Origin of the sequence: Stenotrophomonas sp. 2YAF26 (genome assembly GCF_052114625.1) — a bacterium.
Classification (GTDB): Bacteria; Pseudomonadota; Gammaproteobacteria; order Xanthomonadales; family Xanthomonadaceae; genus Stenotrophomonas; species Stenotrophomonas indicatrix.
On the sequence record NZ_JBFRFC010000007.1, the window covers coordinates 56,561 to 112,500 of the forward strand.

Below are 55,940 nucleotides of genomic sequence, written 5' to 3' on the forward strand. Positions count from 1 at the left end.
AGCGAGCCGCGCATTATGCACGCAATCAAGACCTTGCGCAACTTACCCACAGGCCATGCCTGAATGCGATGGCGATGCCTGCCCTCAGCGCAGGTGCGGCACCACCTGGGCCAGCAGGTGCGCATCCTTCAGTGCGCCATGCAGGCCGCGGGTGCCGGGAATACGCAGGCGCTGCAGTACATCGTCGAGCTTGTTGGGCATGCCCGGCCAACGGTTGCGGGCCAGCTTCAGGCTGCAGGTCACGCGGCAGTGCTGGGCCAGCCCATCGGCGATGCCGGCCAGGCGCAGCTCGTTGTCGAGGAAGCCGACGTCGAAGGTGGCGTTGTGCGCGACCATCTCGCTGCCACGCAGGAACTCCAGCAGCTCGGCGGCCTTGCTGGCGAACAATGGCTTGCCCACCAGCATGGCATCGCTGATGCCGTGCACGCGCTGCGCGCCCCAGTCCACCTTCCGCTGCGGCTGCAGGTAGGTGTGGAACTGGCGGCCGCTGAGCTGCCCGTTTATCAGTTCCACCGCCCCGATTTCAATCACCCGATGGCCCAGGCGATGCGAGATGCCGGTGGTTTCGGTGTCCAGTGCAACGACGCGGCTCACGGCGCACGCCGGTATGCAGCGGCCGGCATGCGGCAGACAAGGGACGGTAGGGATGGCAGTGCGGTCATGCGGTGCTGGATCCTGTTGCGCGCGCCCCGTGCGGCGGGGGCAGATGAGGCGGGATTGTCCCACGCGGTGCGTCGGCAGGAGCGCGGACGAACACAGCGATGTCGGCATACTGGTGATTCACTGCGGAGGCTCCAATGCGACTGCTGGCCCTCACCTACGGCACCGAAGGCGATACGCGCCCGCTGGTCATGCTCTGCCATGGGCTGATCGCGGCCGGTCACGAGGTCATGCTGCTGGCCGACGGCGGCACCCTCGACAGCGCGAAGGCCCTGGGCGTCCCGCACGCCGCGCTGGAAGGCGACATCCACGACGAAGTGGTGGCGCTGGTCTCACGCGGCAATGGCGTTGCCGCCGCCAGCACCGGGCTGGCACGGATGGCGCTGCAACACGTCGCCGGTTGGATGCGCCAGGCCGATGCTGCAGCCGACGACTGCGATGCGATCCTGACCGGTGGCCTGGCTGCGTTCGTCGGCATGAGCGTCGGCGAATGTCGTGGTCTTCCGGTGATCGGCGCCGGCATGATTCCGCTGACGCCGACGCGCGCGTTCCGCTCGCCCTTCCTGCCGCCCGGGCGCTCGCCGGGCTGGTTGAACCGGGCCAGTTATGGCCTGGTCAACGGCCTGATCTGGCGACAGTTCCGCGGCCCGATCAACACGGCCCGCCAGCACGCCGGGCAGCCACCACGACGTTCCCTCTGGGCTGGCCTGCCGATGCTGTATGGCATCTCGCCACAGCTGCTGCCACCGCCTTCGGACTGGCCGGCCGACCACCTCGTGTGCGGCCAATGGTCGGCCCCTGCTGCGCCGTGGCATCCGTCGTGCGAACTGCAGGCTTTCCTCGATGCAGGACCGCCGCCGGTCTATCTGGGCTTCGGCAGCATGACCGGCTTCGAGCGCGAACGTGTGCTGCCGGCGCTGTTGTCGGCGCTGGCGCCACGCCGCGTGCTGCTGTTTCCCGGTTGGGTCGGCGTGCCCGACATGACGCTGCCCGACTCGGTACGGGTGATCGGCCCGACCCCGCATGAAGCGTTGTTGCCGCGCTGCGCACTGGCGATCCACCACGGCGGCAGCGGCACCACGCATTCGGCATGCCGCGCCGGCATACCGTCGATGGTGATGCCGTTCGCCGCCGACCAGTTCTTCTGGGCCGATCGCCTGCAGCACCTGGGCGTGGCACCGGCGCCACTGTCACCCAAGCGGTTGCAGCCGCAGGTGTTGGCCGATGCACTGGCGTTCGCCGAGCATGCGGATACACGCGCACGGGCGGCCGCGCTGGGCGCTGCAATGGCGAACGAGGATGGAGTGGCATGCGGCGTGGCCGCACTCGAGCGGTGGCTCAGCCCAACGTCTCCACCACCCAATCAATGAACACCCGCAGCCGCTGGCTCATGTGCCGGTTCGGCGGGAACATCACGTGCATCGGCATCGGCGGCAACTGCCAGTCGTGCAGCACCGGCAGCAGCTCGCCGCGCGCCACATGCGGTTCGGCCATGTAGCTGGGCAACGCGACCACGCCGAGGCCGGCGAGACCCGCCGCCAGATAGGCATTGCCATCATCGAAACCGATTGAATAGCGCCCCTGCACCTCGATGCGCTCGGCGCCGCGCTGCGCGGTGAACACGCGTGCGCGGCCGTTGCGCGGGCTTAGAAAACCTACCGTGCAGTGGTCTGGCCCTTCGAGCGCGCGCGGGTGTTCCGGCACACCGAATTGCTGCACATAGCCAGGGCTGGCATGGAAGCCGATCGGCAGGCTCGCCAACGGCCGCGCCACCAGCGCCGGGTCGGCCGGGGTGCCACCGCGGATCACGCAATCGACGTTGTCGGCGATGACATCGACCTCGCGGTCGCTGACGCCGATGTCCAGCTGGATCTCCGGATAGCGCGCCTGGAAGCCGGGCAGCGCCGGCACCAGCAACAGCCGCGCGAACGGGCCGGGAACGTCGATGCGCAGGCGCCCACGTGGCTGTGCGGCGGCATCACCCAGACCACCCTCGACCTCTTCCAGCTCGGCCAGCAGGCGCACGATGCGCGGGTAGTAAGCCGCGCCATCGGCTGTGACACTGACCCGGCGCGTGGTGCGGTTGAGCAGGCGCAGCTGCAGATGCGCCTCCAGCTGCTGCACCAGCTGGGTGACCGTGGTGCGGCTGAGCTGCAGCGTGTGCGCGGCGCGGGTGAAGCTGCCGGTCTCCACCACCCGGGCGAACGCGCGCATCGCTTCGAAACGGTCCATGGCAGTGGCTGTGATTGTTTGGAATTTGCAATCAATCTAGACCGATCATCACGGTTTATCCAGACAGCGGTGGCGGGGAGGATGGTGCACTCCCGTCTGGAATCCGTCCCATGTCCCACCGTGATGTTGTCTTTCCCGCCGGCCGGCAGGCGCTGTACGAGAGCAACCGCTATTCACCGGCGATCCGATCCAATGGCTTCCTGTTCGTTTCCGGCCAGGTCGGCAGCCGCGAGGATGGCTCGCCCGAACCGGACTTCGAGACCCAGGTCCGCCGCGCCTTCGACAATCTCAACGCAGTGCTGGCCGCGGCCGGCTGCACGTTCGATGACGTGATCGACGTGACCGTGTTCCTGGTCGATCCGGAAACGAACTTCGAGAAGGCCTGGGCGATCGTGCCCGAGTACTGGGGCCAAGCGCCGCACCCGACCCTGACCGGCATCGGCGTGACCTGGCTGTATGGCTTCCAGTTCGAGATCAAGGTGATCGCCAAGCTGCCCGCAGACCGGTAGTGCCGGCCGCTGGCCGGCAGCGCATTGCGCCAGCAGGGTTCAAGGATTGCCGGCCAGCGGCCGGCACTACCCCCGGACACTCGCCTGAACGGAACACGCCGACAAATTCCCGAGGTGGCCATTGATATTGTATCCACCGAAAACCGCTTGCTAGCCTCCCCTCCATGCGCCGGATCGCCCGCCACCTTCGTTCGTACCTGCTGATGCTGCTGATGGCGGCATTCGTGGTCGTGCCGGTGGCCGATGTGCTGGCGTGTGCGGTGGAACCGCACGACAGCACGGTGGTGCATGTGGAATCCGGCGCCGAAGATGCCGACGGTGACAGTGACAGTGACAACGACGGCAAGCACGCCGCTGCCTGCAGCCACAACCACTGCCACCACTCCAACCTGAGCCTGCCGGCGAGCACCTTCGCCGCCTTTGGCACGCCGCAACCGGCGCGCTGGACGAATGCAGGCGATGCGGCGACCTATGCGGTCGCCCAGGACGAACTGGCACGTCCTCCCCGGGCGTGAGTTGAGCGCGTCCCGCAATCGCGGGCTCCCGTTTCACTCACAACCGGAATCCCCCTATGTCGATCCTGACACGTCGGTCGCCGCGCGCGGCCGGGCTGGTCGTCGCCGTGCTGCTGGGCCTGATCCCCGCCGCACAGGTCGCCGCACAAGCCGCACCTTCGTACGACACCCTGCTTGAACGCCTGGACCAGCTGCCCGGCGCCCGCGTCGGCGCGGCATTGGCCGAGGCGGCCGACGCCCGCGCCGACCAGGCCCGGGCGCTGCCCAATCCATCCCTTTCCTGGTCCGCCGAAAACGCTTGGGGCACAGGCTCCTACGGCGGCATGGGCAGGGCCGACACCGTGCTTACCCTGTCCCAGCCGCTGGAGGTCTGGGGCCAGCGCGGCGCGCGCGTCCGCGCCGCCCGCGCCGAGGCACAGGCCGCTGCCCTGCGGGGTTCGCAGAGCCGCAGCGATGTCGCCAGCCAGTTGGCGGCGATCTACGCACAGGCGGAAAGCGCCCTGCGTCGCTACACGCTGGCCGAAGAAGGGCTGAGCCTCACCCGCGACGATGCGGCGGCGGTCACCGCCATGGTCAAGCATGGCCGCGAGCCGCAGTTGCGTGCCGTGCAGGCACAGAGTGAAGTGGCCAATGCCAGCGCCGCGCTGGATGAGGCGCAGGCCTTCCGCGACGCCGCGCTGGCCCGCCTGGCCGGTGCGGCCCTGCTGGATGCACCGGTGCAGACCATCGACAACAGTCTGCTCGATCGCGCACCGCCAGCACCGCGTGGCGCGACCGATGTGGCTCTGGCCGTGCGTGTGGCCGAAGCCGAAGTTGATGCGGCCGGTCGTCTGGTCGACGTCGAGCGCAAGCGCGCCCTGCCCGACCTCAGCGTTACCGCCGCGCAGACGCGTTTCCGCGAGGACCGCGAACAGGCCTACACGCTCGGCGTCAGTCTCTCGATCCCGTTGTTCGACCGCAATCGTGGTGGCATCCGCGCCGCCAGTGCCGAACAGCGCGCGGCCGAGGCGCGGCTGGACCAGCAGCGGCGCGACAGCGAAGCCGAACGCTTGTCGGCGGTGGCGGGCCTGAAGGCCGCCGGCAGCCGCACCCGCGCGGCCGACGAAAGCGTGGTCGCCGCCGAGGAAGCCTATCGACTGGCGCGCATCGGCTTCGACGCCGGGCGCATCTCGCAGCTGGAATTGCGCAGCACACGCGGTGCCCTCATCGCCGCCCGCGGCACCGCCGTGGACGCGCGCCTGTCGCGCGTCGGCGCGGAAATCGATCTCGCCCGCCTCGAAGGGCGCGCACCCTTTGTGGAGGCCCGATGAACCTGTCCCGTACTCTCCCGCTGGTTGGCGGCTTGTTGCTGACTGCATTGCTGGCCGGTTGTTCTGGTAACACACAGGCCCCGGCAGTCTCGGAGCCCGCCGGCAAGGCAACGGCCGACGATGGCCATGGCCACGCCGCCGACAGCACCGATGCCAAGGCCGAAACCGGCAACGCGGCAGATGCCGATGAAGGCGTGGTGCAGCTGACGCCAGAGCAGATCAAGGCATCCGGCATCGACGTGGTGGCCGTCGGCCGCGGCGGGGGTGGTTCGACGCGGCTGTCGGGCCGGGTGGAACCGTCGATCGGTGCACGTGCCTCGGTCGCTTCCACCGTGACCGGTCGCGTGGAGCGCGTGCTGGTCGCACCGGGCACGGCAGTGAAGCAGAACCAGACGCTGGCGATCGTGGTCAGTGGCGAGGCGGCAGTGTTCCGCGCCAATGCGGTTGCCGCCGCCGCGGAGGCCGAGGCGGCGCGCCTGGCCCACGGCCGCGACAAGGCACTGGTCGAACAGGGCGTGGTCGCCCGCCAGGATCTGGAAACGTCGCGTGCGCGATCGCTGGCGGCGCAGGCGCAGGCCGCTGCCGCGCAGGCACAGGCCGCGGCCAACGGTTCGCCCGACAGCAGCGGCCGCGTGCGCATCACCAGCCCGGTGGCCGGCATCGTCGGCAACGTGCAGGTCACGCCCGGCGGCGTGGTGGCGGCCGGCAGCCCGGTGGCCGACGTCGCCGATCCGTCGATGAACGAGCTGGTGTTCACCGCGCCACCGGCGCTGGCCGCGCAGGTCACGCCGGGCATGACGCTGGAAGTGACCGTGCCGGGCGGCAGCTTCAGTGCCACCGTCACCGGTTCGGCCGCCGATGTGCGCCAGCAGGGTGGCGTGGCGGTGATCCGTGCCATGCCGGTGGATGCCGCATTGCCGCCGGCCGGTTCGCCGGTGTCGGCGGTGGTGGTCACCGACGGCAAGGACGGCGCGTTGAGCGTGCCGGCTGATGCGGTACAGAACGTCGGCGGCAGCAGCGCGGTATTCGTCGCCGTCCAGGGCGGCTTCAAGGTGCAGCCGGTACTGGCCGGCCGACGTGCCGGTGACCGCATCGAGATTCTCGGCGGCTTGAACGGCGACGAACGCATCGTCGGCGCCAATGCGTTCCTGCTCAAGGCCGAACTGGCCAAGGGCGAAGCCGAGCACGGGCACTGAGGACCTTCCATGTTCAAGCTCATCATTGAAACCGCGGTACGCCACCGCTGGCTGGTCGTGGCCCTGGCTGCACTCGTTGCCGCCGTGGGCCTGTTCCAGCTCGGCAAGCTGCCGATCGATGCGGTACCGGACATCACCAACCGCCAGGTGCAGATCAACACCGTGGCACCGGCACTGACGCCCGAGCAGATCGAGCGGCAGGTGACCTATCCGCTGGAAACCGCGCTGGCCGGCATCCCCGGCCTGACCACCACCCGTTCGCTGTCGCGCAATGGCTTCTCGCAGGTCACCGCGATCTTCACCGATGCCACCGACATCTACTTCGCCCGCCAGCAGGTGGCCGAACGCATGCGCGAGGCCGCCGAAGCGCTGCCCGAGGGTGCCTCGCCGATGCTGTCGCCGGTCACCACCGGCCTCGGCGAGGTGTTGATGTGGACGGTGGACTTCACCGCGTTCGACCCTGCGAAGCTGGCCAAGCCCGGTGAAGCCGGCTGGCAGGCCGGCGAGGTCTACCGCACGCCGGAAGGCAACCTGCTGCGCACGCCGGAAGAACGTGCCACCTACCTGCGCACCGTGCAGGACTGGATCATCGCGCCGCAGATGCGCTCCAGCCCCGGGCTGGCGGGCGTGGACACCGTCGGTGGCTACGTGAAGGAATACGGCGTGCATCCGGACAGCGCGCGGTTGGCCGCGCATGGCCTGGGCCTGGCTGATCTGGTGACGGCCCTGCAGCGCTCCAACGTACAGGCCGGTGCCGGCTTCGTGCAGCGCGCCGGCGAAGGCCTGGTGGTGCGTGCCGACGGTCTGGCACTGACCACCGACGATCTGGCACAGGCGCCGGTAGCCACCCGCAACGGCGTGGTGGTGCGGGTGGCCGATGTGGCCGATGTCGGCCTCAGCCGCGCACCGCGCCTGGGTGCGGCCAGCCGCAACGGCCATGAAGCCGTGCTCGGTACCGCGCTGATGATCGCCGGCGGCAACAGCCGCACCGTGGCCCAGGCGGCCGCCACACGGCTGAAGCAGGTGAATGCCTCGCTGTCGGCGGACATCGTGGCCGCGCCGGTGCTGGACCGCAGCGTGCTGGTCAATTCCACCATCAAGACCGTGGCCAGGAACCTCACCGAGGGCGCGCTGCTGGTGGTGGTGGTGCTGTTCCTGCTGCTCGGCAACCTGCGCGCGGCGACGATCACCGCACTGGTGATCCCGCTGTCGTTCCTGTTCGCGGTGATCGGCATGAACCGCTTCGGCATCAGTGGCAACCTGATGAGCCTGGGTGCGCTGGACTTCGGCATCCTGGTGGACGGCGCGGTGATCGTGATCGAATCGACGCTGCTGATGCTGGGCCAGCGTCGTGCCGAACTGGGCCGCGCGTTGACCGCGATGGAACGCCTGCGCGTAGCGGCCGATTCGGCGCGAAAGATGGCACGCCCGGCAGCGTTCGGCCAGCTGATCATCCTGCTGGTGTTCGCACCGATCCTCACCCTGGAAGGGGTGGAGGGCAAGACGTTCCACCCGATGGCCGCTACGTTCATGCTGGCCCTGGTGGGTGCCTTCATCTTCTCCTTCACCTTCGTGCCGGCGATGGCCGCGCTGATGGTCCGTGAGTCGAAGCCGAAGGAAGGCGAGGCACACAGTGATGATGGCCAGCACGAAACGAAGCTGATCCGCGTGCTGCGTGGACGCATCGAGCCGATCATCCGCCAGGCCGTCGCGCGGCCGCGCGCAGTGATCGCCGGTGCAGCGTTGATGCTGCTGGTGGGCATTGGTTCGTTCGGCCTGCTCGGCCGCGAGTTCATGCCTACCCTGGATGAAGGCAACGTGGCGATGCAGGCACTGCGCGTGCCATCCACTTCGCTGGAGCAGTCGCTGGCGATGCAGCTGGCACTGGAGAAGGCCATCGCCCAGCAACCGGAAGTGGAAACGGTGTTCTCGCGTACCGGCACCGCCGAAGCGGCAATCGACCCGATGCCGACCAACATCTCCGACAGCGTGATCGTGCTCAAGCCGCGTGCGGACTGGCCCGATCCGAAGCTGGGCAAGGAGGCGCTGGTGGCCCGCTTCGAAGAACTGGCCGGCCAGCAGCTGGGCAACAGCTTCGAGTTCAGCCAGCCGATCGAGCTGCGCTTCAACGAGCTGATTTCCGGCGTGCGCACCGACCTGGCAGTGATGATCTTCGGCGATGACTTCAGCCAGCTGCAGAAGGTGGCCGACCAGGTGGCGCTGAAGCTGCGCGCGGTGGAGGGCGCGGCCGATGTGCGGGTGGAGCAGATTTCCGGCCTGCCCACGCTCAACGTCAAGATCGACCATGTAGCGGCAGCGCAATACGGGCTGACCGCCGCCGACGTCAGCGATGCGCTGTCCACCGGCATCGGCGGCACGGCAGCCGGCAAGATCTTCGAGGGCGACCGTCGCTTCGATGTGGTGGTGCGTCTGGATGACAGCGCACGCAACGACCCGGATCAGCTGGCCTCGCTGCCGATCGCCACGCCGGCCGGCGTGGTGATTCCGCTGTCCTCGGTGGCGCGCATCAGCGTCAGCGAAGGGCCGAACCAGATCAGCCGCAACAACGGCAGCCGCCGGGTGGTGGTGCAGGCCAATGTGCGCGGCCGCGACCTCGGCGGATTCGTTGGCCAAGCACAGGCCGCCGTGGCCGACGTGGCGCTGCCGCCCGGTGCGTACCTGACCTGGGGTGGCCAGTTCGAGAACCTGCAGCGCGCGGAGAAGCGCCTGGCCACGGTGGTGCCAGTGGTATTCCTGCTGATCGGCAGCCTGCTGTTCATGGCCCTGCGCAGCGGCAAGGAAGCGGTGCTGGTGTTCAGCTGCGTGCCGCTGGCGCTGGTCGGCGGCATCCTCGCCCTGCTGCTGCGCGGCATGCCGTTCTCGGTGTCGGCCGCGGTGGGCTTCATCGCCGTGTCCGGCGTGGCCACGCTCAACGGCCTGGTGCTGATGCAGGCGATCCGCGAGCGCCTGGACGCCGGTGACGTGCCGATGATGGCCGCGATCAATGGTGCATCCAGCCGTATCCGCGCGGTGCTGACCACCGCACTGGTGGCCATCGTCGGCTTCATTCCGATGGCGATCGCCAGTGGTTCCGGTGCGGAAGTGCAGAAACCGCTGGCAACGGTGGTGATCGGTGGCTTGATCACCGCCACGGTGCTGACCCTGCTGGTGCTGCCAACCTTCGCTGCGCGGGTGGCCAAGCCAAGGGCGGTGGGGTGAAACATGACGGGGTCGGATCCTGCGATCCGACCCTGTTTTCCGATCCCCGGTAGTGCCGGCCGCTGGCCGGCAATGTCGAACGATTGCAGTGCGTGCAGGTTGCCGGCCCCCTTGACGTCGAACTTGTCGCCCAGCTCCTTCTCGGCCTGCGCACGCAGGCGCACGATGGCGATCTCGCCGAGCTTGTAGCTCAACGCCTGCCCCGGCCAGGAAATGTAGCGATCCACTTCGGTGGTCACTTCGTGCTCACTCAGCGCCGTGTGGTCACGCAGGTAGGCCAGCGCCTGCTCGCGGCTCCAGCCCTTGCTGTGCACGCCAGTGTCGATCACCAGGCGCGTGGCGCGCCACATCTCGTAGGTCAGGCGACCGAAATCCTCGTACGGGGTTTCATAGATGCCCATTTCCACGCCCAGCTTCTCGCAGTACAGCGCCCAACCTTCGCCATAGGCGGAGATGTAGGCATTGCGGCGGAACTCCGGCAGGTTCTTCTGCTCGGCAGCGATGGCACCCTGCAGCGCATGGCCAGGGTCGGATTCGTGCAGGGTCAACGCCGGCAGGTTGTACAGCGGGCGCGACGGCAGGTTGTAGGTGTTGAGCCAATAGGTGCCCATGCCACCACGGCCGGCGGTCCAGAACGGCGCGATATCCGGCGGCACCGGCACGATGGTGAAGCGCGCGCGCGGCAATGTCATGTACTTGCCGAGCTGGCCATCGGCACGCTTGGAGATCCATGCGGCACGCGACAGCAGTTCTTCCGGCGTCCTGGCATAGAACTGCGGGTCGGTACGCAGGAAGGTCAGGAACTCGGCGAAGCTGCCCTTGAACTTCACCTGCTTGATGATGTCGTTCATTTCCTTCTGGATGCGTGCCACTTCATCCAGGCCGATGCGGTGGATCTCGTCCGGCGACAGGTCCAGCGTGGTGTATTCGTGGATCTGCTGCTTGTAGTACGCCTTGCCGTCGGGCATCGCTTCGGCGGCCAGGGTGGTACGCGCCTGCGGCACATACTCGTTGACGAAGAACGTGCGCAGCTGCTGGAACGCCGGCACCACCTTGCCGCTGATCGCCGCGCGGGCCTGTGCCTGCAGCTTGGCCTGCTCGGCAACCGGGACGGTGTTGGGCAGCTTCTTGAACGGCGCGTACAACGGCGATTCGGTCGGATCCTTCAGCTCGGCGACGGTGGCGATGGACACCTCGCGACCATCGAGCACCGCACGCGGCACGCTGAAGCCGCGCTTCAGGCCGGCGCGCATGTTCCCGGTCTGCTGGTCGAAGTAGCGCGGCACATCATTCAGGCGCGCGATGTAGTTCTGGTAGTCCTGCACGGTCTTCATTTCGCGCCGGGCCATGAAGGACAGGTTGGACCAGAACGAGGAGTCGGCGTTGAACGGCATCTCGTAGCCGCGCAGGCGCACTTCTTCGGCCAGGTTGAACACCTGGTCGCGGTAGATCGCGTAGTTGACCTGGTTGTCGGGCGACAGGGTCTTCGGGTCGATCTTCTTCAGCGCGGCCAGGGTCTCGTCCCATACCTCCAAGCGTGCCTGCTGCGCGGCCGGGCCGACGTCGGGCATGCGGGTGGCGTTGGCCGGCGCGTCTTCGTCCTCGCTGGCCTCGCCGCCGCCTTGCTGGCGCCACTTCCATTCCTTCTCGTACAGCGCGCGGAAGGCGGCATCGGCGGGCGACTCAGTGGCCACGCTGGCCGGCGCGGTGGCGGTGGGCGGTGCGGCCAGGGCCACGGCAGGGGCAGACAGGGCGATCAGCAGGGCTACGGCAAGACGGGTTTTCACGAGCACAGGTTCCCGGGAAGGCAGACCCCGATCATGGCACCCCGCACCGCGCATGGCATGGGACGAAGGTCCTGCCTCAGTAGATCCACGCCATGCGTGGATGCTCCTGCCGCGGACGCATCGGGCCAACCAAGGTCGGCATCACCCGGGCACGGCGGCGCCTGCGTGGCCGCTCTGGTAGCTGCCAACCTTGGTTGGCTCCCGGAGAAAACCAGCGCCGACCAAGGTCGGCATCTACCAAGGCGTCAGTGACTGGCCTTGTCCCGCTTCCAGCCGCGATGCTTGATGTCCAGCTGCAGGCTGTACAAGGCGGTGAACGCCGGGAACAGGTTCTGCAGCACGCCCACCGAATCCTGCTTGGCCGAGAACAGGAAGTAGCTCAGCGTCATCAGGCTGCCGACCACGCTCATGTACCAGAACAGACGCGGGATCACCGGCTTGCCGGCGCGCTTGGAGGCAACGAACTGGACCAGCCAGCGGCCACCGAACATCAATGCGCCGGTGTAGCCGATCAGCTTCCAGCCGGTCACATGCAGGCCGGTCCAGTACAACCAGGTCAGCGGCTGGTCCAGCCAGTGAAGCTCCAGGTCCATCAACGCTCCTCCACCGCGGTGCGCTTGCTGCGGGTGATCAGCCAGGCCACGCCGCGCAGGTCGCGGATGCCGACCAGCGCGCGGCCCAGATTGTTGTACTTGGACACGCCGGCAGTGCGGTGGCGATGGTTGACCGGCACGCTGGTGGTCTTCCAGCCGGCGCGCTGCATCAGTGCCGGCAGGTAGCGATGCATGTGGTCGAAATACGGCAGGTCGAGGAAGGCATTGCGCTCGAACAATTTGATGCCGCAGCCGGTATCGGGGGTGTCATCGCGCAGCATGCGCGCGCGGATGGCGTTGGCCCACTTGCTGGCCCAGCGCTTGCTGCCGCTGTCCTGGCGGTTGACGCGCCAGCCGGCGAACAGCTTCACCTGGGCATCGGCAGCACCGCGGGCCTCCAGCAGCTTGGGGATGTCGGCCGGATCGTTCTGGCCATCACCGTCCAGGGTGGCGATCCACGGTGCACGCGCGTGCTTGACGCCGGTACGCACTGCGGTGCTCTGCCCGCTCTGCGAGACGTGGTGCAGCACCCGCAGCTCCGGCGTGGTGGCCTTCAGGCCCTGCAGCACGGCCAAGGTGTCATCGCGCGAATGATCATCAATGTAGACGATCTCGAACGGCAGCCGGCCGCGCAAAGCAGCGGTGATTTCGGCCACCAGGGGCGCGACGTTGTCGCGCTCGTTGAATACAGGGACGACAACGGACAGCTCGGGTTGGCTCATGGGGGGACTCGGCCAAGGAGGGACAAAGACCGCGCATTTTCCGAAGCCGAGGTTATCCGAAGATGAATCCGGCGGCGTGAGGATCGGTTTTCAGGCGCGATCAGCAAAATACTCGCGGCACCACTGCACCACCGGCGGCAGGCCCTGTTCGATCGGCATGACCGGTTCGTAGCCAAATGCGTCATGTGCGCGCCGGGTATCGGCCATCGTGCGCACCATGTCGCCCGGCTGCATCGGCTTGTAGACCTTCTGCGCGGGGCGACCGGCGGCCTGCTCGATCACGCCGATGAAGCGCTCCAGCTCGACCGGCGTGTGGTTGCCGAGGTTGAACACCCGGTGCGGCACCGGACCATCAGCCGGATGCGCGAGGGCGCCGAGAATACCGGCCACGATGTCGGAGACATGTGTGAAATCGCGCTGCATGCGGCCTTCGTTGAACACATCGATCGAACGGCCAGCCAGTACCGCGCGCGAGAACAGCAGCGGCGCCATGTCCGGCCGGCCCCACGGGCCATACACGGTGAAGAAGCGCAGGCCGGTGGCGTGCAGGCCATACAGCTGTGCGTAGGTGTAGGCCACCAGTTCATTGGCGGCCTTGGTAGCGGCGTACAGCGAGCGCGGCTGGTCCACGCGCTGGTCTTCGGAAAACGGCGGCGTGGCCGAATCGCCGTACACCGAACTGCTGGACGCATACACCAGATGCTGCACGCCACGGTGGCGGCACAGCTCGAGCATGTTGACGAAGCCGACCAGGTTGCTGTCGACGTAGGCGTGCGGGTTTTCCAGCGAATAGCGCACGCCGGCCTGCGCGGCCAGGTGGATCACCGCGGTCGGCTGCACTTCCTCGAACAGCGCGGCCAGGCCGTCGCGGTCGGTCAGGTCCAGCGTGCGCAGATCCAGCGTCGGGCACAGCGCGGCCACGCGGTCGCGCTTGATCTGTGGGTCGTAGTAATCGTTGAAGTTGTCCAGGCCGACCACCGACTGGCCCGCATCAAGCAGGGCACGAGCGGTGTAGGCACCGATGAAGCCGGCAGCGCCGGTGAGCAGGATGGTCATTGCGGTGAGCCTGGAATTCAACGGTCAATTCAGTAGTGATGGCGTCTGATGGTACGCGCAGGGCCTAGAACAGGCCGAAACGCTTCTTGGCCACATTGGTGCGCCCCGGCTGGATGACATCCTGGATGTTCTTCGCATCGAAGCGGTCCAGCAGGGTTTCCGAGTCCTTTTTCAGCTTCAGGTCCATCTCTTCCGGGTACAGCGGCACGATCGCCATGAACTCGATGGTGGTGCCGTCTTCCAGCGCCAGCGTGCCGAAGTCGTCCGGGGTCGTGACCGGCGGCAGCACGATGGCCCCATCGAACCCCACGCCCGGTGCATAGGGCTCGGACGGATGGCCGTTGGGAATGGTGTGGCCGAAGCCCAGCCAGGTGTCGTACTCGTGCGGCAGCCGCGCCAGGGTCTTCAGCAGCCGCACCGGCCAGTAGTTGCGCTCATCCTCGAAGGCATCCTGGGTGATCGGCCAATCCGCCGGCAGGGTCACCATCAGTTCCATGTGCCGGGGGGCGTCCACCTCGTCGGGCACGGCCATCGGCAGATCGCTCATGCCCGAGGTCACCAGCCGCAGGTACGGGCACTCGTCGGTGGCGGGCACCACATGCACGTCGATGTGCACGATATCGGAGATGATTTCATGGAAGACCCCGGAGATCGGGCCCAGATGGCGCTCGATGTGCGCGCTGATCTCCTCGATGTGCGACTCGCCCTGGGCCGGGGTGAAGTCCTTCTCGCGGCTGTGCACGAGAATCGGGCTGCCGCCCGGGCTGACGTCGTCTACTTCAATGGTCATGTCCTGCTCCCTGGATGAGCCACGGGGCGGAGCGGCCCACCTGCGGTGGACGACGCGGCCTCCGGCACGCGCGGCGGTGCGTTCCCTGCAATCGACGGCACACGGCAGGAACAGGCCGTGCGCCCATGAAGATGCGCCGGGGTCAGCCCTGGCGCGTGCGCAGCCGCTCCAGCACGCCATCGAGCGTGTCCAGGTTGGCGTAATGGATGATCAGCTTGCCCTTGCCGCCGCGGCCATGATTGATGGCAACGGAAGTCCCCAGCACTTCGGACAGCTCGGTTTCCAGCGAGGCGATATCGGCCTGCTGCACCTTGGCCACCGGCTGCGGACGGTTGCTCGGCACCTTGCCGGCGGCAAACGCCTGCGCACGGCGCTCGACCTCGCGCACCGACCAGCCTTCATCGGCCGCTTCCTGGGCCAGCTTGCTGGCCAGTTCCGGGGCCAGCGTCAGCAGCGCGCGGGCGTGCCCCATCTCCAGCCGGCGCGTTTCCAGCAGCAGGCGGATGGCGATCGGCAGCTCCAGCAGGCGCAGCAGGTTGGACACCGCCGCGCGCGAGCGGCCGACGGCCTCGGCGGCCTCGGCATGGGTCAGGGTGAATTCGCTGATGAGGCGCTGCAGCGCTTCGGCTTCTTCCAGCGGGTTGAGGTCTTCGCGCTGGATGTTCTCGATCAGCGCCATCGCGATGACGGTGCGGTCTTCCAGCTCGCGCACCACCACCGGCACTTCGTCCAGGCCGGCCAGCTGCGAGGCGCGCCAGCGACGTTCACCGGCGACGATCTCGAAGTTGCCTGCCGGCAGCTGGCGCACCAGGATCGGCTGGATCACGCCCTGCGACTTGATCGAGTCGGCCAGTTCGGACAGCTTGCCCTGGTCCATCTCGCGACGCGGCTGGTACTTGCCCGGCTGCAGCTGGCCTACCGGCAGCTTGCGCAGCACTTCACCGGGCAGCGGCTCGATCACCGCCGTACTGGCCTGCACCTGGCTGACCGCGCCCTTCGGACCGAGCAGTGCGTCCAGGCCGCGGCCGAGGCCTCGCTTCTTGGCTGCAGGCTTGCTGCTGGTCATCAGACGGTCTCCACGGCCTTGGTGGCCTTGTTGCGTTCGTTGTTGCGACGGATGATCTCGCCGGCCAGGCCGAGGTAGGCCACGCCGCCGCGCGAAGCACGATCGTAGCCGACGATGCTCTGGCCATGGCTGGGCGCCTCGGCCAGGCGCACGTTGCGCGGCACGATGGTGCGGAACACCCGGTCGCCGAAGTGCTCGGTGAGCTCGGCCGACACGGCATTGGCCAGGTTGTTGCGCACGTCGAACATGGTGCGCAGCACGCCTTCGATCTCCAGCGCCGGGTTGAGGTTGGCACGCAGCGCTTCGATGGTTTCCACCAGCGCGCTCAGGCCTTCCAGCGCGTAGTACTCGCACTGCATCGGCACGATCACCGAATCGGCGGCGGCCAGGGCGTTCAGGGTCAGCAGCGAGAGTGCCGGCGGGCAGTCGATCAGGATGTAGTCGTACTCGTCGCGGATCGGCGCCAACGCGCGCTTCAGGCGCTGCTCGCGCTCGCTCTGCGCCATCAGCTGGATCTCGGCTGCGGTCAGGTCGATGTTGCCCGGCAGCAGGTCGTAGCCTTCGGCGGTCTGCACGCGCACGTCGGCAGCGCTGGACTCGCCCAGCAGCAGATCGTAGGTGGAGGAGACCAGCTCGCGCTTGTCCACGCCACTGCCCATGGTCGCGTTGCCCTGGGAATCCAGGTCGACCAACAGCACGCGCTTGGGTGCGTTGGCCAGGGAAGCGGCCAGGTTGACGGCGGTCGTGGTCTTGCCGACGCCACCCTTCTGGTTGGCGATGGCGATGATGCGGGCCATGCGGGTGTGCCTCGTCGACGTGTGCTGGGACCGGTCATTATGCGTACAACCGGGCCCGTGCGGAAATCGTGGATCGCCAACCGCTTGTTCCACAAGGGGCGGGCGGCGGGGTTCAGGGACCTGTGACGGTGACCAGATGGCGTTCACCGGCCAGGCCGGGCACGCTCAGCGGGACCACCTCGCGTACCTGCCAACCGGCCGGCAGCGCTGCGATCTCCTCATGCGGGTAGACGCCTTTCATGGCCAGCAACACGCCACCGGGGCGCAGCAGGTGGCCACCGACGCGGACGATGCCGGCCAGGGTGTCCATCGCGCGCGCGGTCAGCTGGTCGTAGCTGCCCGGCTCGGCCAGCGCTTCGGCGCGCGACTCGGCCACGCGGGCATTGCCCAGGCCCAGCTGGCGCACGGCCTCGCGCATGAAGCGGGCCTTCTTGCCGTTGCTTTCCACCAGGGTGACATGCAGGCCCGGGCAGGCGATCGCCAGCGGGATGCCCGGCAACCCGGGGCCGGTACCGAGGTCGGCCAGGCTGCCATCGGCCACGAACGGCTGCATCGCCAGTGAATCGAGCAGATGGCGGGTGACCATTTCCTGCGGATCGCGGATGGCGGTGAGGTTGTAGGTGCCGTTCCAGCGGTGCAGCAGCGCCAGGTAGCGCAGCAGCGGCGGGGCCAGCTCGGCGGCCAGGCCCATGCTGGCCAGGCCCTGCTGCAGCGTGGTCGCTACGCCGGCGGGAAGATCGTGTTCGCTCATGCCGGCATTATCGCCGGTTTTCGCTGTTGATTCGCCGATTCACTGCGGATACCAGGCCAATGCGGCGCGGAATTGTCCGCTGGCCTGCCATTCGTGCAGGTGCCAGCGCGCGGCCTCGCCCAGCTCCGGGTCGCACCAGCGCAGGTGCAGGGCGCCATCGTTGGCCGGGGCCAGCTGCAGGCGGTGGAGGCCGAAGGAAATGCCCTGCCCGTGTGCCTTCAGCATCGCTTCCTTGGCACACCAGACGCGGAAGAACCAATGTTCGCGGTCGGCCTCGTCCAAGCCTTGCAGCCACGCCACTTCGTCGGGATGGAAGAAGCGCTGGATGATTTCCAGCATGCGCGGGCGCGGCCGCAGCAGTTCCAGGTCCACGCCCAGCCGCACACCCTCGCCCAGCGCTACCAGCAGCACCTCGCCGCTGTGGCTCCAGCCGGTGCCGTAGTGGGCGAGCGCGCCGCTCAGTTCCGGCCGGCCCTTGTCGTCGCGCACCAGCGGCAGCGCATCCGGCTCGCCCCCCAGGGCCTGTGCCAGCACCTGCCGGGCCTGCGGCTCACCGCGCTGGCCGGGGACGTGCGGGCAGCGCCAGACGGTAACCGGACCAAACCGCCAGGGGCCCTCAAGGGTGGCTGGCAGGCTCATCCGCACGCGCCCGTCACAGGATTGCACAGCGGGTTCACGGCACTGCGCGTCAACTGGACGCGGTTATCCACCGGAGAGTCGATCATGGGCATCATCATCTGGCTGATCGTCGGCGGCATCGTCGGCTGGCTGGCAAGCATCATCATGAAGCGCGATGGCCAGCAGGGCATCATCCTCAACATCGTGGTGGGCATCGTCGGCGCACTGATTTCCGGCTGGCTGTTCGGCGGCGGCATCAATGAAGCGATCACCCTGCGCACGTTCCTGTTCTCGCTGATCGGCGCGGTGATCCTGCTGGCGATCGTCAACCTGTTCACCCGCAAGAGCATACGCTGACGGCGTGGTGGTGTCGGCCGCAAGCCGGCAAACGCATCAGGACGGGGCCCGGCATCGCCGGGCCTCGTTGTTTCAGCCCAGCTGTACCCACGCCGGTGCATGATCGCTGGGGCGTTCCCAGGTGCGCGGCTCGCGGTCGATGCCCGAGGCCACCGCACTGCCCTTCAGCGCATCGGAAACCAGGGTGAGGTCGATGCGCAGGCCAAGGTTGCGGCGGAAACCCGCTGCGCGGTAGTCCCACCAGCTGAAGGTGCCGGCCTCATCGTTGTGCAGGCGGAAACCATCGTGCAGGCCCAGCTGCAGCAGCTTGTTCAGTGCGCCGCGCTCGGCAGTGGAGGTCAGGATGTGGTTGTCGTTCCACACCTCCGGGTCATGTACATCGCGCGCATCGGGGGCGATGTTGAAGTCGCCCATCACGATCAGCTTCGGATGCCGCTGCAGTTCTTCGGCGATCCACGCGTGCACCGCCTCCAGCCAGCGCAGCTTGTACTCGTACTTGTCGGTGCCCACGTCCTGGCCGTTGACCACGTACAGGTTGATCACCCGCAGGTCGCCGAAGGTGCCGGCGATGACCCGCTTCTGCTCGTCCTCGAAGCCGGGAATGCCGATCTGCACGTCCTGCGCCGGCTCGCGCGACACCAGCGCCACGCCGTTGTAGGTCTTCTGCCCGGCGAACACGCTGCGGTAACCGGCGGCGACCAGCGCCGAGTCCGGGAACTTGTGGTCCTCCAGCTTGGTTTCCTGGATGCCGACGATGTCCGGGCCGAAGTCCTTGAGCCACTGCTCCAGGTGCGGCAGGCGGACATTGAGCGAATTGACGTTCCACGAGGCGATCTTCATGCGGGCATTCTACCCGGGTGGGCTTTGGTAGAGGCCGACCTTGGTCGGCGCTTGGGGTTCACGCGCGCCAACCAAGGTTGGCCCCTACCGGAACCGGCCGCACGGGTTGGCCCCTAGCGGTAGTGSCGGCCGCTGGCCGGCAGCTGCAGGTCCCCGCCGGAGGGTCATGAAGTTGCCGSCCAGCGGCCGGCACTACCACTGGTTGCACGCCCTGCCTGGATTCATCGCAGCAGCAGTTTCAACAACCCCGCAATCTTCGAATACGGCGGCCGCAGCCGATCACTGGCCGCCCAGCGCGACTGCCACAGCACCGGCAACAGCTTGCTCATCGCATCAAACCCGGCCCGCCCGTGGTACGCGCCCATGCCGCTGGCGCCCACCCCACCAAACGGCAAGCCATCGGCGGCGAAGTGCAGCAGCGTGTCGTTGACCGTGACCCCGCCGGCCAGCACCTGGCCGAGAATGCGCTCCACCGTGGCCGTGTCGTGGCTGAAGGGATACAGCGCCAGTGGCCGGTCGCGGGCCACGATGTCGGCCAGCGCCGCATCCAGGTCCGGATAGGCGCGCACCGGCAGGATCGGGCCGAAGATCTCATCGCGCATCAGGTCCAGGTCATCCGGCGGGTCCAGCACCACGGTCGGCACCAGCAGCCGCTCGCGATCGGCGCGCGCGTCATCCACCGGCGCCAGCGCAATCACCGGCACGCCGCGTTCGCGCGCCTGCGCCAGATAGCCCTGCAGGCGCCGGTACTGGCCCTCGTTGATGATCCGCGTGTAGTCGTCGGCATCGCTGAAATCACCATAGCGCTCGCGCACCTGCTGCTGCAGCGCCTGCACGAACTCACGCTGGCGCACGCTGTCGATCAGCACGTAATCCGGCGCTATGCAGGTCTGGCCGGCGTTGAACCACTTGCCGGTGGCCAGCCGCGCGGCGGCTTTGTCCAACGGGAAATCGCGGCAGACGATCGCCGGCGACTTGCCGCCCAGTTCCAGCGTCAGCGGCACCAGATGCTCCGCCGCCGCCGCCATCACCTTGCGGCCGACCGCGGTGGAACCGGTGAACACGAGGTGGTCCAGCGGTAGCGAAGACACCGCCGCGGCCACGTCCGCGTCACCCTGCACCACCGACACACGATCGGGCGGGAACACGCTGGCCAGCAGATCGGCCAGGAACGCGCTGGTGCGCGGGGTGTGCTCCGAAGGCTTCAACAGCACATGGTTGCCAGCGGCAATCGCGGTGGCCAGCGGCACCAACGCCAGCGTGACCGGATAATTCCACGGCGAGATCACCCCGACCACGCCCAGCGGCATCGGCCGCAGCTGCGCGCGCGCCGGCCATAGTCGCCAGCCGGCGCCCACCCGCTGCGGCTTCGACCAGCGCCGCAGGTGGCGACGCAGGTGGTCGATGGCCGACAGCACGCTCATGCCATCGGCCACCTTTGATTCCACGTGGGCACGATGGCCGAAGTCCTCGGCGATGGCCGCAGCCATTTCGTCCATGCGGTCCTTCAACGCCGCGCGCAGGCGACGCAGGTCGGCTTCGCGCTGGTCAAGCGACGGGCGCAGCGACTGCCAGGCGCTGCGCAGGGTGTGCAGGATGACGGGGAGGTCGGCTGGGGCGGTGGTGGTCATGGGCCGACTATACGGCGTGCTGTGCAATGTAATGGTAGTGCCGGCCGCTGGCCGGCAGCCTCATGGATCTTCGGCAGGCATCGTGCAGTTGCCGGCCAGCGGCCGGCACTACCAGAAAAAGAAAGGCCGCGGTCTGCACCGCGGCCTTCCTTCATTGCATGGAAACCACCGTTACTTGGTGATGTCCACGTTCTTCGTCTCGCGCAGGAACAGGCCGCCAATCACCACCGACATCAGCGCGATGATGATCGGGTACCACAACCCGTAGTACAGGTTGCCGGTACCGGCCACCAGCGCGAACGAGATCGCCGGCAGGAAGCCACCGAACCAGCCGTTGCCGATGTGGTACGGCAGCGACATCGAGGTGTAGCGGATGCGGGTCGGGAACAGTTCGACCAGGTAGGCGGCGATCGGGCCGTAGACCATGGTCACGTACAGCACCAGCAGCCACAGCATCAGGATCGTGCCTGCGTAGTTGATGCGCGAACCATCAGCCTTGGCGGGATAGCCGGCACCGGTCAGTGCAGTCTTCAGCTCGGCACCGAATGCATCGGCCTTGGCCTTGCCTTCTTCCTTGGTCAGGCCGGCGGCCTCGTACGAGGTGACGCTGGCGCTGCCCACGTTGACCATCGCCAGCGAACCGGCAGCGGCCGGCTGCACGTCATACGGCACACCGGCCTTGGTCAACGCAGCGGTAGCCACGTCACAGGAGCTGGTGAACTTGCGCAGGCCAACCGGATCGAACTGGAACGAGCAGGTGGTCGGGTCGGCCACGACCAGCGCCGGCGAGCTGCTGCGGGCTTCTTCGATGGCCGGGTTGGCGAAGTGGGTCAGGCCCTTGAAGATCGGGATGTAGGTGATGGCGGCCAGCAGGCAGCCGGCCAGGATGATCTTCTTGCGGCCGATACGGTCGGACAGCCAGCCGAAGAAGATGAAGAACGGCACGCCCAGCGCCAGCGCGGCGGCGATCAGCAGGTAGGAGGTGGTGGCATCGACCTTCAGCATGCTGCTGAGGAAGAACAGCGCGTAGAACTGGCCGCCATACCAGACCACCGCCTGGCCCGCTGCGGCGCCGAGCAGCACCAGCAGCATCAGCTTCAGGTTGCCGCCCTTCAGGCTGTCACGGAACGGCGTCTTGGAACCCTTGCCCTCCGACTTCATCTGCTGGAACAGCGGCGACTCGCTCAGCTGCAGGCGGATCCACACCGACACGCCCAGCAGCACGATCGAGACCAGGAACGGAATGCGCCAGCCCCAGGCTTCGAACGCTTCGTTGCCGAGGAAGTAGCGGCAGGCGAGGATGATCAGCAGCGACATGAACAGGCCGAGGGTGGCCGTGCACTGGATGAAGCTGGTGTACAGGCCGCGCTTGTCGTCCGGCGCGTGTTCGGCCACGTAGGTCGCCGCACCACCGTACTCACCGCCCATGGCCAGGCCCTGGGCCAGGCGCAGGATGATCAGGATCACCGGCGCGGCGAAGCCGATCGAGGCGTAGTTGGGCAGCACACCGACCAGGAAGGTCGAGATGCCCATGATCAGGATGGTGACCAGGAAGGTGTACTTGCGGCCGATGCGGTCGCCGAGGCTGCCGAAGAAGGCCGCGCCGAACGGTCGCACGAAGAAGCCGGCAGCGAAGGCCAGCAGGGCGAAGATCATGCCCGTGGTTTCATTGACGCCACTGAAGAACTGCTTGGCGATGATCGCCGCAAGCGAGCCATACAGGAAGAAGTCGTACCACTCGAAAACGGTGCCCAGGCTGGACGCGAAGATGACCTTCTTGTGTCCCTGGGTAAGTTGGGCTTTCGCCGGTGCAGGTGTTGTGGACATGGGACCCTTCCCCTCTGTAGGTGCCGACCTTGGTCGGCACGCAGTCTTGGTAGATACCGACCATGGCCGGCACTCAATCTCGGTAGGTGCCGACCGTTGGTCGGCACTCATTTAAAAACTGTATTTCGTCGTGAACTGCAGACGGGTGATGTCGCCCTTGTTGCCGTTCTCGATCTCGCGCTTGCCGTACATCAGCTCGGCACCGACATCGACCTTGGGCATCGGCGAATAGAAGATGTTGCCGCGGATGCTCTGCACGCTCTTGGTCACCAGCGGGCCGAGAATGCTGTCGTTGTCGTAGTCGCTGCGCGCGTAGATCAGGTTGGTGCGCAGCTTCGGCGAGAACGCATGGCGCCAACCGACGTAACCGGCGATCACACCGGTCGGGTTGAGCTCGTCACGGGCCACGTCATAGGCCGAATCGGCGGTGATGCCCAGGCCGATGTAACGGGCGATGCCCTCGCCACCGGTGAACTGGTAGTGCAGCGAATCGCTGTCACCCATCACCCACTTGCCGCCCAGGGTCAGGCCACCGGCCACCTTGTCGGCCTTTGCGCCGGTGGCCTGGTTGTCGACCTTCAGCTGACGGACGATACCGCCAACACCGAACGTGCCCCAGTCACCCTTCCAGCCATAACGCAGGGTCAGGTCCGGCAGGCTGCCGCGATCGGAATTGGCGCTGGCATTGGTCCAGGCGCCGGTGACCGGATTGCGCGTACCGGTGAGGGTGGTCGTTTCCGGATTCTCCAGCGCGACGCTGAAGCCGCCCTGGGTGTAGCGCACCTGCGCCTGGCGCACGAAGATCACGCCATCGGTGGGACCGACGAAGTCGACCGCTTCCGGCAACGACGCCGCATCCATGAAGTTCGACCAGGTCTGGCCGGCCATCCAGTTGTTCCAGTACATGTACGCATGGCGCAGGGTCACGCCATAGGTGTTGGTGGCGGTCTGGTTGCCCAGCGAGTTGCCGAAGAAATCCATCTCGAAGAACGCGCCGGCCTTGTTGCCCGACTCGCTGACGTTGTCGATGCCCAGGTTGAAGCGCGAGAACTTGGCGTGGGCGTTGTAGTCCACATCCGAGCGCTTGCCGCTGCCGCCGGCGCCTTCCACCGGGGTCTGCCCGGGCAGGTACAGCGAGCGGCCGGTGGCATCGTCGGCCAGCTGGCCATCGCTGGTCTGGGTGGCCAGGAAATCGGCCTTGATGAAACCGCCGATCTTGACCGTGGTGCCCGGCGCCGCGCCGGGGGTGATGGTGGTGACCTGGATCGGCTGCTTGCCCGCAGGCACCGCCGGCTTCTGTTCGGCCTGCAGCGTGCGGACGTCGGTGACCGCCTGCTGGGTCTGCACGATCTGGGTCTGTTGCTGCTGCTGCGACGCCAGCAGCGCCTGCACCTGCCGCTCCAGCTCGGCGACGCGTGACTCCAGTGCCTTCTCTTTGGCGGTCTCAGCGAACGCCATGCCCGGTGCGACCAGGGCGACCAACAGGCAGGCCGCCAAAGGTGTGCGCACGGCTTTCAACGTACGGTGGCTCATGTTGCCCTCTCTCCCAAGTGGCAAGGTGATGCCGCGCGTGGGGCACGGTCGAGCCGAGACTGCGGGGCGTTTGCACGCACCGGCTATTGGCCATTGGTCGAACCCGGGCCTGCAGGGGCCCGACTTTCGACCAAGGTCTAACCGAAGTGGTGACGCGACCGGGGGTGGATGGGGCAAACTGAGGGGGAACGGCTGCTGCAATGCTGCGGCTGCACACACAAAGTCAACGTGCAAGTGAGGGTGCCATGGCTGATCTCTACCCTGTCGATCCGCAGTTCGCCGCCAAGGCGCGTATCGACAAGAACACCTATGAACAGCAGTACCAGGCCTCGGTGTCCGATCCGGATGCGTTCTGGGGCAAGGCCGCCGAGCGGCTGGACTGGTCGCGCAAGCCGACGAAGATCAAGAACGTCAGCTACGACCTGTCCGACTTCCACATCAAGTGGTTCGAAGATGGCGAGCTCAACGCCAGCGTGAACTGCCTGGACCGCCAGCTGGAAAAGCGCGGCGACAAGACGGCCCTGCTGTTCGAGCCGGACAGCCCGGACGCGCCGGCCCAGCACGTGACCTATCGCGAGCTGTACGAGCGCACCTGCCGTCTCGGCAACGCGCTGCGCAACCTGGGCGTCAAGAAGGGCGACCGGGTCACCATCTACCTGCCGATGATCGTCGACGCTGCCGTGGCCATGCTGGCCTGCGCGCGCATCGGTGCGATCCACTCGGTGGTGTTCGGTGGCTTCGCCCCGAATTCGATCGCCGACCGTGTCAGCGACTGCCAGAGCAAGCTGATCATCACCGCCGACGAAGGCCTGCGCGGTGGCCGGAAGATTCCGCTGAAGGCCAACGTCGATGCGGCGCTGAAGCTGCCCGGCACCAATACCGTGGAAACCGTGCTGGTGGTGCGCCACACCGGCGGTGCGGTGGACATGCAGGCCCCGCGCGACCGCTGGTTCCATGATGTGGTCGACAGCCAGCCGGCCAGCTGCGAGCCGGAACCGATGAACGCCGAGGATCCGCTGTTCATCCTCTACACCTCCGGTTCCACCGGCAAGCCGAAGGGCGTACTGCACACCACCGCCGGCTACCTGCTGTACGCGGCGTACACCCATGAAGCGGTGTTCGACCTGCGCGAGGACGACATCTACTGGTGCACCGCCGACGTCGGCTGGGTCACCGGCCACAGCTACATCGTGTACGGCCCGCTGGCCAACGGCGCGACCTCGCTGATGTTCGAGGGCGTGCCGAACTACCCGGACACCTCGCGCTTCTGGAACGTGATCGACAAGCACAAGGTGTCGATCTTCTACACCGCCCCCACCGCCATCCGTGCGCTGATGCGCGAAGGCGAGGAGCCGGTGAAGAAGACCTCGCGCGCTTCGCTGCGCCTGCTTGGCAGCGTCGGCGAACCGATCAATCCGGAAGCCTGGCGCTGGTACTACGAAGTGGTCGGCGACAGCCGTTGCCCGATCGTCGATACCTGGTGGCAGACCGAGACCGGCGGCATCCTGATCTCGCCGCTGGCCGGTGCGATGGATCTGAAACCGGGTTCGGCCACCCTGCCCTTCTTCGGCGTGCAGCCGGCCCTGGTCAATGCCGATGGCGAGATCAAGGACGGCCCGACCGAAGGCAACCTGATCATCCGTGACTCCTGGCCGGGCCAGATGCGCACGGTGTACGGCGACCACCAGCGCTTCATCGACACCTACTTCCGCACCTACCCGGGCAGCTACTTCACCGGTGACGGCTGCCGCCGCGACGAAGACGGCTACTACTGGATCACCGGCCGCGTGGACGATGTGATCAACGTGTCCGGCCACCGCATCGGCACCGCCGAAGTGGAAAGCGCGCTGGTCTCGCACCCGAAGGTGGCCGAGGCCGCCGTGGTCGGCTTCCCGCACGACGTGAAGGGCCAGGGCATCTATGCCTACGTCACGCTGGTGGCCGAGGAGGCACCCAGCGACGAGCTGCAGAAGGAGCTGGTCGCCTGGGTGCGCAAGGAGATCGGGCCGATCGCCACGCCCGACCACCTGCAGTGGGCGCCGGGCCTGCCGAAGACCCGTTCGGGCAAGATCATGCGCCGCATTCTGCGCAAGATCGCCGAGAACGCACCGGACCAGCTCGGCGACACCTCGACCCTGGCCGATCCATCGGTCGTGGCGTCGCTGGTGGACGAGCGCAAGGTCCGTTGATGTGCTACCCGGGGTCGGATCCCTTTCCACAAGGAAAGGGCTCTGACCCCATCTGCTTTCCCCCCACGGTTCCCCCCGACCATGACCACCCTCCTGATTGCCGATGACCATCCGTTGTTCCGCGAAGCCCTGCGGGGTGCCGTGCAGCGGGTCATTCCGGGCGTTCAACTGTTCGAGGCCGACAGCGTGGAAGCGTTGTATGCGCTGGCCGACCAGCACAACGACGCCGACCTGGTCCTGATGGATCTCAACATGCCCGGCGCACAGGGTTTCAACGCACTGGTGCACATGCGCTCGCTGCATCCGCACCTGCCGGTGGTGGTGGTCTCCGCACGCGAAGAAGCCACGGTGATGCGCCGTGCACTCGACCATGGTGCGCTGGGTTTCATTCCGAAATCCGCCGATTCGGACACCATCGGCCATGCGCTCGGCACCATCCTCGATGGCGAGACCTGGGCGCCGCCGGAAGCACACAACGTGCCGCCGACCGGCAGCGAAGAACGCGAAGTCGGCCAGCGTCTGCGCGAGCTGACCCCGCAGCAGTTCCGCGTGCTGCAGATGTTGGGTGCGGGCCGCTTGAACAAGCAGATCGCCTACGACCTCAATGTCTCCGAAGCGACGATCAAGGCGCACGTGACCGCGATCCTGCGCAAGCTGGGCGTGACCAACCGCACCCAAGCGGTGCTGATGGCCGGCAAGCTGGCGATCGACGACGACGCCATCGTGCTGCCACCGGAAGAAGACTGAGGGTTCGTGCCGGCCGCTGGCCGGCAACCGCGTGAAACTGTTTGAGCTGCCGGCCAGCGGCCGGCACTACCGGATTCCGCTTCGGCCGGCGCCACCACTTCGCGGTGATATAGCCATCGCTATACAAACCAGCCGTGCCTGCGCGTTTCGCACGGAATGCGCCACGCGCGGATCGCGGTGCTAAGCTTCGCGTCCCCTTGGGGAGTAGCCGGATTCCTACGCAGGAATCGTCCACGTCAACATACTCGGCCAGTGCGCCGTGGCGTGGACAACCATGATGGTTGGCGAGACCAGCGGCCCGCGCGCGCAACGTCAGGTTGGGCGCGAGCGCGAGCCGTGCGTCCGTCCTTGCCCGACCTTCTGCTGCCGCCCATGTCTCCTGTTTCGATCCTCCTGATCGGCTTTGCCATGTCCACCGATGCCTTCGCCGCGGCGATCGGCAAGGGTGCCGCCATGCGCAGGCCGGTGTTCCGTGATGCGCTGCGCGCCGGCATCATCTTCGGCGTCATCGAGGCGATCACGCCCATCATCGGCTGGCTGCTCGGTCGTGCCGCCCTGCAGTACGTCGAAGCCTTCGACCACTGGATCGCCTTCGGCCTGCTCGGCGCACTGGGCATCCACATGATCTACAACGGCCTGCGCCCTGACAGCGGCGAGGACGATGAGGATCCGTCGCAGCATCACGGCTTCTGGAAGCTGGCACTGACCGGCTTCGCCACCAGCATCGACGCGATGGCAGTGGGCATCGGCCTGGCCTTCATGGACGTGCATATCGGCGTGATGGCGGCGGTCATCGGCCTGTGCACGCTGACCATGGTCACCGCCGGCATCATGCTCGGCCGCGCACTCGGCAGCATGGTCGGCAAGCGCGCCGAAATCATCGGTGGCGTGATCCTGGTGATCATCGGTGCGACGATCCTGTACGAACACCTGCACGGCGTGGCGTAACCTGCCGGCGATTGCGAGGTTGCCGGCCAGCGGCCGGCGCTACCGGGCTCGTCATCCGCGTGTGGCGTGGATTCAGTCGTTGTTGCGGGTGTCCCGCAGCGCACCCAGGAAGGCACGTAGCGACGCCGGCTTGATCGGCTTGGTCAACAGGCGATAGCCGCGCTCGCGTGCCATCCGCTTCAGTTCATCGCGGCCATCGGCAGTAAGCAACGCACCGGGCAATGGATAGCCCGCCGCCTCGCGCAGTGCGACCAGTGCGTCCAGGCCATCCATGCGATCGTGCAGGTGATAGTCCACCAGCATCACCTGCGGACGCTCGGCAATCTTCTGCAGCGCCTGGTCCACCGTCGATGCGGTGATCACCTGCACCTGCCAACGCCCCAGCAGCGCGCGCATGCCATCGAGGATCTCCTCGTCGTTGTCCACGCACAGCACGCGCAGGCCGGCCAGCGAATCACTGCGGACCGGCGGTGCGGCCTGTGTCACGATGAGCGCTTCGGTATATCCCGGCAACGGCGCCACCCGCGGCAGGATGATCGAGAACATCGAACCACTGCCAACCCGGCTGCGTGCATTCAAACGATGGTCAAGCAGGCGCGAGATGCGCTGGCAGATCGACAGGCCCAGGCCCAGGCCCTGCTCGCCCCAGTCGAACGGCTGCTGGTAGCGGTGGAACTCGTCGAAGATCTGTCGCATGTGGTGTTCGGGAATGCCGGGGCCGGTATCCCACACCTGTAGTTCCACTTCGTCGCCGCGCTGGCGCACGGCCAGCACGATGCGCCCCTGCCGCGTGTAGCGCAATGCATTGGCCAGGAAGTTCTGCAGCACGCGGCGCAGCAGGCGGCGATCACTGCGCACCCAGGTGGTACGCGCGAACAGATCCAGCCGCAACCCACGCCCGGCCGCAACCGGCGTGTACTGCGCGGCCAGCTCACGCATCAACGCACTGACATCGAATTCGCCGATCACCGGATGCAGGCCACCAGCATCCAGCCGCGACACGTCCAGCAGCCCATCCAGCAGCTCTTCGGCCGCACGCAGCGACGCATCCACGCGTTCGGCCAGGTGCCGCTGCTCGTCGCTGACATGGTCGCTGTCGCGCAGCGCCGAAGCGAACAGCCGCGCCGCATTCAACGGCTGCAGCACGTCATGGCTGATCGCCGCCAGGAAGCGGGTCTTCGATTGCTGTGCGACTTCCGCAACATGCGAGCGCTCGGCCACGCGCTGTTCCAGCGTTTCGTTGGCTTCCAGCAGCGCGCGTTCGGCGTGCTTGTAGTCGGTGATGTCGTTGTAGCTGGTGACGTAGCCGCCGCCAGGCAGTGCCTGGCCGCGCATTTCGATCACCTTGCCATCGCTGCGGGTGCGCTCGAAGACGTGCGGCGAACCGGCGCGCATGTAACCGATGCGGCGGTTGATCTGCATTTCGATGTCGCCTTCGCCCAGCTCGCCACGCTCGGCGTTGTAGCGGATCAGGTCAGCCACCGGCCGGCCCACGTAGAGCATGCCGTCGGGGTAGCCGAACATGTCCTGGTAGCGCCGGTTCCAGGCAGTCAGGCGCATGTCCGGGTCGACCACGCTGACGCCGGCGCTGATGTTTTCCAGGGTGGTCGACAGGATCTCGCGGTTGAAGCGCAGTTCCTGCCCGGCTTCGTCCAGCACCGCCACCACTTCGCCCAGGTCCATGCCCGAGCCGCGCAGCAGGCTGGTCAGCAGCAGGCGCGCGGACGCCGCACCGATCGATGCAGCCAGCAGGCGCTCGGTGAACTGCACCCACGGCCGGTCTGCCGGCGCCGAGGACTGCAGCTCGCGCCCCAGCGACTGCGCCTGTTCGAAGAACGAGCGCCGCGCATGGCGCTCGCCGACCACGCGCGAGGCCAGTGCCAGCAGGTCACCCACGTGCACGTGGCCCGGCCAACCACCGGCCACTGAAGGCCGCTCGGCATAGGGATCGAGGAAGGGTGCAGCGCGCAAGCGCTCATCCACGCCGGGGCGCCAACGCGCGGACACCAGCATCATCGTCGCCGCGTTGACCAGCAACGACCAGAACGTGCCGTGGGTCAGCGGGTCCCAGCCGGTCATGCCGAACAGCTGTTGCGGCCGCAGCCAATCGATGCCGAACGGACCATGCTGCACCCAGCCTGCATCCATCCAGCCGGCCATGGTCATCGCCGGCAGCAGCAGGGTGTACAGCCAGGTGGCGAAGCCGAGCAGCATGCCGGTCTCGACGCCACGACGGCTGGCGCCGCGCCAGTACAGGCCACCGATCAGGCCCGGCGCGAACTGCGCCACCGCGGCGAACGCCATCAGTCCGTACGAGGCCAGCGTGCTGTCGTTGCTGCTGCTGCGGTAGTAGCTGTAGGCCATCAGTGCCAGCAGCAGGATCGCCAGCCGGCGGATCCACAGCACCCGCGAGGCGACATCGGCCGCTTCCTGGTGATCGCCACTGCGACGCAGCAGCACCGGCATCACCAGATCGTTGCTGACCATCGTCGCCAACGCGATCGAGGACACGATGACCATGCCGGTGGCGGCAGAGAACCCGCCGATATAGGCGATCAGTGCCAGCGCGTTGCGACCCTCGGCCAGCGGCAACGCCAGCACCATCGAGTCGTCGGCCACGCCGCTTCCGGTACCGAACAGGCTGACGCCGGCGGTGGCGATCGGCAGCACCATCGCCGAGATCAGCACCAGGTAGCCGCCGAACATCCAGCGCGCGCGGCGCACATCGCGCACATCGCCGCACTCCACCACCGCCACATGGAACTGGCGCGGCAGGCAGATGATGGCCAGGAAACTGAGCAGCGTCTGCGAAATGAACCCCACCGGCGGAAGCCCGGTGAACAGCGTATGCACCGACTCCACCACCGCCTCGTTGCGGTCGCTGAGCCAGACATAGGCGAACACGCCCACCGCCACCATCGCCACCAGTTTGATCACCGACTCCAGCGCGATGGCCAGCATCATGCCGTGGTGGTGTTCGGTGGCGTCCACCTGGCGGGTACCGAACAGGGTGGCGAACAGCGCCATCAGCAACGCCACATACAGGGCCGGATCGCTGAAGAATCCGGTCGGCCCGGTGTTGCCGGTCAGTACCTGCAGGCTCATCGCCACCGCTTTGTACTGCAGGGCGAGGTAGGGAATGATGCCGATCAGCGCGATGATCGCCACCAGCGCCGCCAGCCGCCGCGAGCGGCCGAAGCGCGAGGAAATGAAATCGGCGATGGAGACCACGTTCTGGCTGCGCGCGATCAGCGCCAGGCGCTCGATGATGCGCCAGCCGAACAGCAGCAGCAGCAGCGGGCCGATGTAGATCGGCAGGTAGCCCACGCCGTTGCGCACGGCGGTACCGACTGCGCCGTAGAAGGTCCACGACGAGCAGTACACCGCCAGCGCCAGGCTGTAGACGACCGGCCGCAGCCACGGCCGGTCCGGGTACATCGGCCGACGGTCGCCCCACCACGCCACGCCGAACAGCAGCGCAGCGTAGGCAACCGAGACCAGCAGCAGGATCCAGCTGGAGACCAAGCGCGTGTTTCCGTCGGAGGAGGGGCCAGTAGATCACGACCGTTGATCGTGATGGTAGGTCACGACGGAGGGTCGCAAAGGTGGGTCACGACCGTTGGTCGTGACAGAGGCGTCCGTGCCCACCAACGGTGGGCACCCACCAGAGGGAGAGGTGGGCACCCACCAGGAAACGGTGGGGACCTACCGGGAACCGGCGTTACTCCGCCGGAACGCCCATTTCCTTCAGCAGTTCAGGTGCCGGGTAGACCTTGGCCAGCAGCCAGCGCAGGTAGCGCATGTCCACGTGCACGGCGCGCTTGTAGCGGGGGTCGAACCACCAGCTGGCACTGACCGACTCCCAGTTGCTGTCGAAGTTCAGGCCGATCAGTTCGCCCTTGGCGTTGAGCACCGGCGAGCCGGAGTTGCCGCCGGTGGTGTCCAGGTTGGTCAGGAAGTTGACCGTCTGGGTCTTCAGCGCGGGGTCGGCGGTGCTGCCGAAGTCGCCCTTGGCAATCGCAGCCAGCAGCGGCTTGGGGGCATCGAACGGATAGGCGTTGGTGTTCTTTTCGACGATGCCGGCCACCGTGGTCACCGGCGAATAGGTCACGCCATCACGCGGGTGCAGCGCTTCCACCTTGCCGTAGCTGATGCGCAGGGTGCGGTTGGCATCCGGGTACACCGCACGGCCCTGCTTGGCACGCCAGGCGAACAAGGCCTGCATGTAGGCCGGGCGCAGGCGCAGCTGTTCGCCTTCGCGGGTCTTGCTCTCGTTTTCGATGCGCAGCTGCGCGGCCACCAGCGGGGCGGCCACGGCGATCAGCGGATCGGCGGCCAGCGCCTTGCCTTCGCGGGCAGCGGCGAAACGGGACAGGCGCTGCGCTTCGTCACCCAGCTGGGTGCCGGCATACAGCGTGTCCAGCGCCTGCGCCAGCTGTGCCGGGGTACGGCCGAACGCCGTGTCGAACTCGGCCACGCGCTGCGCATCCGGCAACTGCTGGTAGCGCGTCAACAGGGTGGTCAGCAGCGCCTTCTCGACCTCGGGTGCATAGCGGCGCTGCACCTGCTTCAGCACGCCTTCGATCATCGCCTGGTCGCGCTGCTGGTAGCCGGTCTCGCGCTGCGCGTCCGGCTTGGCCGATTCAATGCGCAGGCGTTCCAGCAGTAGTGCCGAGCGCAGAAGTTGGCTCTGGCCGGCCATCTGCTCCAGCAGCAGGTCGCGCTCGCCCACCGCCGCGCCCTGCGACAGGTTGGCCAGCAGCGCCTTGATATCGCCCTGGTACTTGCGGTCGGTGGCGGCCAGCATCGCCTGCTCGTCGGCCGCACGCTGGGCCTTGGCATCGCTGCGCAGCAGCCCTTCCAGCTCACCGGCAGCGCGCTTGCGATTGTTCTTCAGCGACTGCAACTGCGAGGCATAACGGGTACGTGCCTGCGCATCCTTGGCACTGACCGCTTCGATGGTGTCGATCATCTGCTGGAACACCGACACCCGGCGCGGCAGCACGGTATCGATCTGGCCAGCGAATTCGGCGGCGGTGCGATGGCGGTAGGTGATGCCCGGGTAACCGGCCAGCATCGCGTAGTCGCCCTCCTTCGGGCCTTCCACCGACATCTGGAGGTGCGCCGGGGCCTGGTAGGGCACGTTGTCCTTGCTGTAGGCGGCCGGCTTGCCGTCCTTGCCCACGTAGGCACGCAGCAGGGTGAAGTCGCCGGTGTGGCGCGGCCACATGAAGTTGTCGATCTCATCGCCGTAGTTACCGATCGCGCGCGGCGGCGCATAGACCAGGCGCACGTCGCTCAGCTCAAGCTGGGCGATGCGGTAGAAGTCGGTGCCGTAATACATGTTGGCCACCGAGCAGCGCACGCTGCCGTCCTTCTCGCACTCGGCCACGATCTGCTTGCTGGCTGCATCCACCGCGTCGAAGTACGCGCGGCCGGTCTTGCCCTTGGCCTGTGCCAGCACCTGGTCGGTCACCTTGTCGAAGCCGACGGTCACCAGCACGCGGAAGTCCGGATTGGCCGGACGCTCGTCGGCGCGACCCTTGGCGATGAAGCCATCGTTGATGAAGTTGTGCTCGGGCGAGCTGTTGTACTGGATCACGCCCATCGCCACGTGGTGGTTGGTCAGCAGCAGGCCATCGGCCGACACGAACGAGCCGGTGCCACCGCCGGCACGCACGACCGCACTCAGCGGCGGCGCGGTCACGTTGGCCAAGTCGGCCGGGTTGCCCTTGAAGCCAGCCGCCTGCAGCGGCTTGGCCAGCTCCGGCAGCTGGGTCGGCATCCACATGCCTTCATCGGCGTGGGCGCCAGCGGCGAGGGTCAGGCCCAGGGCCAGGGCGGTGGGGAGGGCTTTGCGTGGCGACATGAGGCAATCCGGTACGACAGAACAGCCCGGGACCATAGCCGCTGGGGCCGGATGGGGCAACGGCCGATGGTTGGGTATGCGTGCACGGTAGTGCCGGCCGCTGGCCGGCAACCCACCGAATTCGGGATACGGTGCAGTTGCCGGCCAGCGGCCGGCACTACCACACCGTTATTTTTCCCGCCGCCAGTTCAACGAGCCACGGTTTTCCACCGTGCTCGATTCCACTTCCACGTCGAAGCCGCGGCGCAGCAGGTACTTCAGGGTGATCACCGAACCGGCGCCCACCAGCGACACGCCGTAGCCCACGTACAGCTTGGGTGAGATGAACTTGCCGACGCCGATGACCGAACCGCCCAGCGCGCGCGACTGGCTGACGCCGGCATCGTCCAGGCCGAGCTTGGCACCCAGCTGCGAAGCCAGCAGGCCGCTGCCGGCCGACAGCGCGGCGGATGCGGCGTTCACCTGCTGGGTCTGGTCGCTGCTGGCACCGGTCAGGCTGCGCCCCAGCACCAGGTAACCCAGTGCTTCGGACTGCGACATCGCCGGATCGGACCAGACATCGGCACGTGGCTGCTGCGCGCGCCCGGTCACGTCGATGCCGGCGGTGACATCACCGATCCGGCGCTCGGCGCGGATGTTGATGCGCGGGTCGGACACCGCGTTGTAGTTCCAGTTGAGGTTGCCGCGGGTGATGGTCAGGTCCTGGCCATAGGCCTTGTAGCGGCCGCTGACTTCCAGGCCGCCGTTGGCGGTCATCTCGCGGCCGGGCTTGGCCCAGACCTGCATCTTGCCGGTCAGCGCGCCCTTCAGGCCGAAGCCGGTCATCTTGACCTTGTCACCCAGGCTGACAGTCAGCTCCATGTCCAGCGGTGAGGTACGCGACTCTTCCGGATCGGCCGGGTCCAGCACCACCACGTCTTCGGACACCGAGGTGCCACGGTCCAGGCGTTCCAGATCGATGTCGGCCTCGGGCACGTGCACCGTTCCACGCAGCTCCATCGCGGCCTTGGCCAGAGTGAAGTCCAGATTGGGATTGGCGACGATGCGCAGTTCGCTGGTGTTGGACAGCAGCACATTCTCGCCGTGGATCTTCAGCTGCAGCGGCTGTGCATCGCCGAACCAGGACAGGCCGCCGTCGACATACAGCGTGCCCTTGCCCGAATTGGCCTGCGCGGTGATCTTGGCCGAGCCATCAGGCTGAGCAACGAAGCTGCCCTTGCCCTGGTCGAAGGTCAGGCCCAGCGCCGGGAACTCGCCCTTGAAGTTGCTCAGCTGCGCATCACCGCCCAGCGAGGGCTGGCCGCGCGTGCCACGCAGGCTCACGTGGCCTTCGATCAGGCCGGTCGGGCGCACCACGTCCGGCGAGAACAGTTCCAGCCAGTACAGGCGCGACATGTTGAGGTAGAGCTCGCCGTTGAGCGGCGCACTCGGTTCCCAACCGGTCTGCATCTTGGCATCGACGAAGCCGTTGCCCTGGAAACCCATGCCCAGGTAGCCCTTGATGCTGGCCGGGGTCATGTCCAGCTTCAGCGAGAACTGGTCATAGCGCACCAGTTCGCCACGATTGGCATCGGCCACGCTGGTGTTGCGGTTCTCGCCCAGGCGTACGCCGCCTTCGGCCGAGCGCACTTCCACATGCCCTTCCCACGCGTTGCCACGCGGACGGATCTGCGCGTCCATGTTGAGTTCGCCACGCAGGTAGATGCGCCGGCCGGACTGCGGTGGCAACCATGGCTGCACCAGCGCCAGCGGCAACGCATCGCCGCGCACAACCAGCCCTTCGCGCGGCCAGTTGGCGTGCGCACACAGGGCGCCTCCGGTCGCAGCACCCAGGCAGGTTTCGCCCAGCGTGTAATTGCTGCCGTTGATGGCGAATGCCGCAGGCGCACGCAGTGCCCACGCATCGCCCTTCACCGGCGCGATGCGCAGCGTGGCCAGTTCGCCACGCCATTGCTCGCCCTGCTGGCGCACGCTGCCCTGCAGCTCGATCGCGCCCAGTTCGTTGCGGGTCTGCGCGGCCAGGCGCAGGTTGGAGACACTGCCCTGCGCATCGATGTTCAAGCGTTCCAGCAGCATGCCGGCATTGACCTGCTGGCCCTGTATCGCCAGCGTGCCACTGTCGCCACGCCACGGCAGGCGGCCCTTGATGCTCAGGCTTTCAGCGCCGTAACCGTCCCAGTTGAGATTGTTGCCGACCAGGTCGGCGGTGATGTCCGGTGCATCGCGCGGGCCTTTCACCTGCACCTGGCCACGCAGGCCTCCATCGGCGCCGGGCAGCAGGTCGCTCAGCTGCAGCGGCTCGAAGCGCGCATCGATGTCCAGGCGGTCGCCGACCTTGCCCGAGGCGGTCACCCGGCTGCTGCCGACGGCCAGTTTCAATTCACCCTGGCCCTGCTCACCCTGCAGGGCGAACTTGCCTTGTGCATCCACGTTGCGCTGGCGCAGGGTGCCCTTCAGCGACGGCAGGTCCACCGTGGCCTCCAGCGTGCCCGCGGTGCCCGGCGGCGCGTTGGCCGGCGGCGGCAACTGATGTCCCTTGGACGCGAGATTGCCGGACAGACGGCCATCCCAACCCGGCGCGAAGTAGCCCGGATCGAAATCCTTCAGCGTGGCCTTGGCATCCCAGTCCAACTGCGGTGCCCACGCCACCTTGCCTTCCACCTGCAGCTGGCCGCCCGGCGTCTGCGCCTGCAGTTCGCGGATCTCAGCGGCCTGATCGTTGCCACGCACATCGAAGCGCAGCTGCGCCTTCTGCTTTTCGCGTTCGACATCGGCACGGCCGATCGCCGCCCAGGCCTTCAAGGTACCGGCCAGGCCGAAGCGCGCTTCCTTCAGCGTCACCGGCACCGGCGAACTGCCGGCGGTGTTCGGGTCCGGTGCCGGCACCCAGGTCAGGTCCTGCGCGATCACCGAGAAGTTCAGCTTCTGCTGGTCTTCCTGGCTGAAATCGGCGGTACCTTCCAGGCGTGCTTCGCCGCCCAGGCCCTTGACCACCAGCGGCGAGACCTTCAGCACCTGGTCCTGCAGCGAAACCACCGAGGGCGCCAGCTCCAGTTCCTGCTCACCCTGCTTCACCCGGCCATGCAGGTTGGCGTTGCCGCCCTTGCCGGAGGCGGTGAAGTCCAATGCCAGCGGCGCGATGGCCGAGCTGGCCAATGCCGGCGACAACAGCGCCAGGTCCAGCTCGTCGCTGCGTACAGTCGCGTTCCAGGTCGGATCGGTGCGGCCATCGAACACCAGCATCGCGTGCAGCGGCTTCGGTGCGCGACCGGCCAACGCCACTTCCATATGCGCCAGATCACCGCGCGCGACCAGGCCGACCGTGGCCGCGGTACGTCCGCGCGGTGCCGGCAGCACGGCAGTGACGGTGACGTCGGTGTCGTAGTCCTTGGCCGGGATGTAGCGGCCCTGGGCAGTGAAATTGCCCATGTCGCTGTCCACCACCAGCTTGCGCGCCTGGAACTCGCCATTGGCGATCTCGATGCCACCGCGCACGCGGCTGATGTCGATCACCGGCTCGTTGGCCTGGCTGATGCGGAAACTGTCGATGGCGATCACATCGGCCTGGATCGCCAGCGGCATTTCGATCTGCGGCAGCGAATCGGGCCACGACGGCAGCTTGAACGGCTCATCGCTCTTGGCCAGGTTGAGCGTGGCGTTGGTCAGTTCCAGCTTGTCCAGCAGCAGCTTGCGGCCCAGCAGCGGGCGCAGGTCCGGCTCCAGGTGCGCGCGCTCGGCGTGGAAATGGATGTCGTCGTAGCGGAAGTCGACGTTGTACAGGGTCAGCGGTCCGGCCACCGGACCATCGACCTTGTCCCAGGTGAAGCTGGCACCCACCGGCAGGCGCGCCACCACCTGCGCCAGCAGCACATCGCGGCCGGCCACCGTCTGCAGCAGCCAGTAAACGGCCAGCAGGGCGACCAGCACCAGGCCGACCACGCCCGCGCCGGACCATGCCCAGAAGCGGCGACGACGGTAGAAGCGCACGCGGCGCGGCGGCGTGTTCGGCGACGGAGTCGGTGCGGGCGTGCTCACAGGTCCGCTCCGATGTTGAGGTACAGCTGGAACTGCGAATCAGGGTTGTTCAGGCCATGCGCGATATCCACCCGCACCGGTCCCACCGGCGATTTCCAGCGCACGCCGAAGCCGACGCCGGTATGCAGATCGATGTTGGTATCGAAAGCACTGCCGGTATCGACGAACACCGCTGCACCCCACGGGCCGCCATTGAAGTAGTGCTCGTATTCGGCCGAGCCGACCACCAGGTGCTTGGCACCGAGCGCGTACTTGTCCGGTTTCGGCGTACGCGGGCCGACCTCACGGTAGGCATAGCCGCGGATGCTGCGGTCGCCACCGGCGAAGTAGCGCAGGCTGGGCGGCATCGCCACCAGGTCACTGGTCCAGGTGGTGCCGCCTTCGCCGCGCAGGATCAGGCGATTGGTAGGCCCCACCGGGATGTACCAGCGCAGCACGGCATTGGCCTGCACGAAGCTGGTGTCCGAACCGACGCCTTCGACGCCGGCACGCACCGTCGCGGTGCCACTGATGCCGCTGCGCGGGAACAGCTCGTCGTCCACCTTCACGTAGTCGGCCACGATCTGCGGGTAGACCAGCGTGGACGTGTTGTAGACCGCATCGGTGAACTCGGTGCCCGAGGCATAGCGCCAGCGCTCGCGCAGCGCGTTGATCGAGGCGATGGCGGTCCAGTTCTCGTTGATCTCGCCGCTGCGGCTGGCGATCAGCTTGAAGTTGCGCAGATCGATGTAGTCGGTCTGTTCGTCATAGGCACTGGCGGCGAAGGTGTACCAACCATCCAGCCAGTTGAACGCCGGGATGCGGTAGCTGGTGATCAGGCTCTTGCGCTTCTGCGCATAGTCCAGCTGGGTGTTCATCTTGTGGCCGCGGCTGTTCAGGTAGCGCCGTTCAAGGCCACCGCGCACACCGGCGCCACTTTCGCTGCCGTAGCTCAGACCGTAGGAATAGATGCTGCGCTTGGCCCGCGTCAGCTTCACATCAACCGGCACCTCGCCGTTCTCATCGGCCTGGTCCGGACGCGGCTGGATGTCGATCACGCTGAAGTAATCGAGCTTGGTCAGCGACTCGCGCAGGCGGTCCAGCTTGCCTTCGTGGAAGTAGCTGCCCTGGTCCCAGTACACCAGCGGGTCGAACAGCTTGTCGTCGAAATAGTTCTGCTCGAAGGTCACCGGGCCCATGTTGTAGCGGCGGCCGCTGTCCCAGGTCAGGTCGATGTCGGCAGCGTTGTCCGCGCGGGTGATCTGCACCTGGCGCTGGGTGTAGTCGGCGTCGAAGTAGCCGCGCTCGGCCAGGCGCCGGGTCACGGTGATCTTGCTGGCTTCGTACTGGGTGTGTTCGAAGCGCTGGCCCTTGCGCGGCTTGAACGCGGCCAGGTCGTCCTGCAGGTACTGGTCGTACATCGCCGGACCGGTGATGTCGATGTGCTCGCGGCGCACCAGCACCGGCTGGCCCTTGTCGACATGGATCAGCACGGTGACGTGCTCGTCCTGGCGTGGCGCCTCGACCTTGATCACCGGGTTGTAGTACCCGAACGGTTCCAGCGCCTGGCGGGTCTGCCGCTCGGCCTGTGACAGCAGGTATTCCAGGCGCGACTCGCCCTGCTCCTTGCCGATCGTGTCGAACAACGACAGCGATTCCTGGATGTTCTCGATGATCGCGGCGTCGTCGCCCTTGTCCAATCCCTTGATGTCCACCTTGTCGATGGTGCCGCGCGCATGGGCCACGGAAGTGGCGCAAAGCGAGAGGACCATCAGCGGCAGGGCGTATTTCGTTGGCTGCATGCGGCACAGCATACCGACCGAAGGTGACGATGCGAAATGCATCACGTCAATCCGGATCGGTTGTTAAGTGGCGGTCAAAATACGCGCCTTTGTGGCGATCATCGCGCCCGCATGCGGAAATATCGGCATCGCGTCGGTGCCGGCCCGCGGCCGGCACTACCCAGTAGATCCACGCCATGCGTGGATGCGGTCTGATTCATTGCGGGATCGTGGCGCTGCCGACCAGCGGCCGGCACTACCGGTGGGTGCCAAGCTTGCCTGGCACCCCATCTCAGCTCGACAGGTGCTCGATCGCCGCGACCTTGCCCAAGCGCTCGCCCAGCATCGTCAGCAACGCCAGGCGGTTGCCGCGCAGTGCCGGATCCTCGGCATTGACCATCACCCCGTCGAAGAACGCATCGACCTGCGGACGCAGGCGGGCCAGGCGCGCCAGCACGGCCACGTAGTCCTTCTGGTGCAGGCTGGCGCCGGTATCGTCGATGGCGGCAGTCACGGCTTCGGCCAGCGCGCGCTCGGCATCTTCCTGCAGCAGGGCCGCATCGATCTGGCCCGGAATATCGCCTTCGGCCTTACGCAGGATGTTGCGGATGCGCTTGTTGGCCGCGGCCAGCGCCTCGGCTTCCGGCAGCGCCGCGAAGATCCCGATCGCGTCCAGACGGCGGTCGAAGTCGTACAGCGAGGCCGGCTTCAGCTCGGCCACCGCGTTGAAGTGGCTGGCCGGCACGCCCTTGTCGCTGTAATAGCCCTTCAGGCGGTCGAGGATGAAGTCGTACAGCTCGGCCACGTCGGCCTGCACGTTGCGCGCGGCCAGCCCGGCGTTGGCGCTGGCCAGCAGCGCGCGCAGGTCCAGCTCGAAGCCGCTCTCGATGATCGTGCGGGCCAGGCCCAGCGCGTTGCGGCGCAGGGCGAACGGGTCCTTGTTGCCAGTCGGCTTCAGGCCCGCAGCGAAACCGCCGGCCAAGGTATCCACGCGCTCGGCGATCGCCAGCACCTTGCCCAGCGGCGACAGCGCGATGTCATCACCACCGAAGCGCGGCTGGTAGGCCTCGTCGATGGCCAGCGCCACCTCCGGCGACTCGCCACCGGCCACCGCGTAGTGGCGGCCGGCGATGCCCTGCAGTTCCGGGAACTCGTTGACCATGCGCGACTGCAGGTCATTCTTGGCCAGCTGCGCGGCACGCTTGGCCAGCAGCGGATCGGCGCCGACCTGCGGCGCAATCACTTCGGCCAGCGACACCACGCGCGCGACCTTGTCGGCCACGCTGCCCAGCTTGGCCTGGTAGGTCACCGTTTTCAGGCCCTCGCCCATTGCCTGCAGGCCCTGCTTCAGGTCTTCGTCGAAGAAGAACTTGGCATCGGCGAAGCGCGGACGGATGACGCGCTCGTAGCCCTTGGCCACTTCAGCGACGTCCCTGGACTCGATGTTGGCGATGCCGATGAACTTCTCGGTCAGCTTGCCGCCGTCATCCAGCACCGGGAAGAACTTCTGGTTGATCTCCATCGTCTCGATCAGCGCTTCCTGCGGCACCGCCAGGAACGCGCGCTCGAAGCTGCACAGCACCGCCGACGGCCACTCGACCAGGTTCACCACCTGCTCCAGGTTGTCCTCGGTGATGCGTGCGCTGCCACCGGCGGTGGCTGCAGCGGCTTCCACCTCGGCGACGATGCGCTGGCGACGCTCTGCCGGGTCAACCAGCACGAAGGCGGCGCGCAGCGATTCCACATAGTCCTGCGGCTGGGTCAGCCACACGGTCTTGTCGTGCAGGAAGCGGTGGCCGCGGCTCATCCGGTCGGCCTTCAGGCCGAACAGTTCGGCCTCGACCACGTCACCGCCGTGCAGCAGCACCAGCCAGTGCACCGGGCGCGCGAAGCCCCAGCTGTGGTCGCCCCAGCGCATCGGCTTGGGAATGGGCATGCCGGCGATGGCCTCGCGCAGGATCTCCGGCAGCAGCGCAGCGGTGCGCGCGCCCGGGGTCACCGCACGGTGCACGAAGCGCTCACCCTTGTTGTCGGTGGTCTTTTCCAGCGCGGTCCAGTCGATCCCGGCCTTGGCCGCGAACCCCTGCAGCGCCTTGGTCGGCTGGCCTTCGGCGTCCAGCGCGATGTTCAGGTACGGGCCCAGCACTTCGCTGTGCTGTTCCGGCTGCTCCAGGCCAACGCCCGGCAGCAGCACGGCCAGGCGGCGCGGGGTCGACAGCGGGCGTGCATCGCCCAGCTCCAGTTCCACGCCGCGCTTGCGCAGGCCGTCGACAACACCGTCGAAGAAGGCCTGGGCCAGGCCCGGCAGTGCTTTGACCGGCAGCTCTTCGGTGCCCAGTTCAATCAGCAGGGGAGACAAGTGGCTCATCGGTTCGATCCTGTGGTGGGGGCGCAGCGCGCGACGCGGCCGGCGCCCCTGGGGTAGTAGGTGAAACGCGTGATGGGAGAACGGGCCGTCAGGCCTTCTTCGCGCCCGGGAAGCCCAGCTTCTCGCGCTGCTCGTAGTAGGCCTTGGCCACCGCCTGGGCCAGCGCGCGCACGCGCAGGATGTAGCGCTGGCGTTCGGTCACGCTGATCGCACGGCGCGCATCGAGCAGGTTGAAGGTATGGCTGGCCTTCATCACCTGTTCGTATGCCGGCAGCGGCAGGTTCACTTCCACCAGCTTCTGCGCTTCGCGCTCGCAGGCATCGAAGCGGTGGAACATTTCTTCCACGTCGGCGTATTCGAAGTTGTAGGTGCTCTGCTCCACCTCGTTCTGGTGGTAGACGTCGCCGTAGGTCACCGGCTGCCCATCCGGGCCGTAGGTCCAGACCAGGTCGTAGACGTTGTCGCAGTTCTGCAGGTACATGCACAGGCGCTCGAGACCGTAGGTGATCTCGCCCAGCACCGGCCGGCACTCCAGGCCACCGGCCTGCTGGAAGTAGGTGAACTGGGTCACCTCCATGCCGTTGAGCCAGACTTCCCAGCCCAGGCCCCAGGCGCCCAGGGTCGGCGATTCCCAGTTGTCCTCGACAAAACGCAGGTCGTGCACCAGCGGATCGATGCCCACCGCCTTCAGCGAATCCAGGTACAGCTGCTGGATGTTGTCCGGTGCCGGCTTCATCGCCACCTGGTACTGGTAGTAGCGCTGCAGGCGGTTCGGGTTCTCGCCGTAGCGGCCATCGGTCGGGCGCCGCGACGGCTGCACGTAGGCCGCGTTCCAGGTTTCCGGACCGATCGCACGCAGGAAGGTGGCCGGGTGGAAGGTACCGGCGCCCACCTCCAGGTCGAGCGGCTGGATGAGCACGCAGCCCTGCTGGGCCCAGAACTGGTTCAGGGTCTGGATCAGGCCCTGGAAGGTGATCGGAACGGTCGGGGTCGCGGACATGCGGACGAGTCTTGGCCGGCAAAGGGGTGCGCTAGTATAACGGCCGACCTGCGGGGCATTCCGTACCCGGAAGGAGCAGGTGGATGGAACATCGGCTGCCCACGGGCACGCCCGGCGAGCCTGGCGCGGCACCGTTGCCGCCCGGTCGCCTGCAGTTCGAACAGGTTGCGGCGGCCCTGCTGGCCGATGGCGTGGTGGCTGCGCACGAGCGCGAGCGCATCCGCTTTTCCGCACAGGGCGCCCGCAATGCCAGTGAAGTGCATCCACTGGTGCTGCTGTCCAACCTCAAGCTGGCCGCCAGCGACGGCGGCGACCTCAATCTGGAACGCCTCACCGAGTGGCTGGCCCAGCGTACCGGCAGCCGCTACCTGCGCATCGATCCGACCCGGGTCGACGTCGCCTCGGTCACCGCCGTGGCCTCGCACGCCTACGCGCGCCGCCATCGCTTCCTGCCGCTGGCGGTGGATGGCGAACGCGTGCTGGTGGCCACCAGCGAGCCGCTGGCACAGGAATGGCTGCGCGACCTGCAGCACCTGACCCGCCTGCGCATCGAACTGGCGGTGGTCAATCCGCTGGACCTGCACCGCTACACCATGGAGTTCTTCGGCGTCACCCGCTCGGTGCGCGGTGCCCGTGGCGACGTACGTGGCGAGACCAGCACCACCCTGCCCAGCTTCGAGCAGCTGGTCGAACTGGGCCGCACCGGCGACGTCAATGCCGACGACCAGCACATCGTGCACATCGTCGACTGGCTGCTGCAGTACGCCTACGAGCAGCGCGCCTCGGACATCCACCTGGAGCCCCGCCGCGAAATGGGCCGCATGCGCTTCCGCATCGACGGCGTGCTGCACAAGGTGTTCGAAGTGCCACCGGCGGTGATGACCGCCGTGGTCAGCCGTATCAAGGTGCTCGGACGCATGGACCTGGCCGAGCGCCGGCGCCCGCAGGATGGTCGCATCAAGACCCGCTCGCCCGGCGGCCGTGAAGTGGAAATGCGCCTGTCGACCATGCCGACCGCCTTCGGCGAGAAATGCGTGATGCGCATCTTCGACCCGGAAGCGGCCTTCAAGAGCATCGACCAGCTCGGCTTCAGCCCGCAGGAAGCGGCCGGCTGGACCGCCCTGGTCGAGCGCCCGCACGGCATCGTGCTGGTCACCGGCCCGACAGGTTCGGGCAAGACCACCACCCTGTATTCCACCCTGAAGCGGCTGGCCACGCCGGACGTCAACGTATGCACGGTGGAAGACCCGATCGAGATGATCGCGCCGGAATTCAACCAGATGCAGGTGCAGACCAACATCGACCTGGATTTCGCCAGCGGTGTGCGCACCCTGCTGCGGCAGGACCCGGACATCATCATGATCGGCGAGATCCGCGACCTGGAGACCGCGCAGATGGCGGTGCAGGCCTCGCTGACCGGCCACCTGGTGCTGTCCACCCTGCACACCAACGACGCGCCCTCGGCCATCACCCGCCTGCTCGACCTGGGCGTACCGCATTACCTGCTGTCATCCACCGTCAACGGCATCCTCGCCCAGCGCCTGGTGCGCACCCTGTGCCCGCACTGCAAGCAGCCGCACACCCTCGGCCGGGCCGATTGGGCGGTACTGGCTGATAGCGAAGCTGCATATCCAGATGCCGCCACGCCCTGTCGGCCGGTCGGTTGCCTGGAGTGCCGACGCACCGGATTCCTCGGCCGCATCGGCCTGTATGAGCTGCTGCCATTGGGCTCGCGCCTGCGCGGGCTGATCCGTGCGGACATGGATCTGGCCGGTTTCAACCGTGCCGCGCGTGCTGAAGGTGTGCGAACCCTGCGCCAGGCCGGGCTTGAAAAGGTGGCACAGGGGCTGACTACAATCGAGGAAGTCCTGTCCGTACTACCTCCCCCGGATGAATCCAGCGCCCTTCCTGATCCTTGAAACCGGCCGCCCCGTGCCGTCGTTGCGCCGCTACGGGCGCTTTCCGCACTGGATCCGGGTAGCCGCCGGCCTGGAAGAACACGAGACCGTGGTGGTCGACGTCGAGCACGGCGCCGACCTGCCCGATCCACGCCAGTTCGCTGGCGTGCTGGTAACCGGCTCGGCCGCCTTCGTCACCGACCACGCCGAATGGAGCGAACGCAGTGCCGCCTGGCTGCGGCAGACCGCGCACGACGACGTGCCGGTGTTCGGCATCTGCTACGGCCACCAGCTGCTGGCCCACGCGCTGGGCGGCGAAGTGGCCTACAACCCCGCCGGGCGCGAATCGGGAACGATTGAACTGGCACTGGACCCGCAGGCCGCGCAGGACCCGTTGTTCCAGGGCCTGCCGAGCCACTTCGCGGCCCACGCCACCCATCTGCAGACCGTGCTGCGCGTACCCGAGGGTGCCGCCGTGCTGGCGCGCTCGCCGCTGGATGGCTGCCATGCCTTCCGCTGGGGCCGCCAGGCCTGGGGCGTGCAGTTCCATCCGGAATTTGCCACCCACCACATGCGTGGCTATGTGCGCGCACGCGCCGACTGCATCGGCCGTCATGGCGGTTGCGCGCGCAGCATCGAGCGCGCGGTCAGCGCCGCGCCGCTGGCGCGCCAGCTGTTGCGGCGCTTTGTCCGCCAGGCCCGGCTGTCTTCAGCCCAGCCGGTGGCAAAACAGGGATAATCGGCGGCACGGGCATACCGCCCGGCCCCTCCTGTCCCTCCCCGGATGTCCATGAAAGAGATTCGCAAGCTGCCAGCCTCGGCGGGCGCCCAGTGGTTGCTGGATACGTTCTCGCTGTATCGGCGTGCGCCGCTGCAGCTGGCCCGGATCGGCCTGACCTGGCTGCTGGTGAACTGGGTGGTCACCCTGCTGGGGACGATGCTGCCCGGCACCGCCGGCCTGGCCCTGCAGATGATGACGCTGGTGATTTCACCGGTGATGTTCGGCGGCATGCTGTACGCCATGGGTGAGATCGACCAGGGCCGTCCCGGCCTGGCCACCCATCTGCTGCAGCCGATCCGCGACCGCCGTGTCAGCCACCTGCTGGTGCCGCTGGCGATCCAGGTGCTGGCCGTGCTGCTGCTGGGCGCGCTGCTGTACCTGATGATCGGCCGCGAGGGCTTCACCGCCTTCAGCGACACCATGACCAAGATGCAGGAACTCGGCCGCAGCGGGCAGCAGATCAGCCCGGAAACCGCCGCCGAACTGGTCGCCAACCTGCCCGCGCAGCGCATCGCGCTGTGGATGCTGCTGGTGTTCTGCACCGCCGTGGCGCTGACCCTGGCGATGTTCACCCAGCCGGCACTGGTGGTGTTCGACCGCCAGAGCGGCATGCACGCGCTGCGCCTGAGCCTGCAGGGCTGCATCGAGAACATCGGCGCCACCGCCGTGTTCACCGTGCTCGGCCTGATCGCCGCGTTCTGCGTCTATGTGCTGTTCGTGATCGTGGTCCAGCTCGGCATGCTGCTGGGCGGCCCGCTGGCGGCGGCCTTCATCGCGCAGCTGGTGTTCACTACGGTGCTGATGCCGCTGTATGTCGGCGCGGTCTATTCGGCCTGGAAGCAGATGTTCGTGCATCGCGGCAGCCGCGGCGCACCGCCGGTGCCGCAGTCGCCGCCTGCCAACGACGTCTTCCACGCTTGAGCGGCGCTCAACGGTAGCGCCGGGCCATGCCCGGCACTACCAGGAATCAAGCAGCAGGCTTCTTGACCACCGAAGACGGCACCAGCCAGCGCGCGGCGTGGATGCCCAGCTCGTACAGCAGGCACATCGGGATCGCCAGCATCAGCTGCGACACCACATCCGGCGGAGTCAGGATCGCAGCGAGCACGAAGATGCCGACGATCGCGTAGCCGCGTCCTTCCTTGAACTGCTGCGGCGTGATCCAGCCCAGCAGCACCAGGATCACCATCGCCACCGGCAGCTCGAAGCTGCCGCCGAAGGCGAAGAAGATCGCCAGCACGAAGTCCAGGTAGGCATTCGCATCCGGCGTGATCGCGATCACTTCCGGGCTGAAGGTGGTGAGGAAGTGGAAGACCGCCGGCAGCACCAGGAAATAGGCAAAGGCGCAGCCGGTGTAGAACAGCAGCACCGAGGAGACCAGCAACGGCATCGCCAGGCGCTTCTCGCGTGCATACAGGCCCGGCGCGACGAAGGCCCACAGCTGGTACAGCAGCCATGGCACGGCCACGAACAGGGCCACGAAGAACGTCAGCTTCAACGGCGCGAAGAAGGCGCCGGCCGGGTTGGTGGCGATCATCGTCTGCCCATTGGGCAACTGCGAGATCAACGGCTCGGCCAGTGCGTTGTAAAGCTTCTGGGTAAACGGCAGCAGGCCCAGCAGCACAACGCCCAGCCCCAGCAGCGCACGCACCAGGCGCGCGCGCAGTTCAACCAGGTGTTCCACCAGCGAACTTTCGCCGAAGTCGTGTTCGCTCATGACGGGCGCTCCGTGCGCGCGGGCGTTTCGGTCGCGGTATCAGCAACGGCATCGCCCGCAGCTTCAGCGGTGGCGGGCGCAATGGCTGCACCTTCAGTCGACGCCACCACTGGCTCGGTCGCATCCGCCAGATGTGGGGGCTGTTCGGCCGGGGCCGGTGCACGCACCTGCTGCGCCAGCGTGTCGCTGTGCTGTTGCATCTGTTCGGCTTCGCGGCGCATGGCTTCGCCGCTGGCACGCAGCTGGTTCTCGGTGTCCTGCATGCCCTGGCGCACGTCCTGCATCTGCCGCTTGATGTCTTCGGCCTGCAGTTCGCGTTCCAGTTCCTGCTTGACCGAATCCCATTGATTACGCGCGCGGCGTACCCACAGTCCGGCGAAGCGGGCCGCCTTGGGCAGGCGCTCAGGACCGAGCACCACCAAGGCGACAACCGCGATCACCAGCAGTTCGCTGAAGCCGATATCAAACACCGCAACCGCTCCGGATCAACGCGGCTTGCGGTCGTGCTCGTCCTGCGCGGTGCGCGAGGCGTCCTGGCTGCGCGACTCATCGCCCAACTGTGCGTTCGGCTTGTCGTCGTCGTGCATGCCCTTCTTGAATTCCTTGACCGCCGAGCCGAGGTCCTTGGCACCACTGGTCAGGCGCTTGGTGCCGAACACCAGCAGGACGATGGCGAGCACGACCAACCAATGCCAGATGCTGAAACTGCCCATAAGTCGCTCGTTACGTTAGTGATCAGATTGCCGAGCATAGCGCACCGGCTGTTAGCCGGCGCGCGTGACGAAAGTCAGTTGTTGCCCAGTGTTTCAGTGCGGATTTCACCGTCGTTGACCGGCTGGAAACCCTGCTGGGCCGGCGGCGGGGTCTGCGGAACGGCCTGCAGCGGCGCCGTGGTCGCTTCAGCAGGCGCCGCTGGCGCTGCCTGAACAGGCTGCGGGGCAGGCGCTGCAGCGGCCGCCGGACGCGGTGCGTCATTGCCGCCATTGCGGTTGTTGCGCGCCGCGTAGGTGGCCTCTTCCAGGCGATCACGGAAAGCGACCACATCCATTGAAGGCGAGCCAGCCGCGCGGCCCTCGAAGATCATCCGCGGGGTGGTGTTGCTGCCGTAGGCGTCAAGGTTGGCAGCATCGTCGATCTGCAGGATCGCACCATCCAGGGCCACGCCAGCGAACAGGCCGCGGGCGCGCGACCACGACCAGATCTCGGCCTTCAGCTGGCCATCGGTAGCGGCGGCGGCATTGCGGCCCACCGGGCCGGCAGCCACACCGGCATCGGCGCCGAGAGTGAATTTGCCGTTGACGAGGTTGTCCAGGCTGCGGTCGTTGCGGAACACGAGCACAACGTCGGAGGACTGCACACCGGCCTGGAAGCCGATGCTGCCACCGGTAAGCTTGATGAATACCGGGTTGGACCACGCACCATTGGGCATGCGCACCGACATCAGACCGTGGCCACGACGTCCACCGATCACCAGACCGGCCTTGATCGTGTCGGGAATGACGATGACCGCGCGGCCTTCGTCGAGCAATTTGTCCGGAATGCCCTGTTCGGGGATTCCCTGGATTTCAGCCAGTACACGCACCGCGTTGCGGGCGCGCTGGTCTTCCTGCGGTCCGGCCATGGCCTGGCTGGACAGCAGGCTGGCGGCGATCAGCAGGGCTTGGATCGGGCGACGCATGGCAGGCTCCAGAAGTCAGTCCATAGGAAGATATAGCAGAAGATATAGCAAGTGACTGAAATTAGTAGTGTTGTGATGAATCTCCAATGAGCGTTGCCTGCTCATATCGCCCTTGTCGATGACAACGATCCAAACCCTGCATACCGACGTGACGATGGAATCGGCGACAATACCGCCCATGCTCGACGCACCCGATACCGCCGTATTGGCGGTCAACCTAGGCACGCCCGAGACGCCGACGGCTCCCGCTGTTCGTCGTTACCTGGCCGAATTCCTGTCCGACCCGCGCGTGGTCGCCATACCGGCACTGCTGTGGCAGCCCTTGCTGCGCGGCCTGATCCTGCCGTTACGCAGTGGCCGTTCGGCCGCCAAGTACGCCCAGGTGTGGCTGCCGGAAGGCTCGCCGCTGATGGTCCACACCCGCCAGTTGGCGCAGGCGATGCAGGCATTGCTGCCAACGCTGCGCGTACGCCATGCGATGCGCTACGGCGAACCGGCGCTGACCACCGAACTGGATCGGCTGGCCAGCGAGGGCGTGCGCCGCATCGTGGTCTTGCCGCTGTATCCGCAATATTCGACCACCACCACCGCCTCGGTCGAAGACCGCGTGGAGGCGTGGCAGCGCAGGAACCCGCAGGTCACCGTCAGCCTGGTGCAGGACTATTCGATCGATCCGGACTGGGTCGCCGCCGTCGCCGGCTCGATCCAGCGCTTCTGGCAGCAGCAGGGTCGCGGCCAGAAGCTGATGTTCTCCTTCCATGGCATTCCGCAGCGCCTTGCCGATGCCGGCGATCCCTATCCGCAGCGCTGCGAGGCCAGTGCACGTGCGATCGCCGCGGCGCTCGGCCTGGGCGCGGACGACTGGCAGATGGGTTACCAGTCGCGCTTCGGCCGCGAACGCTGGCTGCAGCCCTACGCCGAACCCAGCCTGTGGGAACTGGCCGAGGCTGGGGTAAAACAGATCGACGTGGTCTGCCCCGGCTTTGCCACCGACTGCCTGGAAACACTGGAAGAAGTCGCCATGGGCTTCACCGAAACACTGGCCGAGCGCGGCGCACAGATGCGCTACATCCCCTGCCTCAACGCCGCACCGGAACACGCCCGCGCACTGGCTCGGCTGGCCGTGGCCTCGCTGGCATGAGCCTGCAGCCGTTTGAGCTGCAGGTCGCGGGCGTCCGTGTCGCCGGCCTGCGCCGGCCGGGTGAGGGTCCGCGGGTGCTGGCCCTGCACGGCTGGCTCGACAATGCGGCCAGCTTCGTTCCGCTGGCGCCGCATCTGCCGCACCTGGACCTGGTGGCGATCGATCTGCCCGGGCATGGCCACAGCGCGCATCTGCCGATCGGGGCGATGTACACCACGCCAGCAGCGATCACCCATGTCCTCGATGTCGCCGATGCACTGGGCTGGGACCGGTTCACCCTGATCGGCCATTCGATGGGTGCCGGCATCGCCAGCCTCGCCGCAGCGGTCAGTGATCGCATCGAACGGCTGGTCGCCATCGAGGCACTCGGCGGCCTGCGCGGGCCGGAGGAAGAAACTGCCAGCCGCCTGCGCGAGCACGTCGACGCCACCCGAGCACTGGCACGCAAGCAGCTGCGCGTGTTCCCGGACCTGGCTGCACCGATCCGGGCGCGGATGATGACCAATCAGCTCAGCGAAGGCTGCGCACGCCTGCTGGTCGAACGCGGTGTCGAGCCGGTCGAAGGCGGCTATCGCTGGTGCAGCGACCCGCGCCTGATGCTGCCCACCGCGATCCGCCTCAGCGAAGGCCAGATCGACAACCTGCTGCAGGCCATCACCTGCCCGACCCAGGTGATCTATGCCACGCCTGCGCAGTCGTACTATCCCGAGCCGATGCGCAGCGAGCGCCTGCAGCACCTGCGTGACGGCCGCCTGGCGGTATTCCCCGGCAACCATCATCTGCACATGGAACACCCGGCAAAGATTGCCGCGGTCATCGATGCATTCCTGAGCGGAAACAGCAACGCGCGCTGACCATCGTCGGCTGCGCGCACTTCACTCTGCGCCAGTGCGGCCGATAGAACGGTAGTGGGCCCCTGCGTCCACAGCACGCAGGCCCTTTGTGCCTGCGGCTCGTTCCTGGTTCTGCAAGGAAGACCGCATGTCCCGTCTGCTGCACCGTCATCCACAGGATGTGGTCACGGTGTCCGTCCTCCGCGTCGCTGCCTGCGCCGCATTCCCCGAATTCCCCGACCGTGCCGTCGTTGCGCTCATCCGCGCAGCGCGTTGCATGGCCGCTGCCGTCCGTTGATCCAGGAGTTGCCGATGTCCATTGCGTCCTCCCGCCCGCCCGACCAGGGCCGTGTCCCTTATCTGCAACAGCTGGCCCAGCGAGGCGATCGTCGCCTGCTGCTGGGCAGCGTGGTATTCGCAGCGATCGGCCTTGTGCTTGCCGTGCGCGGCACGTCGGTGCCCGCTGCGAGCACCGTTGTCGCCGCAGTGCTGCCAGCCGCCTGGCTGGGCTGGCGCCAGGCCGGCCATGCGCTCGCGCGAAACGGGCTGGCCGTAGTGCTTTCACTGCAGTTGAGCCTGCTCTGTCATATCAGCGGATTGAATGCCGCATTGCCCATCGCGCTGCTGCTGGGCGTGCTGCTCATCCAGCGTGACCGCATGCCGTTGTGGCTGGCCGGCGCCGTGGGTGTCAGTGCGTTGCTGGCGCCGTTGCTTGATGGGGCGGCCGTCCTGCCGCCGCTGTTGAATGCCATGGCCCTGGCGGTGCTGACGCTGGTGCTGGGCCAGACCGCCGCCCGCCTGCGCCAACAGAGTGAAGCGCTGGGTCACGGACCGCACCGCCTGGCCGCATTGGCGCGTGACATCGCCACGGGCGCCGACCTCGGCGCACACACCGACGCACGCAACTACGCACCCGGTTCCCTGGCCCACGCGCTGGCCGATACCGCACGCCATGTGCAGGCGCAGCGCGGCCGCGAGGCCGAAGCACATGCCGAGAACGCGCAGATCCGCCAGGCACTGGATGCCTCGCGCACGGCGATGATGATTGCCGACAACGATCACGTCATCCGCTACGTCAACCGCTCGGTGGTGGCGCTGCTGCGCAACCAGCAGGCCACGCTGCGCCAGGCCTTCCCCGATTTCGACGCCGAGCGGCTGGTCGGCAGCAGCATCCATCGCTTCCATGCCAACCCTGACCGCATCCGCGGCATCCTCAATGGGCTGCAGGCGACACACAACGGCAAGGTGCGGATCGGGCCGGTGCACTTCGCCCAGGTCGTCACCCCGGTGTTCGACGCACAGGGCGCTCGCCTGGGTTTTGCGGTGGAATGGCATGACCGTACCCACGAACTGACGCTGGAGAATGCCGTCGCCGGGATTGTCGATGCCGCCGCGCAGGGTGATCTGGAACAGCGCCTGCAGGCCAGCGAAGGCGCCAGCTTCCTCGACGGCCTGACCGGGGGCATCAACCAGCTGCTGGACACACTGGGCAGCACGGTCGACGAAGTGCGGCAGATGCTTTCGGCGATGGCCAACGGCGATCTCGACCGTCGCATGCAGGGCGAGTACCACGGCGCGTTCGCCGCCATCCAGCGCGATGCCAACGCCACCGCCGGCCAGCTGGCGCGCATGGTCGGCCACATCCAGCACTGCGCCACCACCATCAGCACGGCCGCCAGCGAAATCGCCGCCGGCAACGGCGCGCTGTCCGAGCGCAGCGAGCGACAGGCCGCTCATCTGCAGGAAACGGCCGCCTCGATGGAGGAGCTGACCGCCACCGTGCGCCAGAACGCAGCGCATGCGCGCCAGGCCAGCGAGCTGGCCGCCTCCACCCAAGACGCAGCAAGTGATGGCAACCACGCCATGCAGCGGGTGGTCGACACCATGCAGGCCATCGAGGGTGCGTCGAAGCGGATCGGCGACATTACCGGTGTGATCGACGGCATTGCCTTCCAGACCAACATTCTCGCGCTCAACGCAGCGGTTGAAGCGGCACGCGCCGGCGAGCAGGGGCGCGGGTTCGCGGTCGTCGCCAGCGAGGTCCGTGTGCTCGCGCAGCGATCGGCGGCGGCGGCCCAGGAGATCAAGGTCCTCATCGACGAGGCAGGACGTCAGGTCGGCGAGGGCGCCCAGTTGGTGGCCGATGCCGGACAGCGCATGCAGGGCATCGTCGGCGGCGTGGAGAACGTAAGCCACCTGATGCGCGAGATCTCGGCGGCGTCACAGGAGCAGTCCTCCGGTATCGAGCAGATCAACCAGACGGTGGTGCAGATGGACCAGGCCACGCAGCAGAACGCGGCGCTGGTGGAAGAAGCCACTGCGGCGGCACGTGAACTGCAATCGCAGGCAGGTGCACTGAACCAGGCGGTATCGGTGTTCCGGCAGCGCGAGGCCGCGTTGATCGACTGAGCCGCAGGCCTGCTCCCTTGAAGAAAGGCGGCGCCCGCAGGGCGCCGCCTTTTTGTTGGGCGTGGTTCCCGGCGAGGTTGTTTGACTCAACGGGTACGAAGGCAATCCGTTCAAGGCTGCCCGCGACACGATGATGAGGGTCGGGGCACCTGCTACTGCGGCGAAGCATATCCGCCAGCTCTGTGCTCCACAGAATGCGGCACTCCCTGGGCGCCGCATCTACGCGTGGGTGCTGAGTCCCGGTAGTGCCGGCCGCTGGCCGGCAACCTCATGAACATCACGCGGCTGCACATGCTTGCCGGCCAACGGCCGGCACTCCCCTTGGTTTCTCGCGCACAAAGAAAAACCCCGCTGCATGAGCAGCGGGGTTTTTGGGGTATAAACCCTGGCGATGACCTACTCTCGCATGGCTTAGGCCACACTACCATCGGCGCAGCTACGTTTCACTTCCGAGTTCGGGATGGGATCGGGTGGTTCCATAGCGCTAATTTGGCAACTTGAGGTTATATGGTCAAGCCTCTCGGATCATTAGTATCAGTTAGCTCAATACATTGCTGTACTTACACACCTGACCTATCAACCACGTAGTCTACATGGTTCCTTCAGGGGGCTTGTGCCCCGGGAGATCTCATCTTGAGGCGCGCTTCCCGCTTAGATGCTTTCAGCGGTTATCGCTTCCGAACATAGCTACCCGGCAATGCCACTGGCGTGACAACCGGAACACCAGAGGTTCGTCCACTCCGGTCCTCTCGTACTAGGAGCAGCCCCTCTCAAATCTCCAACGCCCATGGCAGATAGGGACCGAACTGTCTCACGACGTTCTGAACCCAGCTCGCGTACCACTTTAAATGGCGAACAGCCATACCCTTGGGACCGACTACAGCCCCAGGATGTGATGAGCCGACATCGAGGTGCCAAACACCGCCGTCGATATGAACTCTTGGGCGGTATCAGCCTGTTATCCCCGGAGTACCTTTTATCCGTTGAGCGATGGCCCTTCCATACAGAACCACCGGATCACTAAGTCCTAGTTTCCTACCTGCTTGATCCGTCGATCTTGCAGTCAAGCACGCTTATGCCTTTGCACACAGTGCGCGATGTCCGACCGCGCTGAGCGTACCTTCGAGCTCCTCCGTTACTCTTTAGGAGGAGACCGCCCCAGTCAAACTACCCACCATACACGGTCCCCGATCCAGATAATGGACCCAGGTTAGAACGTCAAGCACGACAGGGTGGTATTTCAAGGATGGCTCCGCCACAGCTAGCGCCATGGTTTCATAGCCTCCCACCTATCCTACACAGACGAACTCAACGTTCAGTGTAAAGCTATAGTAAAGGTTCACGGGGTCTTTCCGTCTTGCCACGGGAACGCTGCATCTTCACAGCGATTTCAATTTCACTGAGTCTCGGGTGGAGACAGCGCCGCTGTCGTTACGCCATTCGTGCAGGTCGGAACTTACCCGACAAGGAATTTCGCTACCTTAGGACCGTTATAGTTACGGCCGCCGTTTACTGGGGCTTCGATCAAGAGCTTCGCCTTGCGGCTGACCCCATCAATTAACCTTCCAGCACCGGGCAGGCGTCACACCCTATACGTCCACTTTCGTGTTTGCAGAGTGCTGTGTTTTTGATAAACAGTCGCAGCGGCCTGGTTACTGCGACCCTCTTCAGCTATAGCTCGCACGAGCCACCAAAAAGGGTGCACCTTCTCCCGAAGTTACGGTGCCATGTTGCCTAGTTCCTTCACCCGAGTTCTCTCAAGCGCCTGAGAATTCTCATCCTACCCACCTGTGTCGGTTTACGGTACGGTCTGCGTAAGCTGAAGCTTAGGAGCTTTTCCTGGAAGCGTGGTATCAGCAACTTCGCCATAAAGGCTCGTCTCGGTGCTCGGTCTTAAAGGATCCCGGATTTGCCAAAGATCCAAACCTACCGCCTTTCCCCGGGACAACCAACGCCCGGTATGCCTAACCTTCTCCGTCCCTCCATCGCACTTACGCGAGGTGCAGGAATATTAACCTGCTTCCCATCGACTACGACTTTCGTCCTCGCCTTAGGGGCCGACTCACCCTGCGCCGATTAACGTTGCGCAAGGAAACCTTGGGCTTTCGGCGTGCGGGTTTTTCACCCGCATTATCGTTACTCATGTCAGCATTCGCACTTCCGATACCTCCAGCAGACTTCTCAATCCACCTTCAACGGCTTACGGAACGCTCCTCTACCGCGTACATATAAATATGCACACCCCAAGCTTCGGTTCTGTGCTTAGCCCCGTTAAATCTTCCCCGCAGACCGACTCGACCAGTGAGCTATTACGCTTTCTTTAAAGGGTGGCTGCTTCTAAGCCAACCTCCTGGCTGTCTGTGCCTTTCCACATGGTTTTCCACTTAGCACAAAATTTGGGACCTTAGCTGTGGGTCTGGGTTGTTTCCCTTTTCACGACGGACGTTAGCACCCGCCGTGTGTCTCCCATACAGTCCGTCTCGGTATTCGGAGTTTGCAATGGTTTGGTAAGTCGCGATGACCCCCTAGCCATAACAGTGCTCTACCCCCGAGAGGAT

General features: G+C 66.6%; 41 protein-coding genes, 2 rRNA genes, 1 pseudogene and 1 riboswitch (1 of these 45 cut by a window edge). Of the genes and pseudogenes, 17 read left to right on the plus strand and 27 right to left on the minus strand.

Annotated features, from left to right (window positions below; genetic code table 11):
- Positions 1-84: 84 nt before the first annotated feature.
- Positions 85-594 carry a DNA polymerase III subunit epsilon gene (gene dnaQ, locus AB4Y98_RS09270; RefSeq protein ID WP_312111097.1) on the minus strand — a complete coding sequence of 170 codons (510 nt, stop codon included), beginning with the start codon at positions 592-594 and terminating at the stop codon, positions 85-87.
- 203 nt (positions 595-797) lie between these two features.
- Between dnaQ and AB4Y98_RS09275 the strand changes: the two genes are divergently transcribed.
- Positions 798-2,030: a nucleotide disphospho-sugar-binding domain-containing protein gene (locus AB4Y98_RS09275; protein WP_442244222.1), complete on the plus strand. Its 1,233-nt coding sequence runs from the start codon at positions 798-800 to the stop codon at positions 2,028-2,030.
- Here the strand turns inward: AB4Y98_RS09275 and AB4Y98_RS09280 are convergent.
- Entirely contained in the window at positions 1,999-2,892 is an 894-nt protein-coding gene (locus AB4Y98_RS09280) for a LysR family transcriptional regulator (protein ID WP_442244223.1), read from the minus strand. The genes AB4Y98_RS09275 and AB4Y98_RS09280 overlap by 32 nt on opposite strands.
- Before the next feature lie 110 nt (positions 2,893-3,002).
- Between AB4Y98_RS09280 and AB4Y98_RS09285 the strand changes: the two genes are divergently transcribed.
- From AB4Y98_RS09285 to AB4Y98_RS09305, 5 genes are all read left to right on the plus strand, one after another.
- Positions 3,003-3,401, plus strand: a complete 399-nt coding sequence (locus tag AB4Y98_RS09285) for a RidA family protein (RefSeq protein WP_442244224.1) — start codon at positions 3,003-3,005, stop codon at positions 3,399-3,401.
- Positions 3,402-3,565: 164 nt separating this feature from the next.
- Positions 3,566-3,916 carry a hypothetical protein gene (locus AB4Y98_RS09290; protein WP_442244225.1) on the plus strand — a complete coding sequence of 117 codons (351 nt, stop codon included), beginning with the start codon at positions 3,566-3,568 and terminating at the stop codon, positions 3,914-3,916.
- Positions 3,917-3,972: 56 nt separating this feature from the next.
- Complete coding sequence (locus tag AB4Y98_RS09295) at positions 3,973-5,226, plus strand: TolC family protein (protein WP_442244226.1); 1,254 nt, start codon at positions 3,973-3,975, stop codon at positions 5,224-5,226.
- The gene (locus AB4Y98_RS09300) at positions 5,223-6,422 is read left to right on the plus strand and encodes an efflux RND transporter periplasmic adaptor subunit (protein ID WP_442244227.1); all 1,200 of its coding nucleotides are present in this window, start codon (positions 5,223-5,225) and stop codon (positions 6,420-6,422) included. Before AB4Y98_RS09295 ends, AB4Y98_RS09300 begins: the two co-directional genes overlap by 4 nt.
- Positions 6,423-6,431: 9 nt before the next feature.
- Positions 6,432-9,641 carry an efflux RND transporter permease subunit gene (locus tag AB4Y98_RS09305; protein WP_442244228.1) on the plus strand — a complete coding sequence of 1,070 codons (3,210 nt, stop codon included), beginning with the start codon at positions 6,432-6,434 and terminating at the stop codon, positions 9,639-9,641.
- A 110-nt stretch (positions 9,642-9,751) separates the two neighbouring features.
- Here AB4Y98_RS09305 and AB4Y98_RS09310 read toward each other — a convergent pair.
- From AB4Y98_RS09310 to AB4Y98_RS09350, 9 genes and pseudogenes are all read right to left on the minus strand, one after another.
- Positions 9,752-11,428, minus strand: a pseudogene (locus AB4Y98_RS09310) (DUF885 domain-containing protein); the annotation flags it as partial.
- Between the two features lie 245 nt (positions 11,429-11,673).
- Complete coding sequence (locus AB4Y98_RS09315) at positions 11,674-12,021, minus strand: lipid-A-disaccharide synthase N-terminal domain-containing protein (protein WP_025878793.1); 348 nt, start codon at positions 12,019-12,021, stop codon at positions 11,674-11,676.
- On the minus strand, positions 12,021-12,743 hold the full coding sequence (locus AB4Y98_RS09320; RefSeq protein ID WP_230111203.1) for a glycosyltransferase family 2 protein: 723 nt from the start codon (positions 12,741-12,743) through the stop codon (positions 12,021-12,023). Before AB4Y98_RS09320 ends, AB4Y98_RS09315 begins: the two co-directional genes overlap by 1 nt.
- 90 nt (positions 12,744-12,833) lie before the next feature.
- A complete protein-coding gene (locus tag AB4Y98_RS09325; protein ID WP_442244229.1) occupies positions 12,834-13,799 on the minus strand; it encodes an NAD-dependent epimerase/dehydratase family protein in 966 nt (321 codons plus the stop codon).
- 64 nt (positions 13,800-13,863) lie between these two features.
- Entirely contained in the window at positions 13,864-14,589 is a 726-nt protein-coding gene (locus AB4Y98_RS09330; RefSeq protein ID WP_032976777.1) for a suppressor of fused domain protein, read from the minus strand.
- Between the two features lie 142 nt (positions 14,590-14,731).
- Positions 14,732-15,655, minus strand: a complete 924-nt coding sequence (locus AB4Y98_RS09335) for a ParB/RepB/Spo0J family partition protein (protein WP_025878789.1) — start codon at positions 15,653-15,655, stop codon at positions 14,732-14,734.
- Positions 15,655-16,452 carry a ParA family protein gene (locus tag AB4Y98_RS09340; protein WP_025878788.1) on the minus strand — a complete coding sequence of 266 codons (798 nt, stop codon included), beginning with the start codon at positions 16,450-16,452 and terminating at the stop codon, positions 15,655-15,657. Before AB4Y98_RS09340 ends, AB4Y98_RS09335 begins: the two co-directional genes overlap by 1 nt.
- A 112-nt stretch (positions 16,453-16,564) precedes the next feature.
- Entirely contained in the window at positions 16,565-17,203 is a 639-nt protein-coding gene (gene rsmG / locus AB4Y98_RS09345) for a 16S rRNA (guanine(527)-N(7))-methyltransferase RsmG (protein WP_442244230.1), read from the minus strand.
- A gap of 39 nt (positions 17,204-17,242) precedes the next feature.
- The gene (locus AB4Y98_RS09350) at positions 17,243-17,842 is read right to left on the minus strand and encodes a 4'-phosphopantetheinyl transferase family protein (RefSeq protein WP_099785896.1); all 600 of its coding nucleotides are present in this window, start codon (positions 17,840-17,842) and stop codon (positions 17,243-17,245) included.
- 84 nt (positions 17,843-17,926) lie between these two features.
- Here AB4Y98_RS09350 and AB4Y98_RS09355 point away from each other — a divergent pair, with 84 nt between their 5' ends.
- Positions 17,927-18,178 (plus strand): GlsB/YeaQ/YmgE family stress response membrane protein, encoded by a 252-nt coding sequence (locus AB4Y98_RS09355; RefSeq protein ID WP_025878785.1) that lies wholly within the window; start codon positions 17,927-17,929, stop codon positions 18,176-18,178.
- A gap of 72 nt (positions 18,179-18,250) precedes the next feature.
- Here AB4Y98_RS09355 and xth read toward each other — a convergent pair whose 3' ends face one another.
- The 4 genes from xth to AB4Y98_RS09375 all read right to left on the minus strand — a co-directional run bounded on the left by xth (position 18,251) and on the right by AB4Y98_RS09375 (position 24,009).
- A complete protein-coding gene (gene xth / locus AB4Y98_RS09360) occupies positions 18,251-19,018 on the minus strand; it encodes an exodeoxyribonuclease III (RefSeq protein WP_280884351.1) in 768 nt (255 codons plus the stop codon).
- 221 nt (positions 19,019-19,239) lie between these two features.
- Positions 19,240-20,649, minus strand: coding sequence for a coniferyl aldehyde dehydrogenase (locus AB4Y98_RS09365; RefSeq protein WP_442244231.1), 1,410 nt, complete (start codon positions 20,647-20,649; stop codon positions 19,240-19,242).
- 171 nt (positions 20,650-20,820) lie between these two features.
- Positions 20,821-22,476 carry an MFS transporter gene (locus AB4Y98_RS09370; protein ID WP_025878778.1) on the minus strand — a complete coding sequence of 552 codons (1,656 nt, stop codon included), beginning with the start codon at positions 22,474-22,476 and terminating at the stop codon, positions 20,821-20,823.
- 111 nt (positions 22,477-22,587) lie between these two features.
- Positions 22,588-24,009 (minus strand): DcaP family trimeric outer membrane transporter, encoded by a 1,422-nt coding sequence (locus AB4Y98_RS09375; RefSeq protein WP_442244232.1) that lies wholly within the window; start codon positions 24,007-24,009, stop codon positions 22,588-22,590.
- Between the two features lie 245 nt (positions 24,010-24,254).
- Between AB4Y98_RS09375 and acs the strand changes: the two genes are divergently transcribed.
- From acs to AB4Y98_RS09390, 3 genes are all read left to right on the plus strand, one after another.
- The gene (gene acs, locus AB4Y98_RS09380; protein ID WP_025878776.1) at positions 24,255-26,198 is read left to right on the plus strand and encodes an acetate--CoA ligase; all 1,944 of its coding nucleotides are present in this window, start codon (positions 24,255-24,257) and stop codon (positions 26,196-26,198) included.
- Positions 26,199-26,279: 81 nt separating this feature from the next.
- Positions 26,280-26,945, plus strand: coding sequence for a response regulator transcription factor (locus AB4Y98_RS09385; protein ID WP_006477308.1), 666 nt, complete (start codon positions 26,280-26,282; stop codon positions 26,943-26,945).
- 193 nt (positions 26,946-27,138) lie between these two features.
- A riboswitch (yybP-ykoY riboswitch) is annotated at positions 27,139-27,228 on the plus strand.
- Positions 27,229-27,317: 89 nt separating this feature from the next.
- On the plus strand, positions 27,318-27,893 hold the full coding sequence (locus AB4Y98_RS09390) for a manganese efflux pump MntP (protein ID WP_032976929.1): 576 nt from the start codon (positions 27,318-27,320) through the stop codon (positions 27,891-27,893).
- A 72-nt stretch (positions 27,894-27,965) separates the two neighbouring features.
- Here the strand turns inward: AB4Y98_RS09390 and AB4Y98_RS09395 are convergent, their stop codons facing one another.
- The 6 genes from AB4Y98_RS09395 to glyQ form a co-directional block, all read right to left on the minus strand.
- Complete coding sequence (locus AB4Y98_RS09395) at positions 27,966-31,418, minus strand: hybrid sensor histidine kinase/response regulator (protein ID WP_442244233.1); 3,453 nt, start codon at positions 31,416-31,418, stop codon at positions 27,966-27,968.
- A 196-nt stretch (positions 31,419-31,614) separates the two neighbouring features.
- Positions 31,615-33,762, minus strand: a complete 2,148-nt coding sequence (locus AB4Y98_RS09400; protein WP_442244234.1) for a S46 family peptidase — start codon at positions 33,760-33,762, stop codon at positions 31,615-31,617.
- A gap of 168 nt (positions 33,763-33,930) precedes the next feature.
- Entirely contained in the window at positions 33,931-37,797 is a 3,867-nt protein-coding gene (locus AB4Y98_RS09405; protein WP_442244235.1) for a translocation/assembly module TamB domain-containing protein, read from the minus strand.
- Positions 37,794-39,590 carry an autotransporter assembly complex protein TamA gene (locus AB4Y98_RS09410; protein WP_081794577.1) on the minus strand — a complete coding sequence of 599 codons (1,797 nt, stop codon included), beginning with the start codon at positions 39,588-39,590 and terminating at the stop codon, positions 37,794-37,796. Before AB4Y98_RS09410 ends, AB4Y98_RS09405 begins: the two co-directional genes overlap by 4 nt.
- 259 nt (positions 39,591-39,849) lie before the next feature.
- Complete coding sequence (glyS, locus tag AB4Y98_RS09415) at positions 39,850-41,925, minus strand: glycine--tRNA ligase subunit beta (protein ID WP_428703765.1); 2,076 nt, start codon at positions 41,923-41,925, stop codon at positions 39,850-39,852.
- Between the two features lie 88 nt (positions 41,926-42,013).
- The gene (gene glyQ, locus AB4Y98_RS09420) at positions 42,014-42,925 is read right to left on the minus strand and encodes a glycine--tRNA ligase subunit alpha (protein WP_025878768.1); all 912 of its coding nucleotides are present in this window, start codon (positions 42,923-42,925) and stop codon (positions 42,014-42,016) included.
- Between the two features lie 83 nt (positions 42,926-43,008).
- Between glyQ and AB4Y98_RS09425 the strand changes: the two genes are divergently transcribed.
- Genes AB4Y98_RS09425 through AB4Y98_RS09435 form a run of 3 tightly spaced genes read left to right on the plus strand, consistent with a single transcriptional unit; the run spans position 43,009 to position 46,525 of the window.
- A complete protein-coding gene (locus AB4Y98_RS09425; protein WP_312111473.1) occupies positions 43,009-44,844 on the plus strand; it encodes a GspE/PulE family protein in 1,836 nt (611 codons plus the stop codon).
- Positions 44,816-45,562 (plus strand): glutamine amidotransferase, encoded by a 747-nt coding sequence (locus AB4Y98_RS09430; protein ID WP_025878766.1) that lies wholly within the window; start codon positions 44,816-44,818, stop codon positions 45,560-45,562. The genes AB4Y98_RS09425 and AB4Y98_RS09430 overlap by 29 nt, the downstream gene beginning before the upstream one ends.
- Positions 45,563-45,613: 51 nt before the next feature.
- Positions 45,614-46,525: a BPSS1780 family membrane protein gene (locus AB4Y98_RS09435; RefSeq protein WP_049465015.1), complete on the plus strand. Its 912-nt coding sequence runs from the start codon at positions 45,614-45,616 to the stop codon at positions 46,523-46,525.
- Positions 46,526-46,571: 46 nt separating this feature from the next.
- Here AB4Y98_RS09435 and tatC read toward each other — a convergent pair whose 3' ends face one another.
- The 4 genes from tatC to AB4Y98_RS09455 form a co-directional block, all read right to left on the minus strand.
- A complete protein-coding gene (gene tatC / locus AB4Y98_RS09440) occupies positions 46,572-47,321 on the minus strand; it encodes a twin-arginine translocase subunit TatC (RefSeq protein ID WP_099819942.1) in 750 nt (249 codons plus the stop codon).
- Complete coding sequence (gene tatB / locus AB4Y98_RS09445) at positions 47,318-47,791, minus strand: Sec-independent protein translocase protein TatB (RefSeq protein ID WP_312112645.1); 474 nt, start codon at positions 47,789-47,791, stop codon at positions 47,318-47,320. The genes tatC and tatB overlap by 4 nt, the downstream gene beginning before the upstream one ends.
- Before the next feature lie 15 nt (positions 47,792-47,806).
- Positions 47,807-48,034: a Sec-independent protein translocase subunit TatA gene (gene tatA, locus AB4Y98_RS09450; protein ID WP_025878762.1), complete on the minus strand. Its 228-nt coding sequence runs from the start codon at positions 48,032-48,034 to the stop codon at positions 47,807-47,809.
- Positions 48,035-48,108: 74 nt separating this feature from the next.
- Positions 48,109-48,999 carry a lipid-binding SYLF domain-containing protein gene (locus tag AB4Y98_RS09455; RefSeq protein WP_025878761.1) on the minus strand — a complete coding sequence of 297 codons (891 nt, stop codon included), beginning with the start codon at positions 48,997-48,999 and terminating at the stop codon, positions 48,109-48,111.
- A gap of 178 nt (positions 49,000-49,177) precedes the next feature.
- Here AB4Y98_RS09455 and hemH point away from each other — a divergent pair, with 178 nt between their 5' ends.
- The 4 genes from hemH (at position 49,178) to AB4Y98_RS09475 (ending at position 53,382) form a co-directional block, all read left to right on the plus strand.
- Complete coding sequence (hemH, locus tag AB4Y98_RS09460) at positions 49,178-50,140, plus strand: ferrochelatase (RefSeq protein ID WP_442244281.1); 963 nt, start codon at positions 49,178-49,180, stop codon at positions 50,138-50,140.
- The gene (locus tag AB4Y98_RS09465; protein WP_442244236.1) at positions 50,137-50,994 is read left to right on the plus strand and encodes an alpha/beta fold hydrolase; all 858 of its coding nucleotides are present in this window, start codon (positions 50,137-50,139) and stop codon (positions 50,992-50,994) included. The genes hemH and AB4Y98_RS09465 overlap by 4 nt, the downstream gene beginning before the upstream one ends.
- Before the next feature lie 127 nt (positions 50,995-51,121).
- Positions 51,122-51,271 carry a hypothetical protein gene (locus tag AB4Y98_RS09470; protein ID WP_154231535.1) on the plus strand — a complete coding sequence of 50 codons (150 nt, stop codon included), beginning with the start codon at positions 51,122-51,124 and terminating at the stop codon, positions 51,269-51,271.
- 14 nt (positions 51,272-51,285) lie between these two features.
- Positions 51,286-53,382, plus strand: a complete 2,097-nt coding sequence (locus AB4Y98_RS09475) for a methyl-accepting chemotaxis protein (RefSeq protein WP_442244237.1) — start codon at positions 51,286-51,288, stop codon at positions 53,380-53,382.
- A 383-nt stretch (positions 53,383-53,765) separates the two neighbouring features.
- Here the strand turns inward: AB4Y98_RS09475 and rrf are convergent.
- Positions 53,766-53,880 (minus strand): 5S ribosomal RNA (gene rrf / locus AB4Y98_RS09480).
- Positions 53,881-53,889: 9 nt separating this feature from the next.
- Positions 53,890-55,940, minus strand: a 23S ribosomal RNA gene (locus AB4Y98_RS09485) (it continues 830 nt past the right edge of the window).

Bases quoted from the DNA above. Each gene is read 5' to 3' on its own strand.
- AB4Y98_RS09275 (WP_442244222.1), top strand. From the start codon at position 798: ATGCGACTGCTGGCCCTCACCTACGGCACCGAAGGCGATACGCGCCCG.
- AB4Y98_RS09280 (WP_442244223.1), bottom strand. From the start codon at position 2,892: ATGGACCGTTTCGAAGCGATGCGCGCGTTCGCCCGGGTGGTGGAGACC.
- AB4Y98_RS09285 (WP_442244224.1), top strand. From the start codon at position 3,003: ATGTCCCACCGTGATGTTGTCTTTCCCGCCGGCCGGCAGGCGCTGTAC.
- AB4Y98_RS09290 (WP_442244225.1), top strand. From the start codon at position 3,566: ATGCGCCGGATCGCCCGCCACCTTCGTTCGTACCTGCTGATGCTGCTG.
- AB4Y98_RS09295 (WP_442244226.1), top strand. From the start codon at position 3,973: ATGTCGATCCTGACACGTCGGTCGCCGCGCGCGGCCGGGCTGGTCGTC.
- AB4Y98_RS09300 (WP_442244227.1), top strand. From the start codon at position 5,223: ATGAACCTGTCCCGTACTCTCCCGCTGGTTGGCGGCTTGTTGCTGACT.
- AB4Y98_RS09305 (WP_442244228.1), top strand. From the start codon at position 6,432: ATGTTCAAGCTCATCATTGAAACCGCGGTACGCCACCGCTGGCTGGTC.
- AB4Y98_RS09315 (WP_025878793.1), bottom strand. From the start codon at position 12,021: ATGGACCTGGAGCTTCACTGGCTGGACCAGCCGCTGACCTGGTTGTAC.
- AB4Y98_RS09320 (WP_230111203.1), bottom strand. From the start codon at position 12,743: ATGAGCCAACCCGAGCTGTCCGTTGTCGTCCCTGTATTCAACGAGCGC.
- AB4Y98_RS09325 (WP_442244229.1), bottom strand. From the start codon at position 13,799: ATGACCATCCTGCTCACCGGCGCTGCCGGCTTCATCGGTGCCTACACC.
- AB4Y98_RS09330 (WP_032976777.1), bottom strand. From the start codon at position 14,589: ATGACCATTGAAGTAGACGACGTCAGCCCGGGCGGCAGCCCGATTCTC.
- AB4Y98_RS09335 (WP_025878789.1), bottom strand. From the start codon at position 15,655: ATGACCAGCAGCAAGCCTGCAGCCAAGAAGCGAGGCCTCGGCCGCGGC.
- AB4Y98_RS09340 (WP_025878788.1), bottom strand. From the start codon at position 16,452: ATGGCCCGCATCATCGCCATCGCCAACCAGAAGGGTGGCGTCGGCAAG.
- rsmG (WP_442244230.1), bottom strand. From the start codon at position 17,203: ATGAGCGAACACGATCTTCCCGCCGGCGTAGCGACCACGCTGCAGCAG.
- AB4Y98_RS09350 (WP_099785896.1), bottom strand. From the start codon at position 17,842: ATGAGCCTGCCAGCCACCCTTGAGGGCCCCTGGCGGTTTGGTCCGGTT.
- AB4Y98_RS09355 (WP_025878785.1), top strand. From the start codon at position 17,927: ATGGGCATCATCATCTGGCTGATCGTCGGCGGCATCGTCGGCTGGCTG.
- xth (WP_280884351.1), bottom strand. From the start codon at position 19,018: ATGAAGATCGCCTCGTGGAACGTCAATTCGCTCAATGTCCGCCTGCCG.
- AB4Y98_RS09365 (WP_442244231.1), bottom strand. From the start codon at position 20,649: ATGACCACCACCGCCCCAGCCGACCTCCCCGTCATCCTGCACACCCTG.
- AB4Y98_RS09370 (WP_025878778.1), bottom strand. From the start codon at position 22,476: ATGTCCACAACACCTGCACCGGCGAAAGCCCAACTTACCCAGGGACAC.
- AB4Y98_RS09375 (WP_442244232.1), bottom strand. From the start codon at position 24,009: ATGAGCCACCGTACGTTGAAAGCCGTGCGCACACCTTTGGCGGCCTGC.
- acs (WP_025878776.1), top strand. From the start codon at position 24,255: ATGGCTGATCTCTACCCTGTCGATCCGCAGTTCGCCGCCAAGGCGCGT.
- AB4Y98_RS09385 (WP_006477308.1), top strand. From the start codon at position 26,280: ATGACCACCCTCCTGATTGCCGATGACCATCCGTTGTTCCGCGAAGCC.
- AB4Y98_RS09390 (WP_032976929.1), top strand. From the start codon at position 27,318: ATGTCTCCTGTTTCGATCCTCCTGATCGGCTTTGCCATGTCCACCGAT.
- AB4Y98_RS09400 (WP_442244234.1), bottom strand. From the start codon at position 33,762: ATGTCGCCACGCAAAGCCCTCCCCACCGCCCTGGCCCTGGGCCTGACC.
- AB4Y98_RS09410 (WP_081794577.1), bottom strand. From the start codon at position 39,590: ATGCTGTGCCGCATGCAGCCAACGAAATACGCCCTGCCGCTGATGGTC.
- glyS (WP_428703765.1), bottom strand. From the start codon at position 41,925: ATGAGCCACTTGTCTCCCCTGCTGATTGAACTGGGCACCGAAGAGCTG.
- glyQ (WP_025878768.1), bottom strand. From the start codon at position 42,925: ATGTCCGCGACCCCGACCGTTCCGATCACCTTCCAGGGCCTGATCCAG.
- AB4Y98_RS09425 (WP_312111473.1), top strand. From the start codon at position 43,009: ATGGAACATCGGCTGCCCACGGGCACGCCCGGCGAGCCTGGCGCGGCA.
- AB4Y98_RS09430 (WP_025878766.1), top strand. From the start codon at position 44,816: ATGAATCCAGCGCCCTTCCTGATCCTTGAAACCGGCCGCCCCGTGCCG.
- AB4Y98_RS09435 (WP_049465015.1), top strand. From the start codon at position 45,614: ATGAAAGAGATTCGCAAGCTGCCAGCCTCGGCGGGCGCCCAGTGGTTG.
- tatC (WP_099819942.1), bottom strand. From the start codon at position 47,321: ATGAGCGAACACGACTTCGGCGAAAGTTCGCTGGTGGAACACCTGGTT.
- tatA (WP_025878762.1), bottom strand. From the start codon at position 48,034: ATGGGCAGTTTCAGCATCTGGCATTGGTTGGTCGTGCTCGCCATCGTC.
- AB4Y98_RS09455 (WP_025878761.1), bottom strand. From the start codon at position 48,999: ATGCGTCGCCCGATCCAAGCCCTGCTGATCGCCGCCAGCCTGCTGTCC.
- hemH (WP_442244281.1), top strand. From the start codon at position 49,178: ATGCTCGACGCACCCGATACCGCCGTATTGGCGGTCAACCTAGGCACG.
- AB4Y98_RS09465 (WP_442244236.1), top strand. From the start codon at position 50,137: ATGAGCCTGCAGCCGTTTGAGCTGCAGGTCGCGGGCGTCCGTGTCGCC.
- AB4Y98_RS09470 (WP_154231535.1), top strand. From the start codon at position 51,122: ATGTCCCGTCTGCTGCACCGTCATCCACAGGATGTGGTCACGGTGTCC.
- AB4Y98_RS09475 (WP_442244237.1), top strand. From the start codon at position 51,286: ATGTCCATTGCGTCCTCCCGCCCGCCCGACCAGGGCCGTGTCCCTTAT.